The following is a 42,772-nucleotide window of genomic DNA, read 5'->3' on the forward strand; positions in this document are numbered from 1 at the left end:
GGTCGGTCGACGCCCCAGCGGACGGCGAAGCGGCCCGCGGTCTTGAAGTCGGTGAGCGCGGCCTCGGGTTGGCCGGTGGCCAGGTAGAAGTGGCCGCGTGCCCGCAGGTATCCGAGACCGTAGACGCTCTTGAGCAGGGCGTCGGGAATCGGCTGGTTGAGCCGCCGGGCCGCGGCCGTGTAGTCGCCCGCGGCCGTGTGCGTGAGGATCAGTACGGCCAGCGGACCGCCGACGAAGAAGCTCCCGTTGTGGGCGGAGACGCTGTTCAGCGACTCCTGCGCGTACTGCGCGGCGGCCTCCAGCCGTCCTCCGCGCAGCGCGATGTCGGCCCGCAGGCCGGCGAACACCGCCCGCCAGCCCGGCGCCCGCCGCCGGTCGGCCTCCTCCTGGAATCTGCGGCAGGCGTCGTCGGCGGCTTCGAGCCGGTCGCCGAAGTACAGCGACACCACGGCGTTGACGATCGGCGTCAGCGTCACGTCCATCAGCGGGGACACCCGCAGGAAGCGTTCGGCCGAGGTCTCCACGCCGGTGTCGGGCGACAGGACCGGGCAGCGCAGCGATCCGTCGGGGGACGGATGCGCCACCGCGTCCGCGGATATCGGGTGGTCCTGCAACCCGGGGTCGCCGCCCTCGCCGCACCACTGCCCGGCCAGAGGCGTCAGTTGACCGAGCGCCGCCTGCGCCGCGCCCCACTGGCCGGACGACGCCCTCGCCTTGAGGCCGCCGAGGATGGCGCGGGCCTCCTCGAAGCGGCCGTGGCTGATCAGCAGGTCGGCGAGACCGGCGGCGGTGTGGGCGGGCAGCCGGGTGGTGGCCGCGGAGGCGACCAGTTCCGGCAGGTGCCTGGCCTCGGCCGCGGCGGGGTTGATCCGCCACAGCACGGCGGCCAGCCGCAGCCTGATGTCCGTACGCACCCGCTCGTCGTCGCACCCGGCGCAGGCCAGCTCCAGGTAGTCGATGGCGAGCGGGGCGTCGTCCTCGTGCAGCGCGGCCTCCGCGGCCTCCCGCAGTACGGCCGCTCCCCAGGAGCCGGGCACCTCGCCCCCCGCGAGCAGGTGCGCGGCCACCGCCGAGGGGCGGGCGCCCTGGTCCCTGAGCAGACCGGCGACCTCGCGGTGCAACCGACCGCTCTCGGCCGCGTCCAGGCTGTCGCGGACCACGGACCGCGCCACCGGGTCGCGGAAGCGCGGGCCGTCCACGATGCCCGCGGACTCCAGTGCCTGCAACGCCTCGTCGACGCTCCAGGAGGTGGCCTCGGAGACGCGCCCGACGGACTCGGTGTCGGCCGCCTCGCCCAGCACCGCGACGGCGGCGGCCACCTCCCAGGTGTCCTCGCCTCCGCGGCGCAGGCAGGTCAGCAGCGCCTGTCCGAACAGCTCCCCGGCGAGCGGCGGGGCGATGCCCGGCGGCCAGTGGGCCACCGCGCGGTGGCAGTCCTCGAGACACGCGCGCAGCAGCAGCGGATTGCCGCCGGTCAGCCGGTACAGCTCCGCGGCGTTGACCGCTCCGGCGGGCAGATCGGTATACGCGGCCAGGATCTGGGCCACGCCGTCCTGGTCCAGGGGCAGCAGCCGCAGCCGGTGCACCTCGGGCTGACGCAGCAGCTCGACGGCGAACTGCGGGTCCCGCGGTCCGCCGTGCAGCGGCTGGGTGAGCACCATCAGGACACGTCCGCGCCGGGTCAGCCGGGCGAGCTGGAGCAGACACCGCAGCGACTCGGCGTCGACGTGCTGGAGGTCGTCGACTGCGATGACCACCGGTGCCTGCTCGGCCATGTCCTTCACGGCCGCGGCGAGTTGCCGGGCGAACCGGCCGGTTCCCAGGTCGGTGGCCCCGTCGGGCGGTACCGGTGGCGCGGTCGACGGCGGCACGCCGTCCATCAGTTGGGAGACGGCGCCCAGGGGTGTGCCGGCCTCGGCGGGCGACCCCGCCGCGCACAGCAGGGTGACCCCGGACCTGGTCGCCTCGTCGATGACCCATTCCAGGGTCTGGCTCTTGCCGCAGGCGATCGCGCCCTCGACCAGAACCGTTCTCCCGCTGCCGGACATGACATCCCGCAAGGAATTGCTCAAAAACTCTAACTGCGCTTCACGCTGAATAAATTCCACGACAGTGAACAGCCCCCGTTCAAACCGTTCAATTCGCATTACCCAAAAGACACCGGGAACGCAACAAAGCGCCTGCGGGTGTGAACCCCGTGGCACAGATGATCCTCATCTATCCCAAACAGCCAACTCCCACCGTATCCGAAAGCCGAATCGACTCTATCGCGGCTTTCCGAAGATCGGGCAACCCCGGCGCGTTAAGGAAGCGGAAGAAGTCGGCCATCTCCGACTCGGCCGCATCCGGGTCGGCCACGGCCGGCCCGGTCACCGCCAACCCGGTCACCGCCGGATCGGTCACACCGGCACGCCGAGCCGGTCGCGTAACCCGGCGATCACCGCCGGCCCCTCGGCCACCAGGTAGAAGTGGCCGCCGGGGAAGACCTCGATGTCGAACGGGCCCGCGGTGTGCCCCGCCCACGCCTCCGCTTCCGCGATCTCCACCTGCGGGTCGCGGTCGCCGACGAACGCGGTGACCGGGCAGTTCAGCGGCGGTGCCGGGCGCGGCGCGTAGGTCTCGATGGCCCGGTAGTCACCGCGGACCGCGGGCATGATCATGCGCACGATCTCGTCGTCGGCGAGCAGATCGGCGTGGGTACCGGCGAGTCGGCGCAGTTCGGCGACGATGCCGGCGTCGTCCCGCCGGTGGACCGGATCGGGCAGCGGACGGTGGGCGGAGGGCGCGCGGCGTCCGGAGACGAAGAGCCGGGTCGGCTCCACCCCATGGTTCCGTTTCAGCCGCAGGGCCACTTCGTAGGCGACGACCGCGCCCATACTGTGGCCGAAGAACGCGGTCCTCCGGTCGACCATGGGGGCCAGCGCCTCGGCGGCCAGGTCGGCCAGGTCGTGCAGGTCCTGGACCGGTTGCTCGGTCCTGCGTTCCTGCCGTCCCGGATACTGCACCCCGATGACTTCGACATCCGGTTGCAGCGCGCTGGAAACGGGGAGGTAAAAACTTGCCGAGCCTCCGGCGTGCGGAAAACAGACGAGTCTGCGGGGTTCACTTCCGGGCGGAGCTGGGTGATAGCGGCTGAACCATGCCTCGCGGTTCACACACATCTCCAATTCGTACAAATCCGCCCAACGTGCCCAAGGAGTGCCATGCATGCGGTTTCGAAACTAGTTCGGCTCCGCACTCGCCAGTAACCCCTAATCCGGCGAGCGCCACCCCTATGAACGGAAAATGGCGAGGCAGGGGTGGCCGAAACCGGCAATCCGCGAGGACCGCTCGACCGGCTGCCCGACCGGCGGCCGTGGCGCGTCGGGCCCCGGCCGAATTTGCCGCGGGGGCGGAGGGCGGGACGGGGTAGGCGAGGGCCAGGCCGTGTCGGCAGGACACGCATGAGGTCTCGCGGAGGATCGATGGAAGCGAACACCGTTGACGGCGGCGCGAGTTGCCAGGTTCTGGTGGTCGGTGCGGGGCCCACCGGGCTGTTGGTCGCCGAGGAGCTGGTCCGGCGCGGTGTGCGGGTCCGGCTGATCGAGCGGTCCACCGAGGAGAACACGCAGAGCAGGGCGTTGGTGGTGGGAGCCCGCACCCTGGAGGTGCTCGACGACCTCGGGATCGCCGAGGAGGCGGTCGACCGCGGCCGGATCCTGCGCCGTATCGACGTCCATCCCGGCCCGGACGACGTCATCCCGCTCGAACTGGACGGCATCCGCTCGCCGTTCCCCTTCGCGCTCTCCCTCCCGCAGCCGGAGGTGGCGGATTTACTGGAGACGGCCGCGCGGCGGCAGGGCGCGGTCGCCGAGCGCGGCACCGAACTGACCACGTGCCGTCAGGACGCGGACGGCGTCACCGCGACCCTGCGGATGCCCGACGGCGCGGAGCGCACGGTTCGCGCCGACTGGCTGATCGCCTGCGACGGGGCGCACAGCACCGTACGGCGGACGGCCGGGATCGCCGGCGACCACCGGGATCTGCACCGCGCCTTCCTGCTCGCCGATGTCGCGGCCGACTGGGACCTTCCCCAGGACCGGCTGCATCCCTGGCTGGGCGGCCACGGCATCCTCGTCCTGCTTCCGCTCCCCAAGCCCGGCCACTGGCGTGTCATCGCCGATGTCCCGTCCGGCTCCGACGCGCCGGAACCGGACGAGGACATGCTCAACCGGCTGCTCGCCGAGCGCACCCCGCTCTGCGGCGCCGACGGCGGCAGCGCGATCTCCCGTGTGGACTGGCTGAGCGGTTTCGAGGTGCGCGAGTCACTGGCCGAGCACTACCGGCAGGGGCGGATCCTGCTGGCGGGGGACGCGGCGCACACCCACAGCCCGGTCGGCGGACAGGGCATGAACGTCGGCCTCCAGGACGCGCACAATCTGGCCTGGAAGCTCGCGCTGGTCGTGCAGGGGCGGGCGGGCGCGGGGCTGCTGGACTCCTATGAGCAGGAGCGCCGTCCGGTGGCGGACCGGGTGCTGCACGCCACGACCCGCGCCACGAAGGTGGCCACGACGCACGCCCCGGTCGCCCGTACGCTGCGAGCGCAGGCACTGCGGCTGATCAGCAGGACCCCTCCCGTACGGCATCGGCTGGCCCTCGGCGTCACCGAGCTCTTCGTCGACTACGAGCACAGCCCGCAGGTCGACCGCGCCCGCAGGTCCGGCGCGGGCGGCCCCGGCCCCGGCGACCTCTCCCCCGACGCGTTCGTCCACGACGGCACGGGCTTCACCACGCTGCGGCACCGGCTGCGCGGCAGCGAACACGCCCTGCTGGTGTTCCTCGGGTACGAGGACGACGAGCGGCGGATCGCGGAGGTGACGCGGGCGGGCCGCGAGGCGCTCGGGGACTTCGGCACCGTCGTCGCGGTGAGCCGGACCCGCGGGAAGGGCGACCCCGACCGGTCGCTGCTCGGCGACCGGCACGGCGCCTGCCACCAGGCGTTCGCGGCCACCGGCCCCGGCCTGTGCCTGCTCCGGCCCGACCGCTTCATCTCCCACCGCTCCCAGGGCTGGGACATGTCCGGAGTACGGGACCGGCTGGCCGCGCTCGCGCGCTGACCGGGAGCGACGGCGCATCCGCCGTCCGGGGCCGCGCGGCCCCGGACGGCGGGCGGGCGAGGTCCCGCGCACGCCGAGGAGACGCCCGTGTGACGATCCCCACTCGAACACCCGTTTCCCCGGTCCTCCTCCGGGCACGCGCATACGTGACCCAAGAGGTGACTTCGTTGGACATATTCGATGACGAGACCGGCTCGCCGCCCACCGGCGCACTGCCGATCGCGGACTACAAACATCTGCCCAAGCTCACGATCGAGGGGATCGTCCCCTCACTCCAGCGCGAAGAACTGGAAACGGTGCTGCGCTACGAGAACAGCCACCGCAACCGCACGCCGCTGATCCGCCTGCTGATGTCCCAGCTCCGCGTCCTGCGGCACCGCGCGCGGTAGAACGTCGTCCTCCCCGCGGTGGCGTCACGACGGTGCCGCGTAACAGCGGACGGCGAAGAGCGCGGCGGGGGCGGCGCCGTGCGTGGACACCACCTCGACGGACAGCTCGTCCGTTTCGAGGGGGGTGTCGAAGGTGAGGACGTTGTGGGTCTGGTGGTTGTCGGCGCGTTCTGCGACCACGCGGTCCCCGGCGCGGACGACGTAATCGCGTACGCAGAACGGCACCGCGCGCTCCTGGTGGTCCCACAGGACGGACTCCATGGCGTGGTCGGCGTCGGTGTCGAAGGTCAGGTGGAGTCGGCCGATGCGTCGGGGTTCCGGCCAGCGCAGGCGGACGGTGGGACGGCGGTCCTCGTACGCGGCGGCCCACGCGTTGGGCCGCGCCGTGGGCCGGTCGTGGCCGTTGCGGACGCCCTCCACGCTCCACGCCCTGAGCGGAGGGTCGATCGTCAGGGCGAAATTGTGTCCGCCGGGGCGCCGTTCGGGGGTCCAGAACTCCACGCGCGGCTTGCCGACGGCGTCGTCCGCCTCCTGGGTGCCCGTGTGCCGGACCGAGAGCAGGCCGGTGACGCGCCGGGTGGTGGTCCGCACCGACACGTCGTCGTTGCGGATCAGCGTCAGGAAGACGTACCGCGGCCGGTCGACCGTCGCTTCGACGTCGACCTCGATCCGCTGCCCGGCGCCGGCGTCGAGACTGAACTCCCGCGCGGCCAGCACCACATCGGGGGTGTAGTCCTCCGGCCGGTTGCCGGTACGGAGCTCCACCCGCAAGGTGGTGGGCGCGGCCACGTCGACGGTCAGCGTCATCCTCGGCAGCTTTCCCGCGTCCAGCGGCAGCAGTTGGGCGCGCGAGTGGTCGAGCGGCGCCGCGGGACCGTCGTCGGGGAGCGACCCCACGGTCAGCTCGCTCGACGCGGTGAGCGCGGCCTGCCCGGCGAGGTCGTCCGGATCGTCGAGCCGCAGGTCGGGGATGTGCTGCCCGGCACGCAGGAGTTCACGCTGAAGGGCGGCCATCCGGTCGGGTTTCGTCAGCTCCGCCGGGAGTACGCCGTCACGCGCGCACACGGCGGCGGCCATCCCGGCGGCCTGTCCGATCTGGGCGCAGGTGGCCATCACCCTGGTCGAGGCGAACGCGACGTGCGAGACACTGATGATCCGGCCCGCCAGCAGCAGATTGCTCACGTCACGGCTGACCAGGCAGCGGTAGGGCACCTGGTAGACCCCGCGCGCGTGCAGGTGGTTGCTCCCGGCGTGCTCGCTGAACACGCCGTCGGCCGGGTGCAGGTCGAGGGACCATCCGCCGGAGGCGACGGCGTCGGCGTGGGGGCGCTGGTCGACGATGTCCTGCTGGCGGAGCATGTACAGGCCCTCGAACCGGCGGCTCTCCCGCTTGCCGGGAATCAGCCCGGCCCACTCCAGCGTCAGGGTCTTCGCCTCGGGGAAGCCACCGGAGTTCTTCAGGTGGTTCCAGACGCCGTAGACCACCTTCCAGAGCTCCCACTTGATCTCCTCCGTGTCGTGCACGGTGTCGAGACGGCCGCCGTACTCGATCCACCACAGCCGGCAGCCCTGGACCGTGGTGTCGAAGCTGCGCCAGCGGGGGATCTCGGTGATGTCGTCGAGCGCGTAGCCGGGCGGCACGAAGGTCACCGGCCGTCCGACGTCCTTGCTGTAGAAGTAGATCGACTGGCCGAGCAGGCCGCCGTACGACTCCTCGGGCGCGAACAGTTCGCCGAACTCCTCGGTGGACTCCGCGCCCATCCGGTAGGCGGCTCCGGCCAGGTAGCCGAGGACGCCGTCACCCGACGCGTCGCAGAACACCGGGGCCGTCAGCTCGTAGCGCGTGGAGTTCTGGGCGCAGAAGGCGCTCACCGAGACGATCCGGTCGCCGTCCTTGGACACCGCCGTCGCCGCCGTGTTCAGCAGGAGGGTGATGCCCGGCTCGGCGACCGCCTTCTCCAGCAGCACGGTGTCGAACAGCACGGCGTTGCCCTCGGGGTTGCGGAACATGTTCTCCACGAGGATCTCGTCGAGCACGCCGCCCTCGCGCGACCAGCGGTTGTTGTTGAACATGTGCGCGGTGGCGCCCAGCACCCAGAGCCGTATCTCGCTGGAGGCGTTGCCGCCCAGCACGGGCCGGTCCTGGACCAGGACGACCCGCGCCCCGGCCCGCGCGGCGGTCACGGCCGCACACGTACCGGCCATTCCGCCGCCGACGATCACCAGGTCGGCGCTGAGCCGCTCGGTGCGGAAGTCCCGGCTGTCGCGGGCGGGTTCGGTGGTGAGGAGAGTGCGCGGTGCGGTCATGCCGTTTCAGCGCTCCTTAGGAATCTGCTGGTTGAGGTGGCGTCAGTTCGGGCCGTGCGATGGTCACTTCGCCGCGCCGGGGCGGCCCGCCGCTCATCGCGTGCGACGGGCCGCCCCGGCAGGTGCGGGGGCAGGGTGCTAACCGGCGTCGGCGCCGATGTTGGGGGTGCCGGGGATCGCGTTCTGGTAGTAGTCCACGCCCCCGTTGCCGGAGACGGCGACTCCCGAACCCGCGGCCGGGGAACCGGAGGCGAGCGTGTACGCCTGCGGGCACGGCTGCGGTCCCGCGCCGGAGGACGGCGTCCAGGCGCAGGTGCCGCCGGTGCCGGGCGAGGTGAACAGCGGGTCGCCGAAGACCGGTCCGGTCTCCACTCCCGCGGCCTGCCACGCGGCGAAGGTGCTGTAGGTGGTGCCGCCCCAGCGCCAGGCCGGGGAGCTGGCCGCGTAGTACAGGTTGTGCGACAGGGTCATGCCGGTCTGGCCGTAGACGTTGTAGTAGAACTGGCCGGGGTGACCGTACTGGTCCCTGTTGCCCATGTCGCAGATGTTGTCCGCGATCAGTGAGCCGCCGGCCCAGGTGCCCGCGCTGTAGCCGAAGTTGAAGCAGGCGCTGGCCGTGGACTTGGTGCTCTGGGCGACGTTGGTGAAGAAGGTGTTCCCGTAGACCGACAGCGCGTTCTTCGGCGCGTTGGGCACGACGGTCATCAGGCCGCCCTGGATCTTGGCCCAGTCGTCGTTCTCGGAGATGTTGTAGCGGTAGGTGTTGGGACCCCACACCTTGGAGTCGACGGTCGAGGTGTAGGCGAGCAGGCCGCTGCCGGCGTTGTGGTGGGTGTAGTTGTACTCGACCACCGAGTTCGTCGTGCCGCCGTCGAGGTCGATGCCGTCCCAGTCGCACCCGGCCGTGAACGCCGGGTACGGCTGCACGTTGTAGACCTCGTTGTACCTGATGGTGACGTTGTTCGAGGTGTACGTCTCGATGCCGCTCGCGCCGCCGCAGGAGGTCACGTTCGCGCCCACGTCGTGGATCACGTTGTGCTGGATCACCGCGCCGTCCCAGCCGTTGCCGGTGATGCCCGCACCCGTATCCTTCGCGGGCATGCCGAGGTTGTAGACCGTGTTGCCCTCGACCGTGACGTCGGTGATGTTCTCCCCGGAGCCCCAGCCGTAGATGCCGGGGCCGTCCGGTGAGGTCACGCTCGCGCCGTGCAGCTTGTTGTGACGGATCTGGACGTCGTTCAGGGGCCCGCTGTGCCCGTTGACCGCGTAGCCGAGGATCATGATCTCCCCGCCGAACGAGCTGCTGCTTCCGGCGGGTGTGGAGAATCCGGAGATGTCGGAGCCGGACACCGCCAGCCCCTGGGTGGCGGCCGTGCCGTTCTGGTTCTCCAGCAGGACACCGGCCGCGGTCGTGGAGCCGTTGACCACTTTCAGTCCGGTCAACTGGAAGCCGCTGACGTTGTCGGCCGTCACGGCCGCCGAGTAGTCGCCGGTGCAGTTCGAGGAGAGGGTGGCCTGCCCGGTGCCGTAGGAGTTCACCACGAACGGCGTGGACGCGGACGACGAGGGCACGTTGACGGAGTTGAAGACCAGGCAGCCGGTGAAGGTCTGCCCGCCTTCGAAGGAGACGGAGCTTCCCTGGGGGAAGGCGGAGCCGTTGACCTTCGCGACGGTCTTCCACGCCTGGGCGGGTGACAGTCCGGTGTTGCTGTCGCTGCCGCTCGGCGAGACGTAGTACGTCGCCGTCGCGGCGTGTGCCGCGACCGTTGTGGCGGGCAGACAGCCGAGGACGACAGGTACGATCGCGAGTGTGAGCGCCTTTGCTCTCATGGTTCTCCCTCACTGCGTGCGTATGTCGACGCACAGGCACGCAGTCGATGAATCGTGGTGGGGGCATGCCTCGGCCAACCGCGTCCGGCGTGTACCGGCGCGGTGCCGGGCAGTCCGTGTGCGCTTCCGGGCCGCGACGTTCACGGCGTCGCGGATCCCGGATCCGGCTCCACGGGACCTCGTGCGCGCTCCTTTCCGTGGGTCGAGGTGATGTGCCCGCGCGGGCGGTACGCCTCTGCGCGGAGGCTCTGGTCAGGTATCCCGATGGTCAGGCGGGCCGGAAGGCCGGGTATCGGGATGGTCGGGTATCGCTTTGGTCAGGTGATCCGGAAGGTCCGGCGCGCTTGGGTGCGCGAGCTGTTGCCGGTGTGGACGTGGATCTCGCCCGGCTCCACGGTGAAGATCCCGGCCGGGTCGTTCGTCCAGAAGCCGACGTCGTCGGCGCCGAGGGTGAAGCGGACCGTCCGCTCCTCCCCTGCGGCCAGCCGGACCCGGTCGAAGCCCCGCAGGCGGCGGACCGGCTGGGCGATGGCGGCCACGGGGTCCTGGACGTAGAGCTGGACGACCTCCTCCCCTTCGCGCTCGCCGGTGTTGCGGACGTGGACGGTGACCTCGACCGTCTCGCCCGCCAGGAGTTCGCGCACCGTGATCCGCTCGCGGCTGAGCGTCGGCTCGTCGAGGGCGAAGTCGGTGTAGCTCAGGCCGTGGCCGAAGGGGAATCGCGGGCCGTCCTGGACGTCGAGGTACTTCGAGACGTACTTCTCCTCCGGCACGGCCGGGTCGTACGGGCGGCCGGTGCGCTCGTGGTTGTAGTACAGCGGGACCTGGCCCACCGTCCGCGGAAAGGTCACGGGGAGCTTGCCGCCCGGGACGACGGCCCCGGTGAGCACGTCGGCGATGGCCGGGCCCGCCTCGATGCCGGGGTGCCAGGCCATGACGACCGCCTGCACCTGGTCCGCCCAGTCCCCGATCGTCAACGGCCGCCCGCCCACGAGCACCACCACGCACGGCGTGCCCGTCGCGGCGACCGCCCTGATCAACTCCTCCTGGCGGCCGGGAAGTCCCAGGTCGCTGCGGACCGCCGCCTCTCCACTGATCTCGGAGGGCTCACCCACCACCAGGACGACGGCGTCGGCGGCCGCGGCCGTCGCGACGGCCTCCGGAAGGCCGGAGACGTCGGAGCCGTCCGCGGGGACGCCCGGGGCGTGGGTGACAACCGCGTCCGGCAGGGCTTCGCGCAGGCTCCGCAGGACCGGGACGGCCTCGGGCGCTCCGGGCAGCGCCCACGTCCCCAGCAGATCGCCGCTGTCCGCGAACGGGCCGAGGACGGCGAGCGTCCCGATGGCGGTCCCGTCCAGCGGCAGCGCTCCGCCGTCGTTCTTCAGCAGCACCACGCAGCGGCCCGCCACCTCGCGGGCGGCGGCCCGTGCGGCGGCGCTCGGGGCGGTGATCTCGGCGGACTCCTCGACGTACGGCCGCTCGAACAGACCGAGCCGCAGCTTCAGCCGCAGGACGCGGGCCACGGCGTCGTCCAGCCGCTCCTGGCTCAACTCGCCGCGCTCCAGCAGGGCCGGGCCGTGGTCGACGAAGGTGGTGGACACCATCTCCAGGTCCACACCCGCCGACAGCGCCAGCCGCCCGGCGTCGGCCTCGTCGGCCGCGCTGCCGTGCGCGATCAGCTCCTGGACCCCCGTCCAGTCGCTGACCACGACCCCGTCGAACCCCCAGCCGTCCTTCAGAACGCCGGTCAGCGTACGGGGGTTGGCGTGCGCGGGAACGCCGCTGACGGTGTTGAAGGCGGCCATGACGGTGGCCGCTCCCGCGGCGACGGCGGCCTCGAACGGCGGCAGGTAGAGGTTGCGCAGCCGCTGCTCGGAGACGTCCACGGTGTTGTAGTCGCGCCCGCCCTCGGCGCCGCCGTACGCCACGAAGTGCTTGGCGCAGGCGGCCACCCGGTCCGGCGCGGACAGGTCGTCCCCCTGGTACCCGTGAACCTTGGCCACCGCGTAGCGCGCGGCCAGATACGGGTCCTCGCCGGGGCTCTCGGCGATCCTGCCCCACCGGGGCTCGTGGGTGACGTCCACCATCGGCGAGAACGTCCAGTGGACGCCGTTGGACCGGGCCTCGGCCGCCGAGACCTCGCCGTCGGTCCGCGTCACGGCCGGGTCGAAGGCCGCCGCCTGGGCCAGCGGAATGGGGAACGTGGTGTGGAATCCGTGGATCACGTCCAGGCCGAAGACCAGCGGAATGCCGAGCCGGGACTCCTCCACCGCGATGCGCTGAACGGCGTTGCTGTTCGTGGCGCCGACCACGTTGAGCACCGAGCCGAGCAGGCCCTTGCGCGCCGCGGCCTCGACCGCGCCGGTACTGCCCCCGCCGGGACCGGTGTTCCAGGCCCAGGCGAGCTGCTGCAACTGTCCGAACTTCTCCTCGACGGTCATCCGGCCGAGCAGGTCGGCGATACGGGTCTCGTGGTCGTCGGCGCGCGCCGGGTTCGGCATCGTGGGCTCTCCCTGGTTCATCGGTCCTCCGTCCGGGTCCTGACCGCCTCGGGCCAGGCCAGCGAAATGCCGAGGGTACGGCTCAGCAGCCCTTGGTAGTCGGCCAGTTGCGCCTGGTCTGACCGGACCTTGCGCGGCGGCAGCGCCCGGTCCAGGCAGAATCCGGCCAGAGCGCCGACGGCCTCGCCGATGGCCCACTCCACGGGGTGCAGGCGGTAGCAGCCGTTGGTGATGTGGGTGGTGCCGATGTTCTTGTTGGCGGGCAGCAGATTATCGACCCGGACCGGGATCAGCGCGCCCAGCGGGATCTGGAACGGGTAGGAGTCGATGTCGATGTAGGTCCGGCCGGTGGTGGAGGGGTGCAGGTCGATGCGGTAGCTGCCGAGGCCGACGCTGTCGTGGAAGACCTCGCTGCCCGCGCCCTCGGGCCGCGCCTGGACTCCGACGTGCTGTTCGAGGACGGTGAACTCCGCCTTGATACGGCGGGATTCGCGGATGTACGGCGTCTTGGCCAGGCCGTCCGCGGTGCCGGTGACATCGGGGCGCGGGCGCAGGCCGGGGTAGCCGGTGCCGCCGTCGGGGCGCGGGGCCTCGGTCTGGAGCCAGTGCAGGAAGGACAGCGACAGGTCGCGGCTGGCGGCGAGGGCCGCCTGCCGGGCCTCGGCGCTCACGCCGAGCAGCGGCGCCTCCCAATAGTCGATCTGGGGCCAGTTGACGACGGTGAGGTCCGAGGCGAAGGCTCCGGGCGCGAACTGCTCGCGGGCCAGGACGCGCCGGAACTGCCACAGGTCGAAGTGCTCCCCCGCGCTCTGGTCGGCGCCCATCAGCGTCCAGGTGCGCTCTTCGAGGGTGATCGGAACGACGTCGGTGAGGGAGAGCTGCGGTCCCGGCCAGAAGGGCGCGGTGGTGGTGAGCCAGTGGTCGTAGGTGTCCGGCCGGTCGATGACGTGGTCCTCGCCCGGCCGGTGTTCCAGGGCGAAGCACCAGGACACGGCCTGCTGATCGAGGGGGTCGGCGGTGTCGGGCGCGTGGGGCTCGCCGGTCTCGTCGCGGCCCTCGGCGCCGATGACGTGTTCCACACCGGCCAGTTCCAGCAGGTCGCCGAGTTCGGTGGCGTCCGCGACGTAGGAGGCGTGGACGGTGATCCGGCGGTCGTCGTGCCGTCCGGCCAGTGTGACCGCCTCGACACGGTCGCCCTCGGTGTGCGCGGCGACGGGCTCGTACCCGGTCAGCACGGTGATCGCGCCGGAGGCCCGCCAGGGGGCCAGCATCTCCTCGATGACGGCCGCGGCCACCCGCGGTTCGTGACACATGCGGCTGACGATGCCGAGACCCGGATCGAGTCGGGGGTCCCGCGCCGCCCCGGGCGTGAGCGGGTAGTTGCGGCGGTAGTAGTCGCGCACGCGTCTGCGCAGGTCGGCGTAGCCGGGTGGGCAGGCGGGGCCTTCGATCCAGGGGTGCTCGTCGGGTGGCACGGCCTGGGCGGTGAGCTGCCCGCCGAGCCAGTCGGTGGGCTCGGTGAGCACCACCGTACGGCCGAGCCGCGCCGCCGTGAGCGCGGCCGCGACGCCGCCCAGCCCACCGCCGACCACGAGGATCTCTGTTCGTATCTCTGCCATGTGCCCAAGAACTCCTTGTCACCGGTCTCTGCCGGTCGGAACGGTCGGTTCCGGCTCGGTGGTCGTGCCGGGTGTCTTCAGGGCAGCCGTGATCGACGGACGCCGCCCGCTGTCGTGAGATGCGTGCTGTGCGGCCGCTCCTGTCAGCTCACCGCCGCGATGGTGGCGCCGGGGACCAGCGGGCACGGCACGAGGACGCTCTCGGCCCGCTTGCCGGGGTCGTCGAGCATCGCGTGCAGCTGGTCCACGGCGATCCGGCCGATCTCCTTGCGGGGGATCTCCAGCGAGGCCCACTGACCGGCGAGGTCCGCGGAAGCCCCTTCCAGTACGGCGACCGAGACGTCCTCGGGGATCTTGCGGCCCCGGCTCGCGAGGCCGTCACGCAGCGATTCCGCGAGCCGTACGCTCTCCACCACGATGGCGGTCGCGCCGCCGTCCGCCACCTCGTCCAGCCACGCCTGGTCGAGGTCGGCCGCGCCGAGGTGGCCGGGGGAGGTGTCCGTCAGTCCGAGCCGCGCGATGGCCTCGGCGTAGCCGGTGCGGCGGTCGGCGTACGGTTCCAGTTCCAGCCAGTCGCGCACGTAGCCGAACCGCCGGTGGCCGTGGTCCGCGAGGCGCTCGACGATCTGTCCGCTGGCCGACCGGTAGTCGGGGATGATCTGCGGGATCTCCGCGCCGGGCACCTCGCGGCGGCCGATGTGCACGAAGGTGTACCCCTCGTACCAGAGCCGGGCCAGCTCGCCGCGGTCGGTCGCCACACCGAGCAGGATGCTGCCGTCGGCCAGATTCAGCCGGTTCGTGCCGCCCCGGTAGATCTTGCGCTCGCCGTCGCCGCCGGCCCCGGTGGAGGTGAACAGCACCAGGTCGAAGCCGGTCTCCTCCGCGCGTTCCTCGATGCCGAGCAGGAACTCGAAGTAGAAGTCCTCGCGCGCGTGCGGGAAGACCCGCTCGAAGGTGTGCACGCCCAGCAGGTTGTTGCGCTGATTGCGCATCGCCCGGGCGGCGGGGTTGGCGACGTAGCCCAACTCCTTCACGGCGTCGAAGACCCGCCGCCGGGTCTCCTCCGAGATCCGCGCGGTCGCCGCGTCACCGCTGATCACCCGGGACACCGCCGACTGGGACACTCCGGCGAGCCGTGCCACGTCCGCCTGGTTGGGCGCCCTGCCGCGTCGTTGTCCTGTCATCACGCCCCCTGGAGTGCTTCCCGCCGGGCGGTGGTCGCCGCGGCGTGTGTCGTGTCGGCCATCACCCCGGCCCGGCCCTTGGCGTGCAGCCAGCACTTCGCCCAGTGGCCGTCGCCGAGGTCGGTGACCGGTGGGGCCTGCTCGGCGCACTCCTTCATCGCGAACGGGCAGCGGGGGTGGAAGCGGCAGCCCGCGGGCGGGTCGATCAGGCTGGGCGGCTCGCCCAGTTCGTCGGCGCCCGCGAAGAACGCCTCGCGGTCGCCGACACCGCGCTCGGGGTCGGGCGAGGACTCGATGAGCAGCTTGGTGTACGGGTGCTGGGGGGACGCGATGACGTCCTCCTTCGGTCCCGACTCCACCATCTGGCCTGCGTACATCACGGCGATCTCGTCGCACAGGTAGCGGGCGCTGGCGATGTCGTGCGTGATGTACAGCAGCGCCAGGCCGTCCTCGGCGCGCAGCCGCTGGAGCAGATTGAGCATCTCCAGCCGGATGGAGACGTCGAGCATGGAGATCGGCTCGTCCCCGAGCAGCACTTTGGGTTCCACGGCGAGCGCGCGGGCGATGACGACGCGCTGGCGCTGGCCCCCGGACAGCTCGTGCGGGAACTTCGCGGCGAATTCGGCGGCCGGGGTGAGGCTGACCTTCTCCAGCAGCAGCGTCATCCGCTGCTCGCGTTCGGCCGCGGACAGGTGCGGGTGGTGCAGCCGCAGCGCCCGGTCGAGGTTGTAGCGGACCCGGTGCATCGGGTTCAGGGAGCCGAAGGGGTCCTGGAAGATCATCTGGACCTCGGAGTGGTAGGCGCGCCGCCCCCGCCTGCTGCGGCTCACCGGCTCGCCGCGCAGCAGGATCTCGCCCCGCGTCGGTTCGTGGAAGCGGGCCAGCATCCGTGCGAGCGTGGTCTTCCCGCTGCCGCTCTCCCCCACCAGCGCCAGGATCTGACCGGGCTTCAGCCGGACCGTGGCGTCCTCGACCGCGCGGACGACGGAGGTACGGCCGAGCGCGCCGCGGGCGGTGAAGTGCTTGGAGACGTCCAGCGCCTCCAGTACATACGGCGGCGCTTCGTGCGCCGCGTCGGGCGTGCGGGCCTCTTCGTCCGGAGCGGACACGGCCTCGGTCATGTGCTTGCTCATCGGGTCTCGCCTCCGTTGTCGCCGTCGGTCTCGTTGAGCAGGCACGCCGCTTCGTGTCCCGGCCCGGGGCCCACCGGCAGCAGCAGCGGCAGCCGCTCGTCGCACCCGTCCGTCCGCCGCGCGCAGCGCGGGTGGAACGGGCAGCCCGACGGCAGTCGGCGCAGGTCGGAGGGTGTGCCGGGGATGCCGTGCAGATCGCGCAGCGGGGCGTGCAGCGGCGGGAAGGAGTCGCGCAGCCCCTGGGTGTAGGGGTGCTTGGGCGCCCCGTAGATGGCCGCGGCCTCGCCCACCTCGACGATGCGGCCCGCGTACATCACGGCGATACGGTCGGCCAGCTCCAGCAGCAGCGACAGGTCGTGGGTGACGAAGACGACGGCAAAGCCCAATTCCGCGCGCAGGCGCAGCACTTGGGCGAGGATCTGCCTCTGCATGACCACGTCGACGGCGGTCGTGGGCTCGTCCATCACCACCAGTTCCGGCCCGCAGGCCAGGGCCAGGGCGATGGCGGCCCGCTGACGCATTCCGCCGGACAACTGGTGCGGGTAGTCGCGGATCCGGTCCTCGGAGATGCCGACCAGGCCGAGCAGTTCGGCCGCCCGCGCCCAGGCGGCCCGCTTGTTCAGCGCGCGGTCGTGGGCGCGCAGGACGTCGGCGAACTGGGCGCCGATGCGCATCACCGGGTTCAGCGCGTCCATCGCGGACTGGAGCACGATGGACAGGGCCGTCCACCGGTAGCGGCGCATCTGCCTGCCGTCGAGCGCGGCGAGGTCGACCGGCGGCGCGCCGTCCCTGCCGTGGAAGAGGATCTCGCCCGCGGTGGTGACGGCCGGCGGGCGCTGGAGCCGGGTCAGGGCGGTGATCAGCGTGGATTTCCCCGAGCCGGACTCTCCGGCGACGCCGAGGATCTCCCCTCGGCGCAGGGTGAAGGAGATGTCGGAGCAGGCGCGCACCGGATCGGCACCGGTGGCGTATTCGACGGTCAGGCCGCGGACTTCGAGGACGGTCTGTCCCGCGGGGATCAGCGGCCGGTGCTTCGGCTCTGTGTGGACGGTCATCAGGCCGCGCCTCCCGTCCGCGCCAGTTGCCTGGTGCGCCGGGCGGACACCGGTCGGGCGACGCGCAGTTTGGGGTTGGCCAGTTCGTCGATGCCGAAGTTGACCAGCGCCGCCGCGGTGCCGATCAGGGCGATGCACAGGCCGGGCGGCACGAACCACCACCACAGGCCGCGCAGGACCGCGCTCTGCTGCTGCGCTCCCTGGATCATCGTCCCCCAACTGATCGACGAGGAGTCGGAGATGCCGAGGAAGGCCAGTCCCGCCTCGGCCATGACGGCGCCGATCATCGCGTGCAGGAACATCGACGCGATGAGGCCGGTCAGATGCGGCAGCACTTCGGCGAAGACCAGTCGGCGACCGCGCTCGCCGAGCATCCGCATGGCGCGTACGAAGTCGCGGTTGGCGATGCTCATGGCCTGGGCGCGCAGCGTGCGCGCGCCGCCCGACCAGCCGAAGAAGCCGATGATCAGGGCGATCGTGGTGAGCCCTGTGCCCTGGAGGTAACCGGCCACGATCATGATGAGCGGCAGCGTCGGCATGACGAGGAAGAGATTCGTCAGGAAGTTCAGGGCGCCGTCGATCTTGCCGCCGTAGAACCCGGCCGGTACGCCGACCAGGATCGCGATCGCCGTGCCGACCACCGCGCCGAGCACGCCGACGTACATCGAGCCGCGGGCACCGGCCACGACCTGGGCGAGCATGTCCTGCCCGTACTGGTTGGTGCCCAGCGGATGTCCGCCGCCGGGCGACCGGGAGATGGCGGTGGTGTCGTTGGCGCGCGGGTCCAGGCCGAGCAGGCTGTGCGTCAGCCAGGGGCCGAACACGGCGAGCAGGAGGAAGAGGACGAGGATGCCCAGGCCGATGCGGACTTTCCAGCCGCGGAGGAAGAGGGTACGCACGGCCGGTCACCCCCCTTCTCTGATGCGCGGGTCGAGCAGCACGTACACGGAGTCCGCCAGGAGGTTGGCCAGCAGCACGGTGAGGGTGATGAGGAAGAACACGCCCTGCATCACCGGGTAGTCGCGCTGTTGGAGAGAGGTGTAGAGCAGATAGCCGATGCCCGGGTAGTTGAAGACGACCTCGGTGAGCAGGGCGCCGCCGACGACGTGGCCGAGTGCGAGGGTGAAGCCGGTGAAGTTCGGCAGGACCGCGTTGCGGGCGGCGTAGCGGAGCATCACCCGGCGGCCGGACAGGCCCTTGGCCTGGGCGAGCAGGACGTAGTCCTCACGGACCGTGGTGACGGTCATGTTGCGCATGCCCAGCAGCCAGCCGCCGAAGGCCGAGAAGACGATGGTCGCCGCCGGGAGCACTCCGTAGTGCAGCACGCTCAGGACGAACGACGGCGAGAAGCCGATCGTCAGGTCGGCGTCGTATCCGCCGGCCAGCGGGAACCAGTCCAGTTGGAAGGCGAAGAGCCACAGGCCGATCAGCGCCATCCAGAAGTAGGGCACCGCCGAGACGAAGGTGGTCAGCGGGCTGACGATCGTGTCGAACCGGCTGCCCGCCTTCCAGCCCGCCATCGCGCCGATGCCGGTGCCCAGGACGAACGCGATCACGGTGGTGACGCCGACCAGCAGCATCGTCCAGGGCAGGCCCTGCCGGAGCAGGCTGGTGACCGGGGTGGGGTAGTTGCTGATCGAGACGCCCAGATCGAGGTGCGCCAACTGGCTGAGATAGTCCAGGTATTGGCGGCCGATACCGGCGTTCGGATTGCCGAACACCTTCTGGATGGACTCCATGGCGCTCGGCGCCATCTGCTGACCGCTGACGGTCTGGAGCTTCTCGACGATCGCGGCCGACGGATCGCCGGGCATCATCCGGGGCAGGAAGAAGTTCAGGGTGATCGCCGACCAGGTGGCGGCCAGGTAGAAGCCCAGTCGGCGCAGCAGGAATCCCCAGCGGCGCGGAATCCGGAACCGGCCGGCCGCCGGTACGGCGGAGGCGGCGATCGCGGTCACGCGGTGGCCTGCTTCAAGTTGAGCAGGGTGAGGGTGGCGTCCGGACCGTTGCCGGGGAAGGGCACGTAGGAGAAGTGCTCGGGGGTGGGCCAGCCGCTCCAGCGCTTGGCGTTGATCAGGACGAACCAGTAGCTGTTGTAGATCGGGCTGTACGGCACCTGCTCGGCGACGATCCGTTGCAGCTTCTCGCCCGCGCTCTTGGTGACGGCCGGGTCGGCCGACGACAGCAGGTCGGTGATCGCGGCGTCGGTCGGCGCGTCCTTCCACCGGCCGAAGTTGGTGGCGGCCGTCTGCCCGAGCGGCCGCGACGCCCGGCTGCTCAGGGCGCTGTAGACACCGGCGACGCCCGCTCCGCCCGAGGTGCTGATGGTGAGGTCGAACTCGCCGGTCTGCTGCTGCTCGTAGAGGTTGGCGCCGGGCGCGCCGACCGACTTGACCTTGATCCCCAGGTGCTCCTGCCAACCGCGGACCATCATGTTCGCGTAGGGGTCCCACCCGAAGTCCTGGTTGAACGAGAGCTTCGGAGCGTAGGACTTGCCGTCCTTGACGAGCTTGCCGCCCTTGACCTCGTAACCGCTGAGGACGAGTTCCCTCTTGGCCGCCTCGGCGTCGACCTGCTGCACCTTGCCCCGGTACTCGGGCAGGATGACGTCCCCGTAGATCTGGTCCACCAGCCCCGTCGGGCCCGCCTCGGTGCCGGGGCGCTCAAGGGTGGTGACGATGTCCGTGCGGGGAATCGTCATCGCCAGCGCCCGCCGCACGTGGACGTTGTCGAAGGGCGCCTTCGCGGTGTTGTAGAAGAGGGAGTAGGCGCCGCCGGTCGCGTACTTCTGGTAGAGGTTGTGCCGGGGATCCTTGGCGGTGTACTCCTGCTCGCCGTTGCCCCAGGCCGCCAGCGCCCAGTCCACGTCGCCGCGCACCAACTGCGCGCGCAGGGCGTCTCCGTTGGTCGGAATGATCTTGATCTGCTTCACGGCGAACCGGCCGCCCCAGTAGTCGGTCCGCGCGCGCAGGGTGATCTGCTGGGGCGCGAACCGGTCCAGGGTGAAGGGGCCGGTGCCGACCGGGTCCGGGTTGGACCAGCTCTTGATGTTCTTGCCCTGCCAGATGTGCGCGGGCACCACCGGGACCTGGATGGAGGCGAGTTGGCTCAGCTCGCTGAAGGCGGCGTGCGGCCAGTGCACCGTGACGGTCGAGGAGTCCACCTTGGCGACGCGGTCGTACGTGGTGCCGCCGAGGTTGAAACTGGGGTCCTTCAGCGGGAGGTTCAGCGAGAAGAGCACGTCGTCGGCGGTCATGGGCTTGCCGTCGGAGAAGGTCACGTCCTCGCGCAGCTTCACGGTGAGCGTGGTGCCCGTCGGATCGAACTCCAGGCTCTTGGCCAGCCAGGGCTTGACCTTCGCGCCGTCGCTGTAGTCGACCCGCGCCAACGGCTCATAGATCATCTCGGCGTTGGGCGACTTCTGGATGGCGGGGCCGAAGACGTTGTAGTTGCGGATGAAGGTCGTCCCGCCGTCGGTCTTCCCGAAGACCAGCGCGCCCGAGCCCTTGCCCGCACCGCCCGTGGCGGCCGTACCGCTCTTGCAAGCGCTCGCCCCCAGCGGTATGGCGAGGGCCGCCCCGGCGGCGCGAGCGATAAAGGCTCTTCTGGTGGGCATGGCTGACTCCTGCTCCTCGTGAGTGGCGATACAGCGCACAAAAGGGGGTGCACATACGTATGAGCACGAGTGGCTGAGCTGTCATGGCCTCTGCTTCTACGTATGATCCGGAAACGTACGCACGTTGCCGGGAGGGGTCAAGACGGTGACGGGAAGATTTTCCAGCCACCTCAACGGCGCCTGGGACACGGCGGAACGGCTCCCCGGGACGTCACCCGGGGCTCTCCCGGCCACCGTCCCGTACGGCCGGCGGGCGCGCCGGGGATGACCGCCGACGGGCGTTGACACCCCTGGGTGATCGCTCTAAGTTGGCGCACCGGCCGACGCACTTCACCGGCGCCTGACGTCATGGCCAGGCAGCGCCGACCGCGCTTTCACTCGCGTTCGGCGCCCGGGCACGACGTGCGCCGCGCGTTTTCACGACGCTTTCCCCGGCGCCTTTCGCATTCCCTTCCAGGTGCCTCGTCCGCTCGCCGCCGAACGCATTCGCCGCTCAATGGTGAGGGACGGGGCACCCGGTACGCCCCTGACCCGAGCGGGGCCGGACCGGTGCCTCCACCGGCCCCGTTCGCCCACCGAGCCCGCGCGCACCGTCACGCGTCCTCGCTCTCGTCCCCGTTCTCGTCGTTTCTCTCGTCCTCACTCGTCCTCGCATTCCCCACCCCTTTTCGTATTCCAGGATTCAGGAGCCCGCGCATGTCGCGACCCGACCGGCAGCATTCCGTCTGGGGCCGTGTTCCGCGCCCCGCATACGGCGCCGACTACAACCCCGAGCAGTGGGACGCGGCGACGTGGAAGGACGACGTCCGCCTGATGCGCGAGGCGGGGGTCAATCTGGTCTCGCTCGGCGTCTTCGCCTGGTCCTGGATCGAGCCCCGGCGGGACGCCTTCGACTTCTCCGGCCTCGACGAGGCCGTCGAGCTGCTGCACGCGTCGGGCATCGCCGTCGACCTGGCCACGCCGACGGCCGCTCCGCCCCTGTGGTTCTCGCACGCCCACCCGGAGTCGCTGCCCGTGACCGCCGACGGACGGCGGCTGGCGCCCGGCTCGCGGCAGGCGTACTGCCCGTCGTCACCGCTCTACCGGGAGCGCGCCGCGATCGTCACCCGCCGCCTCGCCGAGCGCTACGGCGACCATCCCGCGGTGGTGATGTGGCACGTCAACAACGAGTACGCCAACGGCAACGCGCACTGCTGGTGCGAGACCTCCGCGACGGCGTTCCGCACCTGGCTGCGCACCACGTACGGCGACGACCTGGACGCCCTCAACGACCGCTGGGGCACCGGCGTCTGGGGCATGACCTACAGCGACTGGAGCCAGGTGACCCCGCCGCGTACCAGCACCAGCCGCCTCCCGCCCGCCCTGTGGCTGGACTTCTACCGGTTCAGCGACGCCGAACACCTGGCCTGCTTCCGGGCCGAGCGCGACATCGTGCGCGCCCACTCCCCCGGCCGTCCGGTCACCACAAACTTCATGGCGAGCGCGCTGCGTTGGAGCGACTACTGGCGCTGGGCGCGGGAGGTCGACATCGTCTCCAACGACCACTACCTCGGGTCCGAGGATCCGCACCGCGCCGCCGAGCTCGCGTTCGCCGCCGACCTCACCCGCGGGCTGGCCGGCGGGCGGCCCTGGCTGCTCATGGAGCACTCCACCTCCGGGGTGCAGTGGCAGCCCCGCAACATCGCCAAAGTCCCGGGCGAGATGGCCCGCAACACCCTGACGCACCTCGCCCGCGGCGCCGACGGAACGCTGTTCTTCCAGTGGCGGCAGTCCGCGTACGGCCCGGAGAAATGGCACTCGGCGATGCTCCCGCACGGCGGCGAGGACACCCGGGTCCGGCGGGAGGCCAGCGCCCTCGGCAACGCCGTGTCGCGTCTGGCCGATGTCGCCGAGAGCACCTGCCCGCAGGCCCCGGTCGCGCTGCTCCTGGACTACGAGGCGATGTGGGCCCTGGAGCTGCCCGACCGGCCGAGCTCGGACCTGACCTGCGGAGACGCGCTCCGCACCTGGCACCGCGCGCTGTGGACGGCCGGTCTGGGCTGCGACATCGTCCCCGCCCCCGGTGCGCACCGGCTTCTGCTCGTGCCCTCGCTGTACGCGCTGTCCGCTTCGACGGCGCGCGCCCTGGAGGCGTACGTCGAAGGCGGCGGCCACCTGGTCGTCGGTCCCTTCAGCGGCGTGGTGGACCCCGACGACCGTGTCCATCCCGGGCCGTACCCCGGAGCGCTCCGCGATCTGCTCGGCCTGACCGTGAACGAGTACCTGCCGCTCACGGCCGGAGCCACCGTCGCCCTGGACGACGGCTCGACCGGGAACGTATGGGCCGAGCGGGTCGTCCCGGACGCCGGGACCGAGGTGGAGTGCCGCTTCGCCGACGGACCCGCGGCCGGTGGCCCGGCGGTCCTGCGCCGCGGAAACGTCCGCTATCTCGCCACCCGCCCCGACGTTCCGTCCCTCCTGCGCCTGCTTCCCCGGTGGGCCGCGCAGGCCGGTTGCGCGCCCGCGCCCCGGGGGTCCGGCGACGGCGTGGAGGTCATCCGCAGAAGCGGGCCTTCCGGGGAGCGGTCCTGGCTCTTCGTCGTCAACCACACCGAGGCGGCCGCGCATGTGGCCGCCACGGGGACCGACCTCCTGTCCGGCGCCCGCGTGCCGGGAGTCGTCGCCGTTCCGGCCGGCGAGGTGGCGGTGGTGGAGGAAGGCGGTACGGGTCCTCGCTGACGTGTCCCCTTGCCACGAGGTGCCGCGAGGTGCGGCGAGTCGCCGCGAGGTGCCGCGGGTCAGGTCCGAGCGGTCCGCGGCGGTCGAGGCCCGGGCCTGCCGTGTCACCCTCTCGCGGCGGGCATGGGCTGAGGTCAGCGGACGGCGGGCGGCCCCACCTCACCGAGGTGCTCGTGCGCCAGGCGGACGGCCATGGCGCCCTCACCGACGGCGGAGGCGACCCGTTTGACCGAGCCGCTGCGGACGTCGCCGACGGCGAAGACGCCCGGCAGACCCGTCTCCAGGGCGAGAGGGGCGCGGGCGAGGGGATTCCAGAGGTCCGCTGTCAGGTGGACCACGTCCTGCCCGGTGGGAATGAAGCCGCGCCGGTCCAGGGTGACGGCGTCGGCGAGCCAGGACGTGGCGGGGCGCGCGCCGATGAACACGAACAGGGCGCGGACCGCCAGCGTCTGCTGCTCGCGGGTGCGGTTGTTTTCGACGACGAGGGATTCGACCCGGTCCTCGCCGGTCACCTCCCGGACTTCGGTATGCGGCCGGACATGGATCCGCGCGTGCCGCTCGATCCGGTCGATCAGGTAGCGGGACATGCTGTGTTCCAGGTCGTCGCCGCGGACCAGAAGGTGGACGGCGGGCGACTCGCGTGCCATGAACAGGGCCGCCTGACCGGCGGAGTTGCCGCCGCCGACGACGGCCACCGGATCGAGACGACAGGTCCGTGCCTCCCAGACGGTGGCGGCGTAGTGCACCCCGAGTCCTCTGAACCGCTCGACGCCGGGGGCGGTCAGCCGCCGGTAGCGCGCGCCGGTGGCCACCACGATGTTGGCGGCGGTGACCGTGCCGCCGTCGGCGAGCCGCACCACGCTGTTCCCGTCGCGCTGTTCGAGGCCGGTGGCCTCGGCGGGGACGTCGATCCGGGCGCCGAACCGGTTGGCCTGTACGACGGCGCGTTCGGCGAGCTCCATGCCGGAGATCCCGGCGGGGAAACCGAGGTAGTTCTCGATCCGGGAGGAGGTGCCGGCCTGGCCGCCGGTCGCCACGGCGTCCAGCACGACGGTGGAGAGTCCCTCGGAGGCGCCGTACACCGCGGCGGCCAGGCCACCGGGTCCCGCACCGACCACCACCAGGTCCCAGACGGCCTTCGCGGCGGTCCCGGCGCGCAGCCCGATGACCCGGGCGAGCGCGGCGTTGGAGGGATTGCGCAGCACCCGGTGGTCGTTCCAGACGACGATCGGGGTCTCCTGCGGAGCGATCCCCAGGCGCGTGAGCAGCGCCTCGGCCTCGGTGTCCTTCTCCAGATCGAACCAGCGGTGCGGGAGGCGGTTGCGGGCGGCGAACTCCAGCAGCCGCCGGGTGTCGGAGGAGAAGGCGGAGCCGATGATGCGGAAGCCCGTGCCCGCGCCGGCCAGCATCGTACGGCGCAGCAGGTAGGCGCGCAGGATCACGTCGCCGAGCGCGGGTTCGCGGCTGAGCAGATCGCGCAGGGCCGCCGAGCCCACCGCCAGGACCTCGCCCGGTGTTCTCACCACCGCGCTGAGGAAGGCGGTCTGGCCCTCCAGCACGCCGAGTTCGCCGAGGAAGCTGTGCGGACCGTGCACCTGGACGATGTGCTCCTGGTCGCCTTGGCCTTCGACCACGGCCACCGTGCCGCTGAGGACGACGAAGAACTGTTCAGTGCGTTCGCCCGCCCGGAAGAGGTGTTCCCCCTCCCTGACCTGCCGCACCTGTCCGGCGGGGTCCAGGAGCGCGATCTGGTCGTCCGTCAGCCGCGGGTAGGCGTCGTGAACGTCGGCGGTCGGGGTCAGGGGCGGCATCACGGCGGTTCGCTTCCTTCGTCAGGAACAGCGGTGGACGCGTACGGCAGAGGAGGGGAACAGCGGCGGACGCGGTGTCGGAGGCGCCGTGCGAGCCCGCCCGGCTCAGACCATCGACTCGTGGACGAAACACCACCGCCAGTCCTCGCCGGGCTGGAACGACCGCACGATCGGGTGCCCGTCGGCTGCCGCGTGGGCACGGGCGTGCCGCATCGGCGAGGAGTCGCAGCATCCGACGTGCCCGCAGGTCAGGCACAGCCGCAGGTGCACCCACGCAGTCCCCATGCGCAGACAGTCCTCGCAGCCCTGCGGTGTCCTGGGCGTCACGGGCCGGACCATGGACAGGTGCGGGTCGGGAAGAGTGGTCATCACGGCCTCCTGGTCGCGGGATCGGCCGGTCCGGGGGACGTCGACAGCGACTCGTTCACCCACTGGCGGAGCGCGTTCGCGGGCGCGGCGCCGGTCTGGCGGGCGACGGGCCTGCCGTGGTCGAGGATCAGCAGGGTGGGGACGGCCTGGACCTCGAACCGTCTGGCCAGGGCCGGTGACGTGTCGATGTCGACCTTCACGAGCTTGATCCGGCCGGCGAGGTCCTCGGCGACCTGTTCCAGGGCTGGGCTCACCATCCGGCAGGGGCCGCACCAGGTGGCCCACAGGTCGACCAGCACGGGCAGGCTCGCCTGCTCGGCGACCTCACCGAAGTCGGCGTCGCCCGCTTCGGCGATCCACGGCAGCGGCGCCCGGCAGTTTCCGCAGCGCGGACTGCCGCCCGCCGCGGCGGGCACGCGGTTGGTCCGGCCGCAGTTGGCGCAGACGACGGTCCGTACCCGGGCCTGCGCGCCAGTGGTGCCGTCACGGGCCGGGCGGTCGTCGCGGCCTTCCTGAGAGGTGCTCATCACGGCTCCTGCGGCTGGTCCTGGAGGGAGACGGTCAGTTCGCCGCCCGCGGCGTCGACCACGATGGTCACGCCTTCGCGTGCCTCGCCGCTGAGCAACGCGCGGCCGATCCTGGTCTCGACCTCGTGCGAGATGAAGCGGCGCAGCGGCCTGGCTCCGTAGACCGGGTCGTAGCCCTCGGCCGCGATCAGGTGGCGGGCCGGCTCGGTGAGGACGAGCGTGACGCGCTGTTCGGAGAGGCGGTCGCGCAGTTCGTCGAGGAGCAGGTCGACGATGCGCTCGATCTGCGCGATGCCGAGCGGGTGGAAGAGGACGATGTCGTCGACGCGGTTGAGGAACTCGGGGCGGAAATGACCGTTGAGTTCGGTCATCACCAGCGCCCGCGCCTCGGGCTTGATCTCGCCGGCCTGGGTGGCGTCCTGGAGCAGGTACTGCGACCCGAGGTTGGAGGTCATGATGATCACGGTGTTGCGGAAGTCGACGGTACGTCCCTGCGCGTCGGTGATCCGGCCGTCGTCCAGCACCTGGAGCAAGGTGTTGAAGACATCGGCGTGCGCCTTCTCGATCTCGTCGAACAGGACGACGGAGTACGGCTTGCGGCGCACCGCCTCGGTGAGCTGGCCGCCCTCCTCGTAGCCCACGTATCCGGGGGGCGCGCCGACCAGGCGGCTGACGGTGTGGCGTTCCTGGTACTCGCTCATGTCGAGGCGGATCATGTTGCTCTCGCTGTCGAACAGCGCCGCGGCCAGCGTCTTGGCCAGCTCGGTCTTCCCGACACCGGTCGGGCCGAGGAAGATGAACGAGCCGATCGGCCGCCGCGGGTCGCGTACCCCGGAGCGGGCCCGTATCACCGCGTCGGCGACGAGCTGGACGGCCTCGTCCTGGCCCACGACCCGCTCGCGCAGGATCTCGTCCAGCTTGAGCAGCTTCTGCCGTTCGCCCTCCTGAAGGCGGGTGACGGGGATACCGGTCCACGCCGAGACGATCTCGGCGATCTCCTCGGCGGTCACCACCTCGCGCAGCAGTCGGCTCTCGCCCTGCTTGTTGGCGAGCTGTTCCTCCTCGGCGGTCAGCCGGCGCTCCAGTTCGCTGACGGTTCCGTAGCGCAGCTGGGCGGCCCGGTTGAGGTCGTAGGCGCGTTCGGCCTGCTCGGCCTCCTGCCGGGCGCGTTCCAATTCCTGGCGCAGTTCCTGGACCTTGCGGATGGCCTGGCGCTCGGCCTCCCACTGGGCGTGCTTGGCGTCCACCTCACCTCGCAGGTCGGCCAGTTCGCGCCGCAGGTCCTCCAGGCGGGCGCGGCTGGCCGGGTCGGTCTCCTGGTCCAGCGCGGCCTCCTCGATCTCCAGTCGGGTCGCCCGCCGGGTGAGTTCGTCGAGTTCGGCGGGCATGGAGTCGATCTCGGTCCGCAGCCGGGCGCATGCCTCGTCGACCAGGTCGATGGCCTTGTCCGGGAGGAAGCGGTCGCTGATGTAGCGGTGGCTGAGGGTGGCCGCGGCGACCAGGGCGTTGTCCTGGATCTTGACGCCGTGGAAGATCTCCAGGCGCTCGCGGATGCCGCGCAGGATGGAGATGGCGTCCTCGACGGTCGGCTCGTCCACCTGGACGGTCTGGAAGCGGCGCTCCAGGGCGGCGTCGGACTCGATGTGCTTGCGGTACTCGTCCAGCGTGGTGGCCCCGATCATGTGCAGCTCGCCGCGGGCCAGCATCGGCTTGAGCATGTTGCCCGCGTCCATCGCGCCCTCGGCGGCGCCGGCCCCGACGACGGTGTGCAGCTCGTCCACGAACAGCAGGATCCGGCCCTCGGCGCCTTTGACCTCCGACAGAACGGCCTTGAGGCGCTCCTCGAACTCGCCGCGGTACTTCGCCCCGGCCACCAGCGACCCCATGTCGAGCGAGAACACCGTCTTGTCCCGCAGCCCTTCCGGCACGTCGCCGCGCACGATCCGCTGGGCCAGACCCTCGACGATGGCGGTCTTGCCGACGCCCGGTTCGCCGATCAGGACGGGGTTGTTCTTGCTCTTGCGGCTGAGGATCTGGATCACCCGGCGGATCTCGGCGTCCCGGCCGATCACCGGGTCGAGGCGGCCGGTGCGGGCCTCCACGACGAGGTCGCGCCCGTACTTCTCCAGGGCCTCGTAGGCGTCCTCAGGAGTGGCGGAGGTGACCCGTTGGTTCCCGCGCACCGTGGTGAGGGCGGTGAGGAAGGAGTCCTTGGTGACGCCCTGTTCACCGAGTCGCCGGCCGGCCGCGGTGGTCGCCCCCTCGTCCACCAGGGCCAGCACCATGTGCTCGGTGGAGACGTACTCGTCCTTGAGCCGCTTGGCCTCCTGCTCGGCGCTGTCGAGCAGCCGGGCCAGCCGCTGGGTCACCATCACCTGGCCGGGGGCGGCGCCCGGACCCGTCGTGCGGGGGCGTTTGACGAGATCGGCCTCGACCGCGGCCCGCAGGGCGGCCGGGTCGGCACCGGCGTCGGCCAGCAGACGGGTGGTCAGGCCGTCGCGCTGATCGAGCAGGGCCAGCAGCAGGTGCTCCCCGTCGACCTCGGTGTGGCCCATACGGACCGCGGCGCTCTGTGCTTCCTGGAGCGCTTCCTGGGATTTCTGGGTGAGGCGATTCATGTCCATGGTGTGGGCTCCTTGGCGGCTCGTTCGCTGCGCCGCAGTGCGGTTTCCAGGCGTTCGATGCGGTCGAGCATGTCCAGGACGACGCCGATGGCCGCGTAGTTGAGACACAGTCCGTCCCGCAGCCGCTGCACTCGGGCGAGGGCCGACGGCGCGCTCGCCCGGAACCACAGCCGGCCCCGGGCGTCACGCTCGGCGTCGACAAGACCGAGAGCCACGAAACGCCTGACGAGTTCGGGCGGCAGTCCACTGCGGCCGGCCACCGCGGCCATGGAGAGCTGATAGGGGCTGGTACTGGTCCGGTAGACGCGCACCAGCGGATAGGCGGCCCTGGAACCGGGCTGTCCGGCGCCTTCGGCGGGAGAACGGTGTTCGGCTCTCATGTCTGCTTCCTCGGGTCGAAGGAGGAGACCGCGGCCAGTTCCTCGAACAACTCACGTTCACGCGGGCTGGGCGAGGGCGGCACCATCACCTGGATTTCGGCGTAGAGGTGGCCCGGGGAACCTTTGGGGCGTGGCATCCCCTCGCCGCGCAGCCGCAGCCGGCGGCCGGTGGAGGTACCGGGCGGCACATGCGCCTTGACCGTCCCGCCCGGACCGGAGACCGGCACCGTCGCCCCCAGCGCGGCCTCCCAGGCGGTGACCGGCAGATCGACGTGGACGTCGTGCCCGACGAGCCGGTAGCGGGGATGGCGGGCGATACGGACCACCAGATAGAGGTCCCCGGCGGAACCCGGGCCGCGGCCCCGGCCGCCCTCCCCCGCGAGCCGGATGCGCTGCCCGTCGACGACGCCCGCCGGGATGGTGACGTCGTAACTGCGCTCCCCGCCGGGCCCGCCGAGGGTGATCTTCCGTCGGCCGCCGCGGTATGCCTCCTCCACGCTGAGGGTGAGTTCGGCCTCCTGGTCCGCGCCGGGGATCGGGCTGCCCCGCCCGGCGCCGCGCGCCCGGCCGCCGAAGACGCCTCCGAAGAGATCCTCGAAGTCCACGCCAGAGGCGTCGAAGTCGGACTCGGTCCAGGTCCGGGCGCCTGCCCGGCCGTCGCCTCGGGTGCCGGCGAAGGGACTGCCGCGGTACGCGCCGGCTCCGCCGCCGAAGCCCTGGCCGGCCGCGACGCGCTCGTCGTAGTCCTCCGGGATCTGCCGGAAGTCCGGGCCGAAACGGTCGTAGCGCGACCGGGTGCCGGGGTCGGAGAGCACGCTGTACGCCTCGTTGATCTGCTTGAAGCGCTCCTCGGCGGCCGGATCGCGGTTGACGTCCGGGTGGTAGCGGCGAGCCAGGGTACGGAACGCCTGCTGGATCTCGGCCGCGTCGGCGCCGCGCGGGACGCCGAGCACCTCGTAGTAGTCCTCTGCCATGGCGGCCTCACTCCTGCTTGCGGCTGACCGCTACCGCGGCCGGCCGCAGCTGGTGACCGGGGTCGCCGTAACCGGGCCGCAGCACCTGGACGACGGTGCCCGCAGGTGTGTCAGGTTCATCCACCACGGACACCACCTCGTGCTGCTCGGGGTGGAAGGGGACGCCGGTCTCCTCGTAGCGGGGGTAGCCGAGGCTTCGCAGCACCTCGACGGCCTGGTCGCGTACCGCCCGGACTCCGCTGACGATCGCGCCGCGGTCGTCGGCGCCCGCGTGGGCGAGGGCCAGTTCCAGGTTGTCGACGACCGGGAGGAACGCCGCGGCCACCTTGGCCCGCTCGGCCTCCCGTTCCCGGGGAAGCTCACGGGCGTAGCGCTTGCGGAGATTGTCGAGGTCGGCGAGGGCTCGCCGCCACCGGTCCTCCAGCTCCTCCGCACCGGGGCCGCGGCGTGTGGATTCCGCCTCCCGCTCCCTGGCTTCCGGGGCCCGCGGGGGCGTCCGCGGTGCGGCACTCCGCTCGGGCGAGGTCGGCTCGGGCGGCGTCCGCTCGGACTCCGGCGGCGTCGGCTCGGACTCGGGCGGGGAGCGGTCCTCGGCGGGACGCGTCTGTTCCTGGTCCGACATGTCGCCGCCTCAGCTCTTGTCGAATTCGGCGTCGATGACGTCGTCGTCGCCCCTCGGGGAGTCGCCCCCGGGCCCCTGGCCGGGCTCGGCTCCGCCGCCCCCGGCTCCGCCCGGTTCAGCGGCGTGGGCGGCCAGCGCCGCGTGGATCTGCTGGAGTTCGGAGGTCAGGCTCCGGGACCGTTCCGCCGGAGCCTCCTCCTTGACGGCGGTACGCGCCTCGTCGGTGAGCAGTTGGGCGCGGGCGCGCTCGTGCTCCGGTGCGGCGTCGCCGAGGTCGTCCAGCCGGCGCTCCACCTGGTAGGCGGCGGCGTCGAGCTCGTTGCGGGCGTCGATGGCCTCGCGCAGGGCCTGGTCGCTGGTGCGGTTGTTCTCGGCCTCGTTGATCATCCGCTCGGCCTCGGACGGGTCGAGGTTGGAGCCCTCGCTGATGGTGATCGACTGCTCGGCGCCGGTGTCCCGGTCCTTGGCGCTGACCTTGAGGATGCCGTTGGCGTCGATGTCGAAGGTGACCTCGATCTGGGTCTCCCCACGCCGGGCCGGCCGCAGGTTCTCCAGCCGGAAGCGGCCCAGCACGCGGTTGTCGGCCGCCAGTTCGCGTTCGCCCTGAAGCACGACGATGTCCACGGCCGGCTGGTTGTCCTCGGCGGTGGAGAAGGTCTCGGACCGGCGGGCGGGGATGGTGGTGTTCCGGTCGATGATCTTGGTCATCACACCGCCGGCCGTCTCGACGCCCAGCGACAGGGGGGTGACGTCCAGGAGCAGGACGTCCTTGACCTCGCCCTTGAGCACGCCTGCCTGGACGGCGGCGCCCAGCGCCACCACCTCGTCCGGGTTGACGCTCATGTTCGGGTCCCTGCCGCCGGTCAGCCGTCGGACCAGGTTCTGCACGGCCGGTATGCGGGTCGAGCCGCCGACGAGGATGACCTCGTCGATGTCGTTGTCGGTGACCTTGGCGTCGCTCATCGCCGTCCTGACCGGTTCCAGGCAGCGCTCCACCAGGTCCGAGGTGATCTGCTCGAAGGTGGAGCGGCGGACGGTCTCGGTGAGGTGCTTCGGCCCGGAGGCGTCCGCCGTGATGAAGGGCAGGCTCACCTGGGTCTGGGTGACCGAACTCAGCTCCGTCTTCGCCTTCTCGGCCGCCTCGAACAGGCGCTGCAATGCCTGCGGGTCCTTACGCAGGTCGATGCCTTCGGACGCCTGGAAGCCGTCCGCCAAGTGGTCCACCAGTCGGCGGTCGAAGTCGTCGCCGCCCAGATGGGAGTCGCCCGCGGTGGCGCGGACCTCCACGACGCCGTCGCCGACGTCCAGCAGGCTCACGTCGAACGTGCCGCCGCCGAGGTCGAAGACCATGACCGTCTCGTGGCCCTGCTTGTCCAGCCCGTAGGCCAGCGCCGCGGCTGTCGGTTCGTTGATGATCCGCAGGACTTCGAGGCCGGCGATCTTCCCGGCGTCCTTGGTGGCCTGGCGCTGGGCGTCGTTGAAGTACGCCGGTACGGTGATGACCGCCTCCGTCACCTTCTCGCCGAGCGACTTCCCGGCGTCGTCGGCGAGCTTGCGCAGCACCTGCGCGCTGATCTCCTCCGGCGCGTACTGCTTGCCGCTCACCTCGAAGCGGGCCACCCCGCCGGGCCCCTCGACCACGTCGAAGGAGACCGCTTTGGCCTCGTCGGAGATCTCGTCGTAGCGACGTCCGATGAACCGCTTCGCGGAGGTGATGGTGCCTTTGGGGTTCAGGATCGACTGCCGCCGCGCGAGCTGTCCGACCAGCCGCTGGCCGTCATCGGAGAAGGCGACCACCGACGGGGTCGTCCTGGCCCCCTCCGCGTTCGGGACGACGGTGGGCTCACCGCCCTCCCAGACGGCGATGACCGAGTTGGTGGTACCGAGGTCGATGCCTACTGCCTTCGCCATAAGAATCTCCTCCGTCGCGAGGCGGAACCGGCCGGCGGGCCGCCGGGCGCACGGCGCCGGACCCGCACAGTCTGCGAGCCTTGCGCAGTACGCGGTGGACTTCCTCGCCCCGGGGTGACCAATCCGCGCCGCCTTTCCGGTCCCCGAGGACGGGGGGCGGCGACGGCTCGCAGGTGAGGGCCCGTGCCGAGCGGCGTACGTTGAGAGGGGGCTGATTCGAGCCGCGAATGGACCTGCGATGGACGCTCTTCCGTTTCCGACCGCCGACCCGCCTCACCCCGTGCCGCTGCCGGGGGCCGCGCGTCACGCGCTGCTACGGCTGGTGACGGTCATGCTCGACGGCGACGACGAGCGAGAGGTGCTGTGGGGTGCCATGGCGGCGATCGCCGCCGCCGGTCCCTTCGTCGCCGAAGCGGCGTACGCCGTGCACCATGGTGCGGCGCGGCGCTGCCCTCCACGCCCGGAGGCTGCCTCCGCCGACGCCCGACCGGGGAGCACCGTGGCGCGGGGGCCCGGTGCGGAGCCGAACGGCCGGGCCCCGGCCGAGGCAGCCGCGGAGATGGTGGCCGCCGATCGGCTCGACCGGCGGATCGACGCTCTCGACGGCCGCAGCCGGAATCTGTACCGGGCGGACGGACGGTGGGCGCGGGCCGTCGCGCTGCGATACGGGGACGACTGCCTCGGCTATCTCGTCGTCGGGGGCGCGACCGCACCCTCGACCGACGAAACCGCGCTGACGGATCTGCTCGCGCAGCAGACCGGGATCGCCCTGGCACGCCTCAGCGGGCGCCGGGGAGAGCCGGTCGGGGCCCGCTCACACCATTGGCCGGGGATCGCAGGGCCGCCGCCGGCAGAGAGCCTCTCGCCGGCTGCCGCCCCCGGCGCGAGCGTCTCCGCCCTGGCCGCACGGCTCGCCGCTGACCACGCGCTCTCCCGGGCCGCTGCCTCGGGCAGCGGTGAGTCGGGAGTCCTGGAGGCCCTGCGCGACCATACGGGATTCGCGGTCCTCACCGAGGACCGCTTCGGCAACCCGCGAGCCTGGGCGGGTCACGGCGGGGGCGAACCCCGCGGGCGGCCCGGGAGTGGGCCGCGCCCGGCCCCGGGACACCGGGACCGGGAGGCCCTGATCCGTGACGCGCGCCACCGTCCCGGCGCCGTCCGCGACGGTGACCGGCTGTTCGTCCCCATCGAAATGGCCGGGGAAGTGCTCGGCGTGGCCGCGTTGGTCGATCCTGACCGGCGGGCGACGGAAACGGACTGCTCAGCGCTCGAACAGGCCGCCTTGGTGCTGGCCCCCGCGCTCTCGCACGAGCGCAGGCTGGCCGAGCTGGAGCCCCTGCTGCGCCACGGCCTGGTCGACCGGCTGATTTCGGGCGAGACGACCGACGACGACTTCGCCCGGGCGGCGGTCCTCGGCCACGACCTGCACCGGCCGTACAGGGTCGCCGTACTGGAGTGGGCCGGGACGGTCGGCAGGGCCGCGCTCGGCGACGCGGCGGCGCGGGCGGCCCGGCGGCTGCGCCTGGACGTCCTCGTCGGCTCGCGCGGCTCGGCCACGGTCGTCCTGGAGCCCCGGGGAGACCGGGGTGCCCCGGAAGGCGCGCTGTACAGGGCCGTCTCGGAGGAGCTCGGCACCGGGGCCGGAGCCATCGGCATCGGCGGCCGCTGCGAGGTCGTCGCCGATCTGCCGCGCTCCTACGACGAGGCCGTCCGCGCCCTCGCCGTCCGCCGCGGTTCCCAGGACCCGTACGGCAGCACCGGCTTCGAGGAGCTGGGCCTGTGCCGCATGCTGGGCACCGGCGAAGGCGAACGGGAAGCCGACCGATTCGTCCGCGAATGGCTGGGACGCCTGCTGGACTACGACTCCCGCCACCGCACCGGGCTGGTGACGACACTCTCGCGCTATCTGGAGAGCGGCGGCAGCTACGACGCGACCTCCGAGGCACTCCACATCCACCGCAGCACAGTCCGCTACCGCCTCCAGCGCATCTGCGAGATCACCGGCCACGACCTCGGTGACGTCGAGACGCGCCTCAACCTGCACATCGCCACCCGCATACGCAATGTGCTCGCACCCTCGCCGTGAGACGCGGACACCGGCGCCGTGATCCGGCCCTGGTGAGCCGGACCGGCGCTGCGGCGCGGCCCCGCATCGCCTGAGCCTGCCTTCTGCCGTGGGGCGGCTGACACCAGGCGGCACGGACGTGGCCGGGCAGGAAGGACCGACCGCCCGCCGTCAGCGGCGTCCGCGGTGGTGGTAGCGGGCGGCGACCAGGCTCATCGCGCCCAAGGGGTCGGCGACGACCTGCGAGGCGGAGAAGTAGATGTTGCCGCGGACCTGCGGGTAGCGGGCGCAGAAGTCGAGGTGGCGGGTCAATTCGGCCGGGTCCTGCCAGGCGTCGGGCTGGCCCGCGACGCCGACCTTGTACAGGGCCTCGCCGATGTAGAGGCGCACGTTGGTGCCACGGACGACGTCGGACCACCAGGGGACGAGGGCGGCGTAGTCGGCCGCCGCGAAGCCGATGTTCCAGTAGACCTGCGGAACGATGTAGTCGATCCACTGCTCCCTGACCCACTTGCGGGTGTCCGCGTGCAGGTCGTCGTAGGTCTGGACGCCCGCGGTGGTGGCCGAGCCCAGCGGGTCGGTGGCGGCGTTGCGCCAGACGCCGAAGGGGCTGATGCCGAACTGGGTGCTCGGCCGGATCCGCTTGATCCTGGCGGCGGTCTCGCGCACCAGGCGGTCGGTGTTGTCCCGCCGCCAGGCGTCGCGGTCGGGGAATCCGGCGCCGTACCGCGCGTAGGCGGCGTCGTCGTCGAAGACCTGGCCGGCGACCGGGTACGGGTAGAAGTAGTCGTCCCAGTGGACGGCGTCGATGGGGTAGCGGCGGACGGCGTCCAGCATCGCGTCCTGCACGAAACGTCGGACCTCGGGCAGTCCGGGGTTGTAGTAGAGCTTGCCGCCGAAGGGCACGATCCACTCGGGGTGGAGGCGGGCCGGGTGGGTGGGGGCGAGCTTGGTGACGTCGGTGTCCATCGAGACGCGGTACGGGTTGAACCAGGCGTGCAGTTCCAGGCCGCGGCGGTGCGCCTCGCGCACCGCGGTGCCCAGCGGGTCCCAGCCGGGGTCCTGCCCCTGAGTGCCCGTCAGGTACCGCGACCAGGGTTCATACGCCGACGGCCAGAAGGCGTCGGCGGTCGGCCGGACCTGGAACACCACCGCGTTGAGCCCCCGTTCGACCGCGGTGTCCAACAGGTCGAGCAATTCCTGACGTTGCTGGTCGGCGGGGAGTCCGGGGGCCGAGGGCCAGTCGGTGTTGGCGACCGAGGCGATCCACATGCCGCGCAGGTCGCGGCCGTGACCAGCGGGTCCGCCGTGACCCGCGGGACCCGGTGCGCCCTGGGGGGCGCGGGAGGGTTCGGCCGCCCGCGCCGCCGAGCCGGGGATGACGGCGGCCAGCGCGCCCGCCGCCGCGACAGTGAAGGTCCTGCGGGTGAGCCGGTCCATCCGTGCCTCCTGATCATCCGTCATGATCCGCCGATGATGGGTGACTTCCGGCGCCGGGGCAACCCGCCGTTCGGTCCACTCCCTCGCGCGGCCCCCGCCGGGACGGAGCGTTGACGACCCCTTCTCGGGCGTCGGCGCGGGCGCTAACATCATGGGAGCGCTCCCACACCTCCTATGTATAGCGCCACCGTCCATCCCCCCACCACCCGCACGCGCGGGCCCGGCGCGGCCCGCGTCCGTACGGAGAGGACGCCTTTCCATGCTCCGCAGACCACTCGCCGCGCTCGTCGCGGCCCTGTCCCTGATAGGCGGCGCCTCCGCGGTCGCCGCGGTCACCGCCACGGCCACCGCGGCCCCGGCCACCGCCGCACCGGCCGCCGTCGCGGACACGTACTCCTGGAAGAACGTCAGGATCGACGGCGGCGGCTTCGTGCCCGGCATCGTCTTCAACCAGTCGGAGAAGAACCTCGCCTACGCGCGGACCGACATCGGCGGCGCCTACCGCTGGAACGAGGCCACCAAGTCCTGGACGCCGCTGCTGGATTCGGTGGGCTGGACCGACTGGAACAGGAACGGCGTGGTCAGCCTCGCCACCGACGCGCTCGCGCCCGACAAGGTCTACGCGGCCGTCGGCATGTACACCAACTCCTGGGACCCCGACAACGGCGCCATCCTGCGCTCTTCCGACCGCGGCGCGACCTGGGCGGCGACCGCGCTGCCGTTCAAGCTCGGCGGCAACATGCCCGGCCGCGGCATGGGCGAGCGGCTGGCCATCGACCCCAACAAGGACAGCGTCCTGTACTTCGCCGCGCCCAGCGGCAACGGGCTGTGGCGCAGTACCGACTCCGGTGTCACCTGGGCGAAGGTCACCGCCTTCCCCAACGTCGGGAACTACGTGGCCGATCCGTCCGACAGCAGCGGCTACCAGAGCGACAACCAGGGCGATGTGTGGGTGACCTTCGACCCGCGCACCGGCACCAAGGGCTCCACCACGCAGACCGTCTACGTGGGTGTGGCCGACAAGGCCAACACCGTCTACCGCTCGACCGACGGCGGCGCCACCTGGTCCCGGCTGGCGGGCCAGCCCACCGGGTACATCGCGCACAAGGGCGTGCTGGACGCGGTGAACGGCTACCTCTACCTCGCCACCAGCGACACCGGCGGCCCGTACGACGGCGCCAAGGGCCAGGTGTGGCGGTACGCGACCGCGACCGGCGCGTGGACCAACATCAGCCCGATGTCGGACGCGGACACGTACTTCGGCTACAGCGGTATGACCGTCGACCGGCAGCACCCCGGCACGATCATGGTCACCGGCTACAGCTCGTGGTGGGCCGACACCCAGATCTTCCGCAGCACCGACAGCGGCGCGACCTGGACGCGGGCCTGGGACTTCACCAGTTACCCCAACCGCGCCGACCGCTACACCATGGACGTCTCCTCGTCGCCGTGGCTGAGCTGGGGCGCCAACCCGTCGCCGCCGGAGGAGACCCCCAAGCTCGGCTGGATGACCGAGTCGCTGGAGATCGACCCGTTCAACTCCAACCGCATGTGGTACGGCACCGGGGCCACCGTCTACGGCACCGACAACCTCACCAACTGGGACACCGGGGCGAAGTTCACCGTCAAGCCCAACGCCAAGGGCCTGGAGGAGACGTCGGTCCAGGACCTGATCAGCCCGCCGACCGGCGCGCCGCTGATCAGCGCGCTCGGTGACATCGGCGGCTTCCGGCACACCGACCTCACCGCCGTGCCCCCGATGATGTTCACCCAGCCCAACTTCACCACCACCACGAGCCTGGACTTCGCGGCCACCAACGCGAACACCATGGTCAGGGTCGGCAACGCGGACAGCGGCGCGCATGTCGCCTTCTCCACCGACAACGGCGCCAACTGGTTCGCGGGCACCGACCCGTCCGGGGTCAGCGGCGGCGGTACGGTCGCCGCGGCGGCCGACGGCAGCCGCTTCCTGTGGGCCCCGTCCGGTACCGGAGTCAAGTACTCGGTCGGCTTCGGCGGTTCCTGGTCCGACTCCACCGGCATCCCGACCGGCGCGGCCATCGGCTCCGACCGGGTCAACCCGAAGAAGTTCTACGGCGTCTACGGCGGCAAGTTCTACGTGAGCACCGACGGCGGAGCGACCTTCGCCGCGACGGCGGCCACCGGGCTGCCCGCGGAGGCGGGCAAGCTCAAGGCGCTGCCCGGCGCCGAGGGCGACGTGTGGGTGGCGGGCGGCAGCACGGGCGGCGCGTACGGCCTGTGGCACTCCACCAACTCCGGCGCGAGCTTCACCAAGCTGGCCAACGTGCAGGAGGCCGACACCATCGGCTTCGGCAAGGCCGCCCCCGGCGCGGCCTACCAGGCGCTCTACACCAGCGCGAAGATCGGCGGCGTCCGCGGCATCTTCCGCTCCACCGACGCGGGCGCGAACTGGGTGCGGATCAACGACAACGCCCACCAGTACGGCGTGACCAACACGGCGATCACCGGCGACCCCCGGGTCTACGGCCGCGTCTACATCGCGACCAACGGCCGCGGCATCATCTATGGCGACACCTCGGACGGCTCCGGCGGTACGACTGCGCCGACCACTCCCCCGACCACCCCGCCCACGACTCCCCCGACCACACCCCCGACGACCCCGCCCACGACTCCCCCGACCACACCCCCGACGACCCCGCCCACCACGCCTCCCACCACCCCGCCGACCACACCGCCCGGCTCCGGCGCCTGCTCGGTGGCGTACGACGTCACCAATTCCTGGCCCGGCGGCTTCCAGACGTCGGTCACGGTCAAGAACAACGGCTCGGCGGCGATCTCCAACTGGAAGCTGACCTGGTCCTTCGCCGGCGGCCAGACCATCACCTCACTGTGGAGCGCGAACTACACGCAAAGCGGTGCGGCCGTGACGGTCACGGCGCCGAGCTACGCGGCGGTGCTGCCCGCGGGCGGCTCCGCGACCTTCGGCTTCACCGGTAGCGCACCGGGGACGAACACCTCCCCCGGCGCCTTCTCACTCAACGGTTCCGCCTGCTCCGTGGGCTGACCCCGGCTCCTTCGGCTACGCGCGGGACCGGCACCCGGCCGGTCCCGCGCGTACCGGACACAGGTAACGTCTGTCCGGTACACGGAAGCGGTGCACGGAAGCGGCAGGGGCTGACGAGTGAGTGACATCCAGCGCGTCGGAGTGGTCGGCGCGGGCCAGATGGGGGCGGGCATCGCGGAGGTGTGCGCGAAGGCCGGGCTCGACGTCCGGGTCGCGGAGACCACCGGTGAGGCCCTGGAGCTGGGCCGCACCCGGCTGACGAACTCGCTCGGCAAGGCCGCGGAGCGCGGCAAGATCACCGAGGCTGAGCGCGACGAGACGCTGGGCCGGCTGACCTTCACCACCGACCTGGGCGAGTTCGCCGACCGCGACCTGGTCATCGAGGCCGTGGTGGAGAACGAGCAGGTCAAGATCGACATCTTCCGGGTGCTCGACCAGGTGGTGAGCAGGCAGGACGCGATCCTGGCCTCCAACACCTCCTCGATCCCGCTGGTCAAGCTGGCCGTGGCGACCTCGCGGCCCGACCAGGTCATCGGCATCCACTTCTTCAACCCCGCCCCGGTGCAGCGCCTGGTCGAGCTGATCCCGGCGCTCACCACCGGCAGTGACACCCTCAAGCGGACCGAGGCGCTGGTCACCGACGTGCTCGGCAAGCACGCCATCCGCGCCCAGGACCGCTCCGGCTTCGTCGTCAACGCGCTCCTGGTGCCGTATCTGCTCTCCGCGATCCGGATGTTCGAGTCGGGCATCGCGACCCGCGAGGACATCGACAACGGCATGGAGCTGGGCTGCGCGCACCCGATGGGCCCGCTCAAGCTGTCGGACCTGATCGGCCTCGACACCGTCGCCGCCATCGCCGACTCGATGTACTCGGAGTACAAGGAGCCGCTGTACGCGGCGCCGCCGATCCTTCAGCGGATGGTCGACGCGGGCCGCCTCGGCCGCAAGACGGGCGCGGGTTTCTACCAGTACTGACCGCCCGGCCGTGCTGACCGTCCGCCAGCACTGACCGCCTGCCCGTACTGACCGCCCGCGCCTCAGCGGTCCCGGTCCCCGTCCGGCCGATCCCCGTCCCCGTCCGGCCAGTCGCGGTCCAGGGCCTGGACGACCCGTGACGGGGACGGCCGGCCGAGGAGCGCGGTGACGCGGAGCCCCGCGCGCATCGCCGCGTCCAGGTCGACCCCGGTCTCGATGCCGAGACCGGTGAGCATCCAGAGCAGGTCCTCCGTCGCGAGGTTGCCGGTGGCGGAGCCCGCGTACGGGCAGCCGCCGATGCCGCCGACCGAGGCGTCGAAGGTCGTGACCCCGGCGAGCAGTCCCGCGTGCACGTTGGCCAGGGCCTGGCCGTAGGTGTCATGGAAGTGCAGGGCGATCCGGTCGCGGGCCACACCCGCTTCGGCGACCGCTGCCAGGACCGCGCCCACATGGCCGGGTGTGCCGACGCCGATGGTGTCGCCGAGGCTCACCTCGTGGCACCCGGCGTCGGCCAGGGCCCGGGTGACCTCCGCGACCCGCTCCGGGCGGACCGGCCCCTCCCAGGGATCGCCGAAGACCATCGAGACATACCCGCGGACCCGGACGCCCGCGGCCAGTGCCCGCTCGGTCACCTTTCCCGCGACCTCGACCGCCTCCGAGCGGCCCATCGCCAGATTGCGGCGCGCGAAGGTCTCGGTCGCGCTGACGAAGACCGCGACGGCCGACGCCCCGGCGTCCAGGGCGCGGTCAAGACCGCGGTCGTTGGGCACCAGGACGGGGTGTCTGCTCAGGTCCGCGCCCGCCTCCCGCAGCGCGGCGAGCACGTCGGCGGCGTCCGCCAACTGCGGGATCCAGCGCGGGGAGACGAAGCTGGTCGCCTCGACCACGGGCAGCCCGGCGGCGGTCAGGTCGCGGATCAGCCGGACCTTGGCCGCGGTGGGCACCCGCGCCTTCTCGGCCTGGAGCCCGTCGCGGGCCCCGACCTCGTAGACCGTCACCCGGTCCGGCAGTCCTGGCGACCGGTGGGCGACGGGCAGTCCGAGCGCGGCCGGTGACCGGGTCACGGCCGGTCCCGCAGTTCGGCCAGGATCCGCTCGGCGGCGTCCGCGCGTACGGACCTGTCCGCGACCATCCGCGCGACGACCGAGTCGATCTCGGCGGCGGTGGCCCCCGCGGTCACGGCCACATTGCGCGCGTGCAGCGACATGTGGCCGCGCTGGATGCCCTCGGTGGCCAGCGCCCGCACCGCCGCGGCGTTCTGGGCCAGGCCGACGGCCACGATGATCTCGGCCAGCTCGCTCGCCGTCTCCACCCCGAGCAGAGTGACGTTGGCCCGCGCCACGGGGTGCACCTTGGTGGCACCGCCGACCAGTCCGACCGGCATGGGCAGCTCCAGCGTGCCGACCAGGTCGCCGTCGGCGTTCTTCTCGAAGCGCGACATCGCGGTGTAGCGGCCGTCAGGACCGACCGCGTGGGAGTGCGCGCCCGCCTCGACCGCGCGGGTGTCGTTGCCGGTCGCCAGGACGACGGCGGTGACGCCGTTCATGATGCCCTTGTTGTGGGTGGCGGCGCGGTAGGGGTCGGCGACGGCGAATTCGGCCGCGTCCAGCATGTTCTCCACGACGGCGGGGCCGCCGAGCAGGTCCGCGTCGAAGGTCGCCGAGACGCGGGTGAGGCGCAGGTCGGCCTTGTTGGTGAGGATGCGCAGGAGGGTCCGCCCGCGGGCGATCTCGGCCGCGCGGGGGGCGATGGCCTCGGCCATGGTGTTGACCGCATTCGCGCCCATGGCGTCGCGCACGTCGACCACGAGGTGCAGCACGACGTAGGTCTGCCGCCTGCTGGGCACCAGCCGCACGGAGATCTCGCGCGCCCCGCCGCCGAACCGGACCAGCGCGGGGTCCTGTTCGTTGGCGAGCGCGATCAGTTCCCCGGCCGCGGACAGCAGCCGTACCCGCGCGCCCGCCGGGTCGGCGACGTCGAGGATCTGCACCTGCGCCTGCATGAGCGGGACGCTGGGCGAGGTACGGAAACCCCCGTGGTCGCGGGTCATCCGGGCGAGGTTCGAGGCCGCCGCGACGACCGAGGGCTCCTCGGTCGCCATGGGGACGAGGACGTCGCGGCCGTTCACCACGAAGTTGGTCGCGATGCCGACCGGGAGGCCGAGGACGCCGACGACGTTCTCGACCATGTGGTCGGCCTGGTCGAGCGAGAGGCCCCGGTCCGGCGAGAGCGCGTCGAACAGGGCGAGGGGCACCTCCATGGCCTCGGCGGCGCGGGCACGGCGCTGGTCGACGGAGAGATTCCTGAAACCCGACAGACGGCTGGTCACGATGCCATGGCCTTCCTCCGGAAGCGGTCACGGGCGGGAGCGGTGGTGCCGAGGGACGCGCGGGGGCGCGTCCCTCGGGTGCTGGTCACGCTAATGACGGCGCGGAACCCCCCGCTATGGACCATCAGCACGTCGTACGGCACGCTGAGTGTGCGCAGCGCACAGCGGCCGACGGCAGAGGCCGGCGCGGCGCGCGGAGGGAGCGGTCGCGGTGGAGAGCGGAGCCGAGCGGGCGGACCGGAGTACGGCGG

The 42,772-nt window shown here is 71.8% G+C and carries 29 protein-coding genes (1 of these 29 only partly in view); 6 read left to right on the plus strand and 23 right to left on the minus strand.

Translation table 11 applies throughout. The annotated features are described in order from the left end of the window. Together ABZX65_RS00575 and ABZX65_RS00580 are read right to left on the minus strand one after the other, a co-directional pair. A protein-coding gene (locus tag ABZX65_RS00575; protein ID WP_355332741.1) for an AAA family ATPase crosses the window boundary here: on the minus strand, window positions 1–2,147 show its 5' portion. 667 nt of this gene lie to the left of the window's left edge; the window shows 2,147 of its 2,814 coding nt (coding positions 1–2,147); its start codon is at window positions 2,145–2,147; its stop codon lies beyond the left edge, outside the window. A 252-nt stretch (window positions 2,148–2,399) separates the two neighbouring features. Continuing rightward, complete coding sequence (locus ABZX65_RS00580) at window positions 2,400–3,161, minus strand: alpha/beta fold hydrolase (RefSeq protein WP_355332744.1); 762 nt, start codon at window positions 3,159–3,161, stop codon at window positions 2,400–2,402. Between the two features lie 303 nt (window positions 3,162–3,464). On the opposite strand from ABZX65_RS00580, the gene ABZX65_RS00585 reads away from it, so the two are divergent. After that, entirely contained in the window at window positions 3,465–5,096 is a 1,632-nt protein-coding gene (locus ABZX65_RS00585; protein ID WP_355332747.1) for an FAD-dependent monooxygenase, read from the plus strand. 167 nt (window positions 5,097–5,263) lie between these two features. Next, a complete protein-coding gene (locus ABZX65_RS00590) occupies window positions 5,264–5,485 on the plus strand; it encodes a hypothetical protein (RefSeq protein WP_355332750.1) in 222 nt (73 codons plus the stop codon). Between the two features lie 24 nt (window positions 5,486–5,509). Here ABZX65_RS00590 and ABZX65_RS00595 read toward each other — a convergent pair whose 3' ends face one another. The 10 genes from ABZX65_RS00595 to ABZX65_RS00640 all read right to left on the minus strand — a co-directional run bounded on the left by ABZX65_RS00595 (window position 5,510) and on the right by ABZX65_RS00640 (window position 20,730). Further along, entirely contained in the window at window positions 5,510–7,792 is a 2,283-nt protein-coding gene (locus tag ABZX65_RS00595; protein ID WP_355332753.1) for an FAD-dependent oxidoreductase, read from the minus strand. Window positions 7,793–7,930: 138 nt separating this feature from the next. Next, the gene (locus tag ABZX65_RS00600) at window positions 7,931–9,622 is read right to left on the minus strand and encodes a right-handed parallel beta-helix repeat-containing protein (protein WP_355332756.1); all 1,692 of its coding nucleotides are present in this window, start codon (window positions 9,620–9,622) and stop codon (window positions 7,931–7,933) included. 317 nt (window positions 9,623–9,939) lie between these two features. Beyond that, a complete protein-coding gene (locus ABZX65_RS00605; protein ID WP_355332759.1) occupies window positions 9,940–12,144 on the minus strand; it encodes a glycoside hydrolase family 3 N-terminal domain-containing protein in 2,205 nt (734 codons plus the stop codon). Continuing rightward, the gene (locus tag ABZX65_RS00610) at window positions 12,141–13,742 is read right to left on the minus strand and encodes an FAD-dependent oxidoreductase (protein ID WP_355332761.1); all 1,602 of its coding nucleotides are present in this window, start codon (window positions 13,740–13,742) and stop codon (window positions 12,141–12,143) included. The genes ABZX65_RS00605 and ABZX65_RS00610 overlap by 4 nt, the downstream gene beginning before the upstream one ends. 143 nt (window positions 13,743–13,885) lie before the next feature. Then, window positions 13,886–14,926, minus strand: coding sequence for a LacI family DNA-binding transcriptional regulator (locus tag ABZX65_RS00615; protein WP_355332764.1), 1,041 nt, complete (start codon window positions 14,924–14,926; stop codon window positions 13,886–13,888). After that, a complete protein-coding gene (locus ABZX65_RS00620; protein WP_355332767.1) occupies window positions 14,926–16,059 on the minus strand; it encodes an ABC transporter ATP-binding protein in 1,134 nt (377 codons plus the stop codon). Before ABZX65_RS00620 ends, ABZX65_RS00615 begins: the two co-directional genes overlap by 1 nt. Further along, the gene (locus tag ABZX65_RS00625; protein WP_355332769.1) at window positions 16,056–17,114 is read right to left on the minus strand and encodes an ABC transporter ATP-binding protein; all 1,059 of its coding nucleotides are present in this window, start codon (window positions 17,112–17,114) and stop codon (window positions 16,056–16,058) included. The genes ABZX65_RS00620 and ABZX65_RS00625 overlap by 4 nt, the downstream gene beginning before the upstream one ends. Continuing rightward, the gene (locus ABZX65_RS00630) at window positions 17,114–18,013 is read right to left on the minus strand and encodes an ABC transporter permease (RefSeq protein WP_355332771.1); all 900 of its coding nucleotides are present in this window, start codon (window positions 18,011–18,013) and stop codon (window positions 17,114–17,116) included. The genes ABZX65_RS00625 and ABZX65_RS00630 overlap by 1 nt, the downstream gene beginning before the upstream one ends. A gap of 6 nt (window positions 18,014–18,019) precedes the next feature. Next, complete coding sequence (locus tag ABZX65_RS00635) at window positions 18,020–19,063, minus strand: ABC transporter permease (protein ID WP_355333561.1); 1,044 nt, start codon at window positions 19,061–19,063, stop codon at window positions 18,020–18,022. A gap of 5 nt (window positions 19,064–19,068) precedes the next feature. Then, window positions 19,069–20,730 (minus strand): ABC transporter substrate-binding protein, encoded by a 1,662-nt coding sequence (locus ABZX65_RS00640; protein ID WP_355332774.1) that lies wholly within the window; start codon window positions 20,728–20,730, stop codon window positions 19,069–19,071. A 696-nt stretch (window positions 20,731–21,426) separates the two neighbouring features. Between ABZX65_RS00640 and ABZX65_RS00645 the strand changes: the two genes are divergently transcribed. Continuing rightward, the gene (locus tag ABZX65_RS00645) at window positions 21,427–23,448 is read left to right on the plus strand and encodes a beta-galactosidase (protein ID WP_355332776.1); all 2,022 of its coding nucleotides are present in this window, start codon (window positions 21,427–21,429) and stop codon (window positions 23,446–23,448) included. 134 nt (window positions 23,449–23,582) lie between these two features. On the opposite strand, the gene ABZX65_RS00650 is transcribed toward ABZX65_RS00645, so the two are convergent. The 8 genes from ABZX65_RS00650 to dnaK all read right to left on the minus strand — a co-directional run bounded on the left by ABZX65_RS00650 (window position 23,583) and on the right by dnaK (window position 32,666). Next, window positions 23,583–25,259: an FAD-dependent oxidoreductase gene (locus ABZX65_RS00650; protein WP_355333564.1), complete on the minus strand. Its 1,677-nt coding sequence runs from the start codon at window positions 25,257–25,259 to the stop codon at window positions 23,583–23,585. A gap of 105 nt (window positions 25,260–25,364) precedes the next feature. After that, window positions 25,365–25,628, minus strand: coding sequence for a UBP-type zinc finger domain-containing protein (locus ABZX65_RS00655; RefSeq protein WP_355332779.1), 264 nt, complete (start codon window positions 25,626–25,628; stop codon window positions 25,365–25,367). Further along, window positions 25,628–26,155 (minus strand): thioredoxin, encoded by a 528-nt coding sequence (gene trxA / locus ABZX65_RS00660; RefSeq protein WP_355332781.1) that lies wholly within the window; start codon window positions 26,153–26,155, stop codon window positions 25,628–25,630. Before trxA ends, ABZX65_RS00655 begins: the two co-directional genes overlap by 1 nt. Next, window positions 26,155–28,779 (minus strand): ATP-dependent chaperone ClpB, encoded by a 2,625-nt coding sequence (gene clpB / locus ABZX65_RS00665; RefSeq protein WP_355332784.1) that lies wholly within the window; start codon window positions 28,777–28,779, stop codon window positions 26,155–26,157. Before clpB ends, trxA begins: the two co-directional genes overlap by 1 nt. After that, window positions 28,770–29,159, minus strand: coding sequence for a chaperone modulator CbpM (locus ABZX65_RS00670; protein WP_355332787.1), 390 nt, complete (start codon window positions 29,157–29,159; stop codon window positions 28,770–28,772). Before ABZX65_RS00670 ends, clpB begins: the two co-directional genes overlap by 10 nt. Continuing rightward, complete coding sequence (locus tag ABZX65_RS00675; protein ID WP_355332789.1) at window positions 29,156–30,133, minus strand: J domain-containing protein; 978 nt, start codon at window positions 30,131–30,133, stop codon at window positions 29,156–29,158. The genes ABZX65_RS00670 and ABZX65_RS00675 overlap by 4 nt, the downstream gene beginning before the upstream one ends. A gap of 7 nt (window positions 30,134–30,140) precedes the next feature. After that, on the minus strand, window positions 30,141–30,755 hold the full coding sequence (locus ABZX65_RS00680) for a nucleotide exchange factor GrpE (RefSeq protein ID WP_355332791.1): 615 nt from the start codon (window positions 30,753–30,755) through the stop codon (window positions 30,141–30,143). 9 nt (window positions 30,756–30,764) lie between these two features. After that, window positions 30,765–32,666, minus strand: a complete 1,902-nt coding sequence (gene dnaK / locus ABZX65_RS00685) for a molecular chaperone DnaK (RefSeq protein WP_355332794.1) — start codon at window positions 32,664–32,666, stop codon at window positions 30,765–30,767. Window positions 32,667–32,904: 238 nt separating this feature from the next. Between dnaK and ABZX65_RS00690 the strand changes: the two genes are divergently transcribed. Beyond that, window positions 32,905–34,752 carry a helix-turn-helix domain-containing protein gene (locus ABZX65_RS00690; protein ID WP_355332795.1) on the plus strand — a complete coding sequence of 616 codons (1,848 nt, stop codon included), beginning with the start codon at window positions 32,905–32,907 and terminating at the stop codon, window positions 34,750–34,752. A gap of 150 nt (window positions 34,753–34,902) precedes the next feature. Here the strand turns inward: ABZX65_RS00690 and ABZX65_RS00695 are convergent, their stop codons facing one another. Beyond that, entirely contained in the window at window positions 34,903–36,171 is a 1,269-nt protein-coding gene (locus tag ABZX65_RS00695; RefSeq protein ID WP_355333566.1) for a family 10 glycosylhydrolase, read from the minus strand. 259 nt (window positions 36,172–36,430) lie between these two features. On the opposite strand from ABZX65_RS00695, the gene ABZX65_RS00700 reads away from it, so the two are divergent. Together ABZX65_RS00700 and ABZX65_RS00705 are read left to right on the plus strand one after the other, a co-directional pair. Then, on the plus strand, window positions 36,431–39,217 hold the full coding sequence (locus ABZX65_RS00700; protein ID WP_355332798.1) for a cellulose binding domain-containing protein: 2,787 nt from the start codon (window positions 36,431–36,433) through the stop codon (window positions 39,215–39,217). 117 nt (window positions 39,218–39,334) lie between these two features. After that, on the plus strand, window positions 39,335–40,192 hold the full coding sequence (locus ABZX65_RS00705) for a 3-hydroxybutyryl-CoA dehydrogenase (protein ID WP_355332800.1): 858 nt from the start codon (window positions 39,335–39,337) through the stop codon (window positions 40,190–40,192). Between the two features lie 62 nt (window positions 40,193–40,254). Here ABZX65_RS00705 and ABZX65_RS00710 read toward each other — a convergent pair whose 3' ends face one another. Together ABZX65_RS00710 and ABZX65_RS00715 are read right to left on the minus strand one after the other, a co-directional pair. Further along, window positions 40,255–41,256, minus strand: a complete 1,002-nt coding sequence (locus tag ABZX65_RS00710; RefSeq protein WP_355332803.1) for a hydroxymethylglutaryl-CoA lyase — start codon at window positions 41,254–41,256, stop codon at window positions 40,255–40,257. Next, on the minus strand, window positions 41,253–42,521 hold the full coding sequence (locus ABZX65_RS00715; RefSeq protein WP_355332806.1) for a hydroxymethylglutaryl-CoA reductase, degradative: 1,269 nt from the start codon (window positions 42,519–42,521) through the stop codon (window positions 41,253–41,255). Before ABZX65_RS00715 ends, ABZX65_RS00710 begins: the two co-directional genes overlap by 4 nt. Window positions 42,522–42,772: the final 251 nt, after the last annotated feature.

This window comes from Streptomyces sp. NPDC003300 (assembly GCF_040610915.1).
Taxonomy (GTDB): Bacteria; Actinomycetota; Actinomycetes; order Streptomycetales; family Streptomycetaceae; genus Actinacidiphila.

Bases quoted from the DNA above. Each gene is read 5' to 3' on its own strand.
- ABZX65_RS00580 (WP_355332744.1), bottom strand. From the start codon at position 3,161: ATGTGTGTGAACCGCGAGGCATGGTTCAGCCGCTATCACCCAGCTCCG.
- ABZX65_RS00585 (WP_355332747.1), top strand. From the start codon at position 3,465: ATGGAAGCGAACACCGTTGACGGCGGCGCGAGTTGCCAGGTTCTGGTG.
- ABZX65_RS00595 (WP_355332753.1), bottom strand. From the start codon at position 7,792: ATGACCGCACCGCGCACTCTCCTCACCACCGAACCCGCCCGCGACAGC.
- ABZX65_RS00600 (WP_355332756.1), bottom strand. From the start codon at position 9,622: ATGAGAGCAAAGGCGCTCACACTCGCGATCGTACCTGTCGTCCTCGGC.
- ABZX65_RS00605 (WP_355332759.1), bottom strand. From the start codon at position 12,144: ATGAACCAGGGAGAGCCCACGATGCCGAACCCGGCGCGCGCCGACGAC.
- ABZX65_RS00610 (WP_355332761.1), bottom strand. From the start codon at position 13,742: ATGGCAGAGATACGAACAGAGATCCTCGTGGTCGGCGGTGGGCTGGGC.
- ABZX65_RS00615 (WP_355332764.1), bottom strand. From the start codon at position 14,926: ATGACAGGACAACGACGCGGCAGGGCGCCCAACCAGGCGGACGTGGCA.
- ABZX65_RS00620 (WP_355332767.1), bottom strand. From the start codon at position 16,059: ATGAGCAAGCACATGACCGAGGCCGTGTCCGCTCCGGACGAAGAGGCC.
- ABZX65_RS00625 (WP_355332769.1), bottom strand. From the start codon at position 17,114: ATGACCGTCCACACAGAGCCGAAGCACCGGCCGCTGATCCCCGCGGGA.
- ABZX65_RS00640 (WP_355332774.1), bottom strand. From the start codon at position 20,730: ATGCCCACCAGAAGAGCCTTTATCGCTCGCGCCGCCGGGGCGGCCCTC.
- ABZX65_RS00645 (WP_355332776.1), top strand. From the start codon at position 21,427: ATGTCGCGACCCGACCGGCAGCATTCCGTCTGGGGCCGTGTTCCGCGC.
- ABZX65_RS00650 (WP_355333564.1), bottom strand. From the start codon at position 25,259: ATGCCGCCCCTGACCCCGACCGCCGACGTTCACGACGCCTACCCGCGG.
- ABZX65_RS00655 (WP_355332779.1), bottom strand. From the start codon at position 25,628: ATGACCACTCTTCCCGACCCGCACCTGTCCATGGTCCGGCCCGTGACG.
- trxA (WP_355332781.1), bottom strand. From the start codon at position 26,155: ATGAGCACCTCTCAGGAAGGCCGCGACGACCGCCCGGCCCGTGACGGC.
- clpB (WP_355332784.1), bottom strand. From the start codon at position 28,779: ATGGACATGAATCGCCTCACCCAGAAATCCCAGGAAGCGCTCCAGGAA.
- ABZX65_RS00670 (WP_355332787.1), bottom strand. From the start codon at position 29,159: ATGAGAGCCGAACACCGTTCTCCCGCCGAAGGCGCCGGACAGCCCGGT.
- ABZX65_RS00675 (WP_355332789.1), bottom strand. From the start codon at position 30,133: ATGGCAGAGGACTACTACGAGGTGCTCGGCGTCCCGCGCGGCGCCGAC.
- ABZX65_RS00680 (WP_355332791.1), bottom strand. From the start codon at position 30,755: ATGTCGGACCAGGAACAGACGCGTCCCGCCGAGGACCGCTCCCCGCCC.
- dnaK (WP_355332794.1), bottom strand. From the start codon at position 32,666: ATGGCGAAGGCAGTAGGCATCGACCTCGGTACCACCAACTCGGTCATC.
- ABZX65_RS00690 (WP_355332795.1), top strand. From the start codon at position 32,905: ATGGACGCTCTTCCGTTTCCGACCGCCGACCCGCCTCACCCCGTGCCG.
- ABZX65_RS00695 (WP_355333566.1), bottom strand. From the start codon at position 36,171: ATGGACCGGCTCACCCGCAGGACCTTCACTGTCGCGGCGGCGGGCGCG.
- ABZX65_RS00700 (WP_355332798.1), top strand. From the start codon at position 36,431: ATGCTCCGCAGACCACTCGCCGCGCTCGTCGCGGCCCTGTCCCTGATA.